Consider the following 57671-nt stretch of genomic DNA (forward strand, 5'->3'; position numbering starts at 1 on the left):
CGAAAGCCTTCTGCCGGCTGCGCTCCTACCTCGACACCGCCCGCAAACAAGGCCAACCAGCTCTGGCCGTCCTACGCATGCTCCACGACAGTGGGCCCTGGATCCCCGCCATCGCCTGAGCGGGCGGCTGAGTAGTTACAGCTGGACTAGCCCGCCGTATGCGAAGGCATATCCCAACCAGGCGTCCGTGCCATGGGTCCAGTTAGCGTTTTTCGCCGACAACAAGAAAGTCGTCAACGCGAATCCGGCAAGCCCCAAAGGCGCCGGATCTGCCACCGGCGGCACAGCTGAAACGGCCAATTCGCGTGGCCCCAACTCAGGCGCCACTGCCTCCGAACGTACCGCCATCGTGACCTTCGCCTCCTTGACTTGAAACCAGCGAGCCCCGACCAGCCCAGTCGTGCGACCTCGCGGTGTCTATGTCCGCCGCCCGTTCAGGGGAACCGGATCCAGCCGCGGGCTGGCGACGAATCATGGGCAACTCGACGTGAGCCCGTCAACACAGGTACGCCCGATCCGCGCCGAAAGGGGGCCCGGATGCGACGAACGGTCGGCTCCACTCGCCGAACGGATCGTGCCGTTCCATTTGACGCGGTGCGCCACCTTCAGCTCGCGGGCTCAATCGTCGATCCGGACGAGGCTTCGGATCCGCATCTCGACCGAGCCAAGTGAAGCCGACCGGCCTTCGAGGAGCACTGGATCGGCGCCGACAGCCGCCGTTTGGCGCCCAGTTTGCGCCGTCCGGCGCAACAAGGCCGTTCCATGCCGCCACCTCGGAGGACGGCAGGTCAGCTCGCGACTAGGGTCGGCAGCCCCTCAGCTGTGGGAGGTGCGCCATGCCGCGTGGACTTGAGCTATTCGGTCGCGCAGGGGTGAGGCGACGGGCCGTTTTCGGTGGGACGCTCGCACTCTCCTTGCTGGTGTCGACGGCCGGGATCGGGGAGGCGGGCATCGTGTCGGCTGCGGCTACAAGCTCGCTGGTGGGGCCGAACGCGAGTGTGCCGCCAGCCCAATGTGGGCCTGGGTCGACCCCCGAGCATGGGGTGCAGGGAGAAGTGCCCCTCATCGACCGACAGGATGGGCGCTCGCAACTCGGATATTCCTGCAATCTGGTCGAGGTCGGCCGCTACCAGGGGGTCGGCGCCGGCTGGATGAACGCCTGGTATGGCAACTGCGACTACTACGACACCGGGCAGAACACAGTCGATCCGGGGGTGCAGGCCATCCAGGTCACCGACCCGGTGCATCCCACCCCGACCGCCCGGCTGACCACCCCGGCGATGCTCGGCCCATGGGAGTCACTCAAGGTCAACCAGAGCCGCGGGCTGCTCGCCGGGGTCGCCGCCTATGACGCGGCCGGACAAGGCCCGCTGTACTTCGATGTCTATGACGTGAAGACGAACTGCGGTCACCCGAAGCTGCTCGCCAGCGTGCCTTTCGACGTACCGATCGGACACGAGGGGACCTGGGCGCCGAACGGGATGACCTACTACGGATCGTCGACTGCGGAACAGACACTTGCGGCGATCGACGTTTCCAACCCAGCCTCGCCGCACTTGGTGAGCGTGCTGCACAACGCCACACACGGTCTCTCGGTGAGCGATGATGGCACCCGACTGTACATGGCGGACACCGGCGGCAACGGGCTCGACATTCTGGACGCGTCTTCCGTCCAAAACCGGTCGGCGCCCCCGGTGATGATCCTTCCTTCGATCGGGCATTTGTACTGGACTGACGGCTCGACAGCCCAGGCCACGGTCCCGATCTTCTACGGCACGCACCCCTACATCCTTTTCTTCGACGAGGGTGGTGGCAGCTGCTGCGGCACGTCCGGTGTATCCGGGGTCCCGGCCGGGGCGGCGCGGATCATCGACATCGCCGACCCTACGCATCCGAGGATCGTCTCGGTGCTGCGGCTGGCGATCCAGACCCCTAGGTACGCCGCCCGCAACCAGGCTGAGGTCAAGGGCAACGGGTTGTTCGGCTACGAGGCTCACTACTGCGCGGTGGACCGGGAACATGACCCCACCGCCGCGGCGTGTGGGTATTTCCAGTCCGGGATCCGGGTCTTCGACATCCGCAACCCCTACCAGCCCCGCGAGATCGCCTACTTCAACCCCCCAGCCCAAGTCGCCAAGCACGGCCAGCTTCCGGGCTCCGAGCACGACGGTGGCTTCAGCAACCCGGGCGGCACGGCGTACGGGCAGCCGCCCAACCTGACCACCGACTGGTGCAGCTCCCCACCGCGCTTCTACACCGCGAAGGATGGTAGCCACGAGCTGTGGGCGCAGTGTCAGGACAACGGGTTCATGGTGCTCAAGTTCACCAACGGGACCTACCCGCTGCCGGCGCTGCCGGCCTCCGGAACCGCCGCCACAGTCTCCTCCCGGGCCCCGGTGGCGTCGAAAGCCCCCGGCGGGCTCAGCTCAGCTGCAAGCGCCGGTTCGCTGCCGCGAACCGGCGGCTCCTATCTCCTCGGGGTCGCGGCACTAGTCGCGGTCGCCACCGGCCTCGCCGTGTTGCGCCGCACGAGGCTCAACCCGAGCCGAGCCGCGCCAGTGAGCGTCCGACGCCAGACTCCCACCGCAAACGCTGGGGACCTCGGCGGTGCCCCGGGTGGATCGGTCACGCGCCGCCGCCCACGCCGCACCACCCATGGATGAGGCAACGCCGGCCAAGCTCTATCCTTGGCGCCGGAGTTCCCGCGAGCAAGCGGCGGGGACGACCGTTTCTGCCGGCCGGGTCGCATCCGCCAGGCTCGCCTGACGAAGTCGGGGGCAGTATGTGGGCTCGCACGGGCGTGCTTCGGTCGTGGAGGGCCACTTCCCGCGCCGCCCGGCACCGCTGCCCTACGGCGTAAGGAGAGGTCATCCCAGCGAGCAAGAAGAGATCCTCGGTCACGCCACGCACCCAGCGGGGACTCGCAGGCCGACCTGTCCGGCCGAGCCAGTCACGGCGGGGCGTTCCGCTAACCGCGCGGTGGGCGGTCTTGGCGCTGGCGGTGGTCGGGATCGTGCTGCTCCGATTTCTGACCTCCGGGGCCGGCGGATCCATCACAACAGCCCCGTCCGACGCACAGGCTCGCGCCGCCGCCTCCATGTTGGCTGCCCTACCACCGCTTCCGCCCTCCACCACCCCCACCCTTCCCAGTGGATCGCCTGCCACCACCCTGCGTGGCATGGTCCGCGGACTGCCACCTGAACGGCAACTTGTGTCCCGAAATGGGCTGCGCCTGTGGGGCGGGCCTTTCGAACCCCGGCGAATCGCCGGGACGGGTTTCACCCGGGTCGACGGCCCGGCCGCGGGATTCAACCTGCTACCGGTCCCGCCCTGGTATCAGACGATGCAGCCCGGGGTAAACGAGTTCGCCCCGGTCGCTGCCGGCGATATCAACGGGGATGGCTGGCCCGACGTCGCGGTCGGCACCCCCTACGGGGTATTCCTCTACCTGAACCTAGGCGGCCGGTTCGCCCTCCAGTCGATCGACTTTCCCTCGATGCGGCACTGGATCATTACCTATGTGGCGCTGGTCGACCTAACCGGGAACCCGGCCGGGCTGCCGGACCTATTCTTCTGCGCGTGGAAGCACGACTGCCACATTTTGGTCAATCAGGACGGCAGTTTCTCCGGCGCCGACCAGATCACCCTGCCGCTGTCGGGGGAGGTAGCGGTACACGCGGCTGCGTTCGCCGATGTCGAGCACGACGGTCGGATAGACATCGTGACCGGCGCGAGCACCGAACTGGAATGGAACTTCTACCCGCGCAGCGACACTTTGTACCTCTGGCACAACTTGGGTGGCGGCCGGTTCCGACGGCAGGCACTGCCCGGCTCGCATGGCGAGACGTTGAGCCTGCTCTTCGCTGATCTCAACGGCGACGGATGGCCTGATCTGTATGTTGGCAACGACTTCGACGAACCCGACCTGGTGTACCTCAACCATCACGGCCAGCTTGAGCCCGTGCCCCGGGCCGGTAGTCCGTTCCCGTACTCCACCGAAAGCACGATGTCGGTCGACAGTGGCGACATCAGAAATGACGGGCAACCGGCGATCTACGAAGGGGCGATCGCCTTTGGCGGGATCAGCCCAGACCAGCTGCAGGCGCAGCGCGCACCACCGGGCGCCGCCTGCCGGGCCTCCTACACCGGTGATCCCACCGAACTGCAGAACTGCCTGGCGCTCGGCGAGTTCCAAACCGCGGTGGTGCGCTCTCGAGACGTGACCAGCGTCACCGAATGCCAGCACTTTACCGACCCAACGAAACAGCGGGACTGCGTCGCGGCAGGCTACCTGTGGAACGAGGCGTTCGTCACCCTGCCCGACGAAGGCGCCAACCGGTCCGCGGTACAAGCCGAGTGCCAGCGGATCCCGGCCGCGCTGATCACGCTGCGTGACGTCTGCGCCGAGGTTCCCGCTAACCCGCTCGACTACGGCCAATCCGAGAAGACGCTCACCAACGAGATGCCGCAACATCGCAACACCAACCTGCTGTTCATCCCAAATGGCCACGGCTACCAGGACGTCACCACCCCCTGGGGGGTCGGCTTCGGCGGGTGGAGCTGGAACGCGAGATTCGTCGACCTGACCAACGACACCTGGCAAGACCTGTTCATTACCCAAGGCACCCGACTGCGCTTCGACAACTCCTCGAACATCCTCTACCGCAACCTTGGCGGCCAGCGCTTCGCCGACCAGACAGCGGCCTATGGGCTGCAGGACGACGTCCCCACCGGGGGCTCGTTGTTCCTCGACTACGCAATGGACGGCCGGGTCGACATCATCACCTATCCGTTCGCCCTGACCCCGGTGGTCTGGCGTAACGACCTGCCGGCTGGGCCCGGCCTGCAAATCGCGCTACGTGACGACCGGACGGCGAACCCGGCTGGCATCGGCGCGCGGGTGGTGATCCGCTCGCCGGACGGCCGGCTGCAGATGCGCGACATCAAGGCCAGCGGCGGATACGACTCGCAAGACTGGACCGTCGCTGCCTTCGGACTCGGCAACTGGTCGGCCGTGACCACAATCACCGTCACCTGGCCGGACGGGAGCATCCAGACGCTGACCGGGTTGGCGCTACACGCGGGCCGCTACACCCTCGAACGGCTCCCTTTCGCCGCCGTCTCATCGGCGCCGTTGGGCACCGCGACCCCAGGATCCACCGCCGAGCCCTGCTGCTTCCGACGAGACCAAGGCGCCCCAGTCCAGCCCGCGTTCGAAAACCTCGCGCCGGCCGAGGAACCCGGCCGTCAACGGTGATGAGCCTCACGCGCCCCGCCATCCCCGGCGCCGCCCCTAGCGGCGGCGGCCTGTCTTGGCGCGGGATCCCCGTCGTGCTGCCTCGGCGTGGGGACCCACGGCTGCGACTCTCCGCAGTGATCATCTCGTTGCAGGTACTCGGCCAGGCTGGGCTGAACTTCAAGGTCTCGGTGGCCCAGATTCTGATCAGCGTCGCGGTGTGCGGGCTCGTCGAGATTGGCATCACCTATCGAAGGCAGCAAGCTCTCGTGTGGCCGGCAAGCGCGATCCTCACCGGCAATGGAGTCGCGTTCATCCTGCGGGCAGCCGGCACGCGGCACGGGCAGTGGTGGACGCTACACGGCGTTGGCTTCTTCATCCTGGCAGCCCTGATTGGCTTGCTCTCAAAATATTTGATCAAACCCGGCGGCCGGCAGGTGTACAACCCGTCGAACCTCGGTCTCGTCGCCTGTCTGCTGGTCGTCAGCAGCCCGGACGTTTTCCCACAATACCTGTGGTGGGGGCCGCTGAACCCCCCGGTCATCACCGCACTGGCGATCATCCTGCTCGGCGTGGTGTGGGTGCTGCGACCCGTCGGCATGTTGCCCATGACCGCGGCTTTTCTAGTGCCCTTCGGAGCCATGATCGGCGGTCTCGCCGCCACCGGACACTGCTTCGCCGCGATCTGGCACACCGGCCCCGTGTGCGGGCTCGCCTACTGGCACGACATCACGCTGTCCCCCGAGCTCCTCATCTTCGTCTTCTACATGATGTCCGATCCCAAGACCGCGCCACGCTCCGCCCGGAGCCGACTCGCCTACGCGGGTATCACCGCGCTCATCGCCGCCGGGCTAATTGCCTTCCAACCCACCGAATACGGGGTCAAGGTCGCTCTGCTGGCCGCCCTGACCATCGTCTGCTCACTGGTCCCAGCCCTCGAACGCGCGTGTGATCGACCGCAGGCTCGCGGGCCCCGATCGATGGACGAACCGTGCCGGGGCGCGCCGCGTCAACCTGCCAGCGAGTGGCGGCACAGGGTCACCCCCTCGACGGTCGCGGTCGCCCTCATCCTGGTCACGGTTCCACTCGCGGTCAGCCGCCTGGCCGGCGATCAGCAGCTGCTTAACCTCGAGCGTGGCATCACCACCTCGGGCACCCCGCCATCGCAATAGCGGGAGCCCTTCCGCGGTCGCACTAGATTCGATCCAGTGACCGGCTCCAGCCCAGGATCGACTCTGCTCTCTTGCCTGCCGTTCGACCACGGGTTGGGCGGCGAGCGACGTCGGTGGCCGAACGTCGGCCGGATTCACTCCATGCAGTACCCGTGCTCCACGAGCCGCTGCGCCATGGTGTGATAAGCCACGGGGTTAGTCGGGGCCCATGTGGCTAGACCGTCGACGTAGCGGTTGTACATGCAAAAAGCAGCGGCGATGAGGACGGTGTCGTGGATTTCGAGGTCCGTCGCCCCGGCCTTCCGGGCGGCGCCGATATCCGTCGCCGTCACGTCACGGCCGCTCCGCTGCACCTTGGCCGCAATCCCGAGCAGGGCGCGTAACTTGGTGCCGATGAGCAGGCTCGCCGGATCACCTAGCACTGCGCTCACCAACGCCTCACCCTGGTCGAGTTGGCGGGCCGCACACGCACTATGCGAGGCCTCGCAGAAACGGCACTCGTTGAGGCTCGAGACATAGGCCGCGATGAGTTCACGTTCCCCGCGGCTCAGGGAACTATCACCACGCAGCAGAATTTCGGCGAGCTGGTTGAGGGGTCGCGCAGTCTCGGGCCGGAAGGCCATCGGCCCAAGTATTCCGGGCAGCCCGTCCGGCAGCTCGATGTGCGCCATCACTCCCGTCCCCTCGCGCGACGACAGGCACGCCGGCAGCGGCTGGCTACCATGCAGGAGCACTGCACGGGGGTCACCGGCAGCGCCTCATTCGGCCCCGCCGCCAGACCTCGGTTGCCGGACACCGCCAGCGCCGACGGGATTAGCGGTCGCTGTCACGCGCTGCCGATGCCGAGTGCTCACCTGCCAGGCTCCACGCCGGTTGATCCTTGTACGGCGCAGCACCGCGAGGCCAGTGGCGACCGCGACCAGCGCGCCGAGGGCGAGGAGTGAGGAGCCACCGGTTCGTGGCAGCGAACTGCCGCTCGCAGCCGCGCGGGGCCCGCTGGGCACGGTGGCGGCAACCGGAGCTCTGGCGGGGACCGCGCCGGCCGTACCGGAGGCCGGCAGCGCCGGCAACGGGTACACGCCGTTGGTGAACTTGAGCACCATGAACCCGTTGTCCTGACACTGCGCCCACAGCTCGTGGCTACCGTCAGCCGCCGTATCGAACCGGATCTGCGAGGTGCACCAGTCCGCCGTCAAGTTCGGCGGCTGCGCGATGTTCGTCACCCCACCCGCGTGTTCCGAGCCGGGGAGCTGGCCGTGCTTGGCGACTTGCGCCGGCGGGTTGAAATAGGCGATCTCCCGCGGCTGGTAGGGGTTGCGGATGTCGAAGACCCGAATCCCGGACTGGAAGTAACCGCAGGCCACCGCGGTCGGGTCATGCTCTCGGTCCACCACGCAATAGTGTGCCTCGTAGCCGAACCCCCCGTTGCCCGCGACCTCGGCCTGGTTTTGCTTGGCGTACTTCGGAGTTTGGATCGCCAACCGCAGCACCGAGATAATCTTCGGAGCTGCGGGATTCGCGATGTCGATGATCCGGGCCGCCCCCGCCGGCACACCGGTCGTGCTCAGCGAGCTCCCGGCGCCTCCCTCGTCGAAGAAGAGAATGTAAGGGTGCCCGTGGTAGCTGATGGGAATCGTGCTCTGGGCTGTCGAGCCATCGGTCCAGTACACATGGCCGATCTCGGTCGTCACCGGCGCGGCGGACCGGGACTGGATCTGGCTGACGTCGTAAATCTCCAGGCCGTTGCCGCTCCCGCTGCTGCCGACAATGTCCGCAGCATAGAGGGTATTTCCGTCGTCGCTGACCGACAGACCATGCGTGATCGTTCCCACCCGGAACACATTGAGCAGGCGGGGAAGCGCTGGATTGCTGACGTCGATGGCGGCCAACGTGCCGGCAGACGCCGTGCTGCCGTAGTAGGTCATGCCGTCGGGTGCCCAGTTCCCCTCATGGCCGAACGGGACGTCCATCGGGGTGCTAGACAGCAGCGTCGGGTGGGCGCAGTCAGTCTTGACGCTGTAGACGTCGAAGAACAGCGGACCCTGGCCGGCGCCGTCGTAGGCGGCAACCGCCCCGAGCAGGCCGCGCGGCTGGTTGACCTTGAGTGACTCCCACGGCCCGAGCATCGCCGGGCTGGTCAACCGGGCGGTCGGCTGCGGATGCGCCGGGTTGGATGCGTCGATCACCTGCACCCCCGGGGCGGTGGTGTTCTGCGCGGTGTCGTAGTAGTCGCAGTTGCCATACCAGGCGTTCTGCCAGCCAGCGCCGACCCCCTGGTACTGCCCGACGAGCACCAGGTTGCACCGGTAGCCGAGTTGGGACCGCCCGTCCTGGCGGTCTTTGAGCGGCACCTCCCCTTGCACCCCGTCTTCGGGCACCGACCCCGAGCCGCAGTGAGCCGGCGGCACAGTCGCGTTCGGCCCGACCAGCAGACTCCCCGAACCCGCCGCAGCGGCGCCGACCCCCGCACCTGCCGACAGCAGCATCAGAGCCGCGACCCCGGCCAGCAACCGAACGCCCGGGACCCTCGGTCCAGCAATCACCGCTACCTCCACTTCCCCGCACGGCAACACGCGGGCGAAGACCTGCGCCACAGCCCACGTCCCTAGCCATGTCGCTGCCGTCCGCGCCTCTGTGCCTCCCCGCCGGGTGACGGACTGACACAGAACTCGCTGTTCGACCCCCCTGCAGCGTGGTCCTGGCCGGCGTGGCAAGTTTGCGACGGGCGGTCGAAACCGCGCGCCAAACGGTGACTGGAGATCCCAGGACAGGAAAAGTTCACGGTCGGGCGCGAATCTCGCCGGGACCATCGCTCAACGCAACTTCGGCCTCCCTCCCATGGCAGCTCCCATCCGGTTCCGTGGAGTCCACGCCCGTGGTGAACGGGGTCGGCGAGTCCGCGCTGACGTAGACGACCCCGCGTCATCCTCAAGGACCTGTCTCAAGGATCTCGGCGGAAGGAGCACGGTGGTCGACCCGTCGATGTTGGTCGGTCCGAGATGGCGGCAAGCAACTGGAGAACGCATCGCCCCAATCACGGCTGACGTTCCCAGGGTTACTCGCGGAAGTAGGTCGGAATCCGCCGTTCAACGACCAGATTCGACCGTTTAGCGCAGAAAGCGCCAACTGGGAGTGACCTGGGGGGACGATCCCCCGCCTAGCCGTCTAGGTTCCCCCTGACCGCGTGTCGGGGAGCGGAGGTCGAGATGTCTGCTATCACAGGTGTGCCCCGGTGCTGGGCGGCCCGCCGCGCCATGGTTGGCCGCCGCGGCGTCCTGACAGCGACGGTGGTCGTTTCGGTGGTCTCCGCCGGCTTTGGCGGAGTCGGCGGGCCTGCCGCCGCCCTGGCGTCGTCCAGCGCCGCGGCAGCCACCCTGGTGGGCCCGAACGCGACCGTACCTCCAGCGACCTGTGGACCAGGATCGGTCCCCGAGCATGGGGTGCAGGGCGAGGTGCCGCTCAAGGACCGTCAGGATGGCCGCTCGCAGCTTGGGTATCGCTGCAACCTCATCCTGGTCGGCCAGCACCAAGGCCAGGGTGCCGGATGGCAGAACGCCTGGTATGGCCACTGCGACTACTACGACACCAAGACCAGCGTTGATCCAACCAAGTTCCCAAATGGTGGCGGCAACGGTCAGATCAACCCAGGAACCCAGGTAGTCGATGTCTCAAACCCGGCGCACCCCGAGCTGACCGGGAACCTGGACACTCCGGCTCTGGACGGCCCCTGGGAGTCACTCAAGGTCAACCAGCCCCGCGGTCTACTCGCTGGCGTGGGCGGCTTCGGCGGGGATGTGGCAGGTCCGCTGTACTTTGACGTGTACGACGTCAAAACCGATTGCGCACACCCCAAGCTCCTCGCCAGCGTCCCATTTGATACCCCGAACGGCCACGAAGGAAATTGGGCGCCAGACGGGATGACCTACTACGGGACGAACCTCGCAGGGGGACTCTCCGCCGCCATCGATGTCTCGAACCCCGCCTCACCCGCCCCGATCACGGTTGGCCAACCCGGTGGTTGCGCGGTTAATCACGGTTTGTCACTCAGCGATGACGGCAAGACGCTATACGTGGCCTGCATCTCCCCCGAGGGTCTGAAGATCGTGGACACCAGCGCGATTCAGGACCGTGCAGCCGGCGCGACCTTCGGCTCGACGATCGGCTCCCTGAGCTGGTCCGACGGGTCGACCGGCCAGGTGCCAATTCCGATCAGCTACGGCACTCACCCGTACATTCTGTTCGTCGACGAAGGCGGAGGAACGTGTTGCGGGGGTGTGAGCGGTGTTCCGGCCGGAGCGGCCCGAATCATCGACATCGCGAATCCCGCCGCTCCGAAGATTATCTCGGTGCTGCGGTTGGCGATCCAGACTCCGAAGTACGCCAAGCAAAACCAGGCCGAGATCGCAGGCAACGGTTCGTTCGGTTACCAGGCGCACTACTGCGCGGTGGACCGGGAGCATAACCCGACCGCGGCGGCCTGCGGATATTTCCAATCCGGGATACGGGTCTTCGACATCCGCAACCCCTACCAACCGCACGAAATCGCGTACTTCAACCCACCGGCTCAAGTGGCCAAGCACGGGCAACTTCCCGGCTCGGAACACGACGGCGGGCCGAACAACAGCCAACCGCCCAATATGACAGCGGACTGGTGCAGTTCGCAGATCCGGTTCTATACCGCCGCCGATGGCAGTCATGAGTTGTGGGCACAGTGTCAGGACAACGGGTTCATGGTGCTCAAATTCACCAACGCTGTGTACCCGCTGCCGGAGTTACCGGCCCAGGCCCCGACGTTCACGGTGGCACCGAAGGCGCCAGCCCGCACAGCCGTACTGGGCGTCAAGTTTACGAGCACGCAAAGCGGCCCGCTGCCGCGGACGGGTGGCTCCCCGCTGCTCGCCGTCTGCGCGCTTCTGGCCACAGTCGTGGGCGCGGGGCTACTCCGCCGTGCCCGGTCCAAACCCTGAAGTGTCCAGAAGCTCAGGTCGGCGTCGTCCGCTCACCAAGCGTGACCTTGCAGGCGCCAAGTCTCCCGCGCTGACGCAGCGTGAGGGTCTACCCTGACGCTGCAGGTGCACAACCGTGTCGAGGCAGCGATTCGCGCCGCCAAAGAAGGTTGGCTGTAGAGGTACGCTCATCGGAGACCGCGCGTTCGACCCCTACGCTGACGCGCGGCGAGCCTCGGTGTTGGTACCTGCCGGACTGAGCCGGATGACGGGACCCTCGAGCAGCGGTTGCGAGTTCGCATTCTGTGAGGCGCGGTGCACCCGTGTGTACGGTGCGCGAACCCCGGTCAGGGGGTCGTCATCCCGACCGTCCTCAGGCACCTCGAAGGTAGGGATGATCTTCCCCCGGTGGTAGACCCGAATCTCGAGGACATACTGCTGGATGAGGGTGAAGGGCGCCAGAAGTTCAGTCGCGCTCATGCGGCAGATTCGTATTCGTGCAGGAGGCCGCCGAGGATGTCGCATCGGCGAACGTCGGTGAAGGCGACCGGCTTATCCGGGTATGGCGGACCGGATGCGCAGTCGAGTAGCCGGCCGCGGAGAAGGACGACGACGGTTATAGTGTTAGACGTAGATCGCCAGAATGCGTTCCAGGTGCCGGCGGCCGACGATGAGCATCCAGTCCAAGGCTTCGGTGCGCACGGTGCGGACCCATCGTTCCGCGTACGCGTTCGCGCGGGGTGAGCCACCGGCGTGGGTATGATCCGCAGGCCTTCGGAGCGAAACACTTCGTCGAACGCCCTGGTGAACTTGGTGTCCCGGTCGCGGATCAGGAACTTCATCGCCATGCCCGCGTCGGCGAGGTCGGCGAGCAGGTTACGGGCGACTTGGGTCACCCACGGCCCGGTCGGATGCGCGGTCACGCCGAAGATGTGCACCGCTCGGGTCCGAACCTCGATCGCAAACAGCACGTAGAGCCTGGTCAGCCCGACGGTGTCGACGGTGAAGAAGTCGATCGCCAGGATGCCGGCGGCCTGGGCGCGCAGGAAGCCGAGCCAGCCGGGCCCGGTCCGCCGCGGCGCCGGCCCGATCCGGTGCGCCCGCAGCAGCCTGCGGATGCTGCTCGCGCCGACCCGGATGCCGAGCTTGCGCAGCTCGCCTTGGATCCTCACGCATCCCCAGGAGGCGTTTTCCCGGCCGAGTCGAAGGATCAACTCCACGGTCGGTGAAGGCAGCGGCGGCCGACCGGTCCGGCCGGCTTGTCTTCCCCACCGTCGCCATTTGCGGGCGGCCAGTTCCCGCTGCCAGCGCAGCAGCGTCGCCGGGGTGATGAGAAACGCAGCCCAGCGCGCTCTCGGCAGTAGCCGGCCCAGCCCGGCCAGCAGCGCCCGATCCGCCGGTCGGTAGCTCACCCGGCCGGATACCTGGCGGGCCAGCACGGCGAGTTGATGGCGCAAGACCAGGATCTCGACGTCCTTGTTCGTCTCGTCGCGACGCATCGAAACGATCAACTCAAGGATCCGGCGCAAGCCGAGAAAGAAGAACGACCACAGCATGGCAACCATGATCCAATATTGCCATCCGTGTTCTCCGGACGGCCCGCCGAAAACCGTCCTCACGAGCGCGAATCCGGCTTCTGGACCCCTACAGCCCACCTGGGCCGAGTAGGTCCGCCATAGGATGATCCCGACGTCCAGCGAGAGAGCGAAGCGGGTGGCGACCGGTTGCTGCGCTTCTCATACACCCGATGGCCGACGTCCGGGTGATCGAAACCGGCGTTCGGCGCGTCCAGATCCTGACGAATTCCTATGTACGATCCGCTATACTAAGCCTATGCCCGAGAGGTCGGCGGCTGAACTGCTCCGAGATGCGCGAACGAAGGCTGGGCTGTCCCAGACGGAGTTGGCAGCCCGGGCTGGGGTGACCCAGAGCGTGGTCAGTGTGTACGAGTCGGGTCGGCGCCAGCCGGCATTGCCGACCCTGGCCGGGCTCGTGGCGGCAGCCGGCTACGAGTTGGATGTGCGGCTACGTAGCCTGGCGCCGGCGCCGCGGGCGCTTTCGGGCCCATTGGGGCGTCGGGTGCGCCGTCATCACCCGCGCCTCGTCCGGATCGCCGCTGCGTACGGGGTGCGGCTGATCGGCGTGTTCGGCAGCGTCGCGCGGGGCGAGGAGCGGATCAATAGCGACCTTGACCTACTCGTCGAGTTTCCAACCGAGTTCAGCTTGTTCCAGATGGGCCGGCTGGCCAGCGAGTTGGAGGCTGTCCTCGGCGCGCGGGTAGACCTCGTACCCGCCGCCGATCTCAAACCAGGTGTGCGAGCCAACGTGCTCGCCGAACTGGTCGAGCTGTGACGCGCCGGGACTCTCAGCGGCTGACGGACATCACGACCGCCGTCGCCGCGATTCGGGCCCATCTGTCCCGTGGCGACATGTCCGACGCGCTCATCTTCGACGCCGTCCGCGTCCGGCTCATCGAAATCGGCGAGGCGGTCAAAGCGCTCGACCTCGCACTACTGGCGAGCGAGCCGACCATTCCCTGGGCGAAGATCGCCGGTATGCGCGACCAGCTCGCCCATCACTACTTCGACACCTCACACGCCATCGTGACCGGTACCGTCCACCACGACCTGCCCGAACTCGAGCAAGCGGTCGAACGGCTCACTTCGAGATTGACCCAGCAAGCTGAGTAGCAGCCGCTCGGATCGGACACCCGTTGCTGGAAAACGCTGAGCATCCACGTCATGGCCGCGCCGAGCATCGCTGCCCTCGGCCTAGCATGAGGTTGCCGCGATCGACTTTCCTCCCTGGGAGACACCATGGAAACGGCGTTCACCCTGCTTGTGGGTATCCAGCATCCGCTTCAGCAGGCTGTCATGGGCGGCGTGTCCGTCCCCGAGCTGGCCGGCGCCGTGGCGCACGCCGGGGCCCTGGGAATGCTGTGTGAGTTCGATGACGAAGCTGCCTCTGAGCGGATGACCCGGGCCTTGAAGCTCGGCGGCGGCGGTGCCATCGGGATGGGTTTCTTCGGACAGTGGATCGATCGAGATCTGGAGACATTCGAGATAGCCTCCGACCGGTTGCGGGTCGTCGAGGTCTTCTGGAGCGCGCCGGACGCGGCTCTGGTCGCCCGGGCGCGCCGATCGGGAGCCGCGCTGGTCGGCTGGCAGGTCGGTTCCCTCGACGAAGCCCTTGGGGCAGTCGACGTCGGCTGCGACTTTGTGGTCGCCCAGGGAAGGGAGGCCGGAGGCCACGTCCGGGGCACCCTCCCTCGGCAGGAGCTGCTGGAGCTTGTCCTGTCCCACGTCAGCGTTCCTGTCGTCACCGCAGGGGGGATCACCACGGCTGCGGACGTCCTCGCAGCGATCGCGGAGGGCGCGGCAGCGGTGCGCGTCGGCACCCGGTTCGTCGCCACGAAAGAGTCCAATGCGCACCCGGAATACGTACAGGCGCTGCTCGCCGCAACATCCGGTGACCAGACGGTCCTCACGACCGCGTTCGGAGTCGGCTGGCCGGATGCGCCGCACCGTGTGCTCGCCAGTGCCGTGGCCGCCGCCGAGCAGTTCGAGGGCGAGGTCGTTGGACAGGTGAGCGGCCCGGGTGGACCGTCCCCCGTCCCCCGCTTTTCGGTGGTCACCCCGTCCATCAAGGCGGTGGGACACATCGATGCCATGGCTCTCTATGCCGGCACCGGCGTCGGCGCCGTGACCGCGGTCCTGCCTGCTGCGGAGGTCGTCGCCGACCTCGTTTCACAGCTTGACTGAAGCGTGGTGTCCGCGAGCACCTAGGGTAGTTGTCTCGGTTTTCAGCGGCGATTGATTCGAGGGCTACTCGGCCGGGTCGCACCTTCTCGAGGATGGCGGCGGCGCTGGCGGTCCAGACAAGCGGTTTTGGATTGTTGTTGTTCGCGTCGAGGTAGGCCTGGATGGCCGCGATGAGGTCGGGCACCGAGTGGAAGACGCCGCGGCGGATGGCCTTGTCGGTGATGTCGCGAAACCAGCGTTCCACCAAGTTGAGCCAGGAACTGGAGGTGGTGCCGCGGCTGACGGCCGTCCTCCAACAGGCTCATCGACAACTCCCGCGCCCGCTGCGTCGTCCACGCCTCATTGGGATGTGCGGTGACCCCGACCAAGCGAACCTGGCGGGCACGGATCTCGATCGGGAACAGCACGTCCAGCGTCTTGAGCAGCACCATTTCAACAGTGAAGAAGTCGGTAGCCAGGATCCCGGCCGCCTGCGCCCGCAGGAACGCCCGCCACGTGCTTGAAGCGCGGTGCCGTGCGGGGCAGCGCCCGGCTCAGTGCGGCCAACATGGCCCGGTCGACCGGCCGATACTCGACCCGTTTCACCTGACGCCGCACGACCGCGAGCTGGTGGCGCAGGACGAGGATCTCGAGCTCCTTGGCCGCGTCGTCCCGGGCGCTCCCCCACGCTCAATCCGAGCCCGCTCAGGTTTCTGCACCCGACAGTCGCCTACCCCAAGATGACCACGCCAGAGCCGACCGTAGTTGCGCGCTGACGCCCAGCCACCAAGACGATCTTCTTGGCCACCACCCACGGGCCGATGCCAGAACCCAATCGGTGGATTCAGGCTTGGGCCTCTGGGTCAGGCAAGGTCGAATCGGCCAAGGTTCATCGCCTTGTCCCACGCCGCGACGAAGTCGCGTACGAACTTCTCCTTCGAGTCGTCACTGGCGTAGACCTCCGCGAGCGCACGCAGCTCGGAGTTAGACCCGAAGACGAGGTCGACGCGGCTGCCGGTCCACCTGACCTCGCCCGTGGCGGAGTCACGACCCTCGAAGGCCCCCGCGTCCTCAGACGTCGGCATCCATGTGGTGCCCATGTCGAGCAGGTTCACGAAGAAGTCATTGGTGAGTGTTCCGGGTCGCGTCGTGAAAACGCCGAGCGGAGACTGCTGGGCATTTGCACCCAGGACACGCAGGCCACCGACGAGGACCGTCATCTCGGGGGCACTCATGGTCAACAGATTCGCGCGGTCGACAAGGAGGAACTCAGCCGGCAGCCGGTGTCCCTTCCCGTAGTAGTTCCGGAACCCGTCCGCGGTCGGCTCGAGCACCGCGAAAGACTCGACGTCGGTCTGGTCCTGCGACGCATCCGTACGTCCCGGGGTGAATGGCACCTGGACGTGATGACCGGCGTTCGCGGCCGCCTGCTCGACGGCCGCGCAACCGCCGAGCACAATCAGGTCGGCGAGCGAGATCTGCTTCCCGCCCGTCTGCGCGCTATTGAACGTCTCCCGCAGACTCTCCAGGGATCGCAGCACGATCGCAAGCTCGTCAGGGTCGTTGACCGCCCACCCGCTCTGCGGCTCGAGACGCAGTCGCGCCCCGTTGGCGCCACCGCGCTTGTCGCTTCCGCGAAACGTCGACGCTGACGCCCACGCGGTGGAGACCAGCCGGGAGATGGACAACCCCGAGGAGAGGATCTGACTCTTCAGGGTGGCGATGTCCTCCGCCCCTACGAGCTCGTGCGCAACGGCCGGGACGGGGTCCTGCCACAGCAGCGTCTCCTGCGGGACCAGCGGCCCGAGGTAGCGCGCGATGGGCCCCATGTCGCGGTGCGTCAGTTTGAACCAGGCCCGAGCGAAGGCGTCCGCGAGCTCCTCCGGGTGCTCGAGGAAGCGGCGCGAGATCTGCTCGTAGACCGGGTCCGCTCGAAGCGCGAGGTCGGTCGTCGCCATCATCGGGGCGTGCCTGCGCGACGGGTCGTGGGCGTCGGGCACGGTGTCCACCGCAGCGCCGTCCTTGGGAGCCCACTGCTGCGCGCCGGCGGGGCTCTTCACGAGCTCCCACTCGTGGCCGAACAGGGTCTCGAAGTAGCTGTTGTCCCAGGTCAGCGGCGTAGGCGTCCACGCACCTTCGAGCCCGCTGGTGATCGTGTCCCCGCCCCTGCCGCTGCCGTAGCTGTTCCGCCAGCCGAGGCCCCGCTCCTCCAGCGGGGCACCCTCGGGCTCGGGTCCGATGTGCTCGTTCGGGTCGGCCGCGCCGTGGGTTTTGCCGAACGTGTGGCCGCCAGCGATCAGCGCGACCGTCTCCTCGTCATTCATCGCCATGCGGCGAAATGTCTCGCGGATATCCCGAGCCGAGGCCAGCGGGTCCGGGGTGCCGTTCGGGCCCTCCGGGTTCACGTAGATGAGGCCCATCTGAACAGCGGCAAGCGGGTCCTCGAGCTCCCGGTCGCCGATGTAGCGTTCGTCGCCGAGCCAGGTGTCCTCCGGTCCCCAGTAGACGTCCTCGTCAGGCTCCCAGACGTCCGCGCGACCGCCCGCGAAGCCAAAGGTCGTCAAGCCCATGGTCTCCAGGGCCCGGGTGCCGGCGAAGACAATCAGGTCGGCCCACGAGATCTTGCGGCCGTACTTCTTTTTGACCGGCCAGAGCAGCCTGCGGGCCTTGTCGAGGTTCGCGTTGTCGGGCCAGCTGTTGATCGGCGCGAAACGCTGCATACCCGCGCCGGCCCCCCCGCGCCCGTCGCTGATGCGGTACGTACCCGCGCTGTGCCACGCCATCCGAATGAAGAACGGGCCGTAGTGGCCGTAGTCGGCGGGCCACCAGTCCTGCGAGGTCGTCATACCTTCGTCGACGTCCCGGCGCAGGGCCTCGAGGTCGAGAGTGTTGAACTCCGCGGCGTAGTCGAAGTCGTCGCCCATGGGGTTGGCCACGGCGGGGTGCTTGCGCAGGATCTTCAGGTTGAGCTGATTCGGCCACCAGTCGCGGTTCCCCGCGCCCTCGGTCGGGTGATTGCGGCGAGCGGACGAGACCGGGCAGGCGCCTTCGCTCTCCGGCGAGTTCATGTCTCCGACAACTGCATCGTGGTGCTCGGGCACGGGAATCCTTCCGGTATGTGATGGGTCAGGGGCGATCAGGAGGCGCGGTGATCATGAGCCGTGGGCGGCTGGAGCAGTCGGGACACATGCCCCAGTAGGTGACCTCAGCCTCGTCGATCGCGAAGCCATGGTCGTCGGACGCGGTCAGGCAGGGCGTCTCGCCGACGGCGCAGTCGACGTCGGAGACGGCGCCACACGACCGGCACACGACGTGGTGGTGGTTGTCCCCGACCCGCGACTCGTATCGAGCGACGGAGCCAGCCGGCTCTAGGCGCCGCACCAGGCCCGCCGTGGTCAGCGCGCGCAGCACGTCGTACACAGCTTGGTGCGACACCTCACTCAGATCCTTGCGCACGACACGGATGATCGAGTGCGTGTCCGCGTGCGGATGCTCCTGCACGGCGGCCAGCACCGCGAGCCGAGGGCGCGTCACACGCAGGGCAGCCCGGCGCAGCACGTGCTCGAATCCGGACGACGAGGGCACGCTTCGAGTCTGCTGATTTTCTGGGATCAGTCAACTTACGGGCACCCACCACGACGATGCGCCCCACAGCGCCTCACCGGTCGACGCCACGCCGCACGCGTGCGTTCCCCCGGCCGATGAAATGCAGCGCGGCACCTGCCCGGCGTGTTGTCCAGCTCAAGGAACGCCGCCGACCGAGCCGTCTCCACGCGTGGATCACGATCGGCAGGCAGGCCCACCGGTATCCCGCCGCGCTCGCCGGCCCGGGTATGAACCGGCCGTCGGGTCAGCGTGTTTTGGGCCGGGGCTTCCCCTTGCTCGCTTTCGACCTCTCCAACCGCGCGTCAGGTCCCGGGACGAACAGGCCCTCATGCCCGTCGACTTCCCAGCGCACCAGGTACGGCGGCATACCCCTCGAGCCCCGGACGTCGATCACTGTGCCACGGCGAACCAACTCGCCGACCCGGTGCCCGCGAACCACGACATGATCACCAACAGTTGCCTGCATGGCGGCCTCCCTCGACACCCCCATCCTGACCCCGCCGGGCCGGAAACACCAGCGGTCGGCCCCAGCCTGGACGCGGGACTGGTTGCCCAGGCAGTCGACCCTCGATCCGGGCACGGCAACATCGTCTGCGCGCGGTCCCTCTGCGGTGTTGTTCGGTCGCCAGCCCCCGTTCGTCATGACCCGCCAAGGTCTCGGGCGGTGGGACGGGTTCTGCCCGCCGGCAGCGCCGCGCTCGTGACCTCCGGACTACGCGGATCCGGTGACGCCCGACGTGTTCCGCATCCGCCGGCCACGGTCACCTGCGGTCCCGGCCCGGACGGTGACGATCGCGCCGTTCGGCGTCTGCGACCAGGGAATCGCGTCGGGTCCTGCGCCTTGCAGGTGACCGAGCGCGATGCGCAAGGTGTCGCCGTGGGTCACGATGACGACTACAGGTCCTGGCGGTCGAGCTGCCAGTGCCGTGAGGAAGCAGGCGACTCGCCGGTAGACGTCTCGTGTGCTTTCCCCGCCCGGTGGGCGCCAGTCCGGGTCGGACCACTGGGGCTGCGCGGGCGATGTCCATACCTCAGCCGAGCGACGCCCCTCGAACGTTCCGAGGCCCCGCTCGCGCAGCGCTGCCGTCGTCTGAAGGGGCGCGCCGAGTCGGGTAGCGATGGGGACGGCGGTTTGCACCGCACGGGCGAGGTCACTGGAGATGACGGCCAAGGCGCCGCTGTGCGCGAGCGTGCGAGAAGCGGTGCGTGCTTGGTGGTGACCGAGTTCGGTGAGCGGGACATGCGATGTCTGGCCCTGCACGCGCCCTTCGGCATTCCACTCGCTTTGACCGTGCCGCACGAAGTGCAGGACGAGCGACGGCTTCATCGGGCGGCGTCAGCTGCTGGCAGTGGGGTCTGTCGCTGCCGCGAAAGAGCGGGCCATTTCGACGACGCTCCCGATGACGACGATGGCGGGCGGGCGGACGTCGGCGCGCTGCGCGGCGCCAGCGATCCCCCGGAGGGTGTCGATGAGGAGCCGCTGCGCCGGCGTGCTGCCGTCGCTGATCACGGCGGCGGCGGTGGAGGACGGCCGCCCGCCGCGCAACAACGCGTCGGTGATCGTCGACAGGTTCTGCACCGCCATCATCAGCACGAGCGTTCCGGTGTCCGCCCCCAGCAGCTCCCAGTCGACGGTCGATCGAGGGTCGCCGGGAGGTAGGTGACCGGAGACGACCGTGAAGTGTTGGCACCGGCCGCGGTGGGTGACGGGGATTCCGACGAGTTCGGGCACGCTGAGCGCGCTGCTCACTCCGGGGACCACTTCGCAGGGGATACCGGCGTCGAGGCAGGCGTGCAGCTCCTCTGCGCCGCGCCCGAAGACGAATGGGTCCCCTCCTTTGAGGCGGACGACGAGGCGGCCGGCGCGGGCGTGTTCGATGAGCAGCTGGTTGATGTCTTCCTGGCGGGCTCCAACGCCCCGGGGGAGTTTGCCGACGTCGACGATGTCAGCGTCGAGGCTGTCCAGCAGGGCTCTCGGCCCCAGTCGGTCGGTCACCACCACGTCCGCGTCGGCAAGGAGGCGACGCCCGCGGACGGTGAGCAGCCCGGGGTCGCCGGGTCCCCCGCCGACGAGCGCGACGCGGCCTCGCGGCGAGGCTGCGGTGCCTGTGGCGAGCGAGCCGTCCTCGAGTGCTGCCACCAGCGTGTTCCGCACGGCGCTGGCTCGACGTGGATCACGCTCCGCGTTGACGGCGATGGTGAGCCCGTCCACCCGGCCGGTAGCCGGTGTCCAGGCCGTCGAAGCCGTCGCGTCGTCAGCCTGGACACACCAGATCCGGCGCAGCGCGGCTTCCGCGGCCACGGCCGCGTTGACGGTGGGATCGTCGGTGCAGGCCTCCACCAGCCATGAATCCGCGAGATCACCGTCCTGGTACGGCCGCTGGTGCACAGTGACGGTGCCCGCGGCGGCCGCATCCCTCAGTTCAGCGGTGACGTGCGGCGCGATCACGGTGACAGCGGCCCCGGCGGTCACGAGTCCGCGGGCGCGGCGGGTGGCCACGGCGCCGCCGCCGACGACGACCACGGCACGCCCGGCCACCTGGAGCGTCAGCGGGTATCCGTCGTTCACGGGGAGCTGGCGTCTTTGTCGGTCACGCCGGCGGCGTCGAAGGTGGCCATGTCGCGCAGCGCTCTGGCGGCACACTGGACGATGGGTAGGGCGAGTACCGCCCCGGTCCCTTCGCCGAGACGCAGTTCGAGCTCGACGAGCGGCCGCAGCCCGAGGTGGCTCAGCGCGACCGCGTGCCCGGGTTCGGCGGAGCGGTGCCCGGCGATGCAGGCCGCGACGACGTCCGGAGCGAGGGCGTGGGCGACCAACGCCGCGGCCCCGGCGATGACTCCGTCGAGGATCACCGGGACGCGGGCGGCGGCGGCGCTCAACAACAGCCCGGCGAGCGCGGCGTGTTCGAGACCGCCGACCGCGGCGAGCGCACCGATCGGGTCGGCCGGGTCCGGCCGGTGCCGGGCGAGGGCCCGTCGGATGACCTCCACTTTGCGGGCGTGGGTGGCGTCGTCGATTCCGGTGCCCCGGCCGGTGACCTGGGCGGGGTCGGCGGCGGTGAACACGGCGATCAGCGCGGCCGAGGCGGTGGTGTTGGCGATGCCCATGTCGCCGGTGAGCAGACAGCGGTTGCCAGCGGCGATGAGGTCACGACCCACCTCGATGCCGGTTTCGACGGCGTGCTGCGCTTCGGCGCGGGTCATGGCCGGGCCGGCGGTCATGTCGGCGGTGCCCGGCCGGATCTTGCGGGGGAGCAGTCCTGGAACGGCGTCGAGCGGAGTGGCGACGCCGACGTCGACCACGACGACTTCCGCGCCCTGCTGGGTAGCGAAGGAGTTGATGGCCGCCCCGCCGGCGAGGAAGTTCGCCACCATCTGCGCGGTGACCTCCTGCGGCCAGGGTGTGACGCCCTGCGCATGCACCCCGTGGTCGGCTGCGAAGACGGCGACCACGGCCGGCTCCGGGAGCGGCGGCGGGCATTGGCCGGCCAGACCCGCGAGTTGGACGGAGACGTCTTCGAGGACGCCGAGGGCGCCGCGGGGCTTGGTCAGGGCGTCCTGACGTTCGCGGGCGGCCTGCACCGTCGCCGCGTCCAGGGCGGTGATCGCCGCGACCGTCTCGGCGAGCAGGTCTGCCACCGGCCCGCCCGGCAGCCCGCGGCGGTTCCAGCTGCCGTCGTGGACCGCCCAGGACAGCGGCCGGCGCAGCGCCCAGCCAGCGCTGTGCAGTTCTGGCTCCTCGGGGAACTTCGTTACGTGCCCGACACAGAGGTAGGAGACCACCTGGAGGTGGTCGGGCAGGGCGAGTTCCCGGGCGAGTTCCCGCTCGTCGAAGAAGCTGACCCAGCCGACGCCGATACCTTCGGCACGGGCGGCGAGCCACAGGTTCTGAACCGCGAGGCAGCTGGAGTAGGCGGACATCTGAGGTTGACTGTGCCTGCCGAGGGTGTGGCGTCCGCCGCGGGTCGGGTCGCAGGTCACGGCGATGTTCAGCGGCGTGTCGAGGATGGCCTCGGTCTTGAGTGCGCGGAAGGCGCGGGCCCGGGCGCCCGGCAGGGTGTCGGCGTAGGCGTCGCGTTGCCGGGCGGCGAGCGCGTGGACCCGCTCGCGGACCGCGCGGTCGCGGAGGAGCAGGAAGTCCCACGGTTGGGAGAAACCGACGGAGCCGGCGGTGTGAGCGGCGGTGAGGATTCGGGTCAGCGTGGCGTCGTCGATCGGGTCGGGTCGGAATCCGTTGCGGATGTCGCGGCGGTCGGCGACGACGCGGTAGAAGGCGTCCCGTTCGGTGTGTGTGTAGTAGGTCACGCCGATCCCTCCGTCTCGTGCAACACCGCGGCGAACCCCGCCGCGACGTGGTCGTTGGTCGGGTCGTCGCGGACCGCGACGCGTAGCCAGTCGGGACCGAGACCGGGGAACGTGTCGCCGCGGCGGGCCGCGATGCCCCGGGCCCGCAGATGTGCGAGGACACTGGCGCCGTCGGGCACGTGCACGAGCAGGTACGACGCGGTCGCCCCCGAAACCACCTCGGCCCCGACCTGGTGCAGCCGTTCGGCGAAGGAGGCCCGTCGAACCGCGAGGTCGCGGGCCCAGGTGTCGATCTCCGCGACCGCCTGCCCGCTGCTGCATGCCTCGGCGGCCACCAGGGCCGGGCTCGACACGGGCCATAGGGGCTGCGCGGCGGCGAGCCGGCGCACGATGTCGGGGGCCGCGAGCAGGTACCCGATCCGCAGACCGGCGAGGCCCCACGCCTTGGTGAGGCTGCGCACGACGGCCAGGCCGGGCAGCGTCCGGTTGCGCGCCAGGCTGCCAGCCTCCCCGGGGACGCAGTCCGCGAAGGCTTCGTCGACGACGAGCAGCCTGCCGGGCCGGGTGAGCGCGGCGACCACTTCGGGTGGGTGGAGGATCGAGGTGGGGTTTGTGGGGTTGCCGAGGATCACCAGGTCGGCGTCGGCCGGGATGGTGGTCGGATCGAGGTGGAAGGGCGGCGGCAGCACGACCCGGTCGACCGGGTGCCCGGCGGCCCGCAGCGCCGCTTCGGGTTCGGTGAAGGACGGATGCACGCACACCGCCCGACGCGGACGCAAGGTACGAGCGAGCAGGACAAACGCTTCCGCGGCACCCGCTGTCAGCAGCACCTCGTCGGGCGAGCGGCCGTGTCGGCGGGCGACGGCAGCCCGCGCGGCGGTTGGGTCGGGGTAGCGGCCCAGATCGGCGAGCGCGGCGGCGAGTCGAGCGTGCAGCCAAGGCGGCGGTCCGGGCAGCCGCACGTTGACCGCGACGTCGAGCAGCGCGGCGGTCGCGTCGAGGTCGCCGTGGTGGTACAGGTCGACGTCACCGCCCCGTCGCAGTCCGGTGTCGGTCATGCGTGCACTTGCGGGAGGTGAACGTGGTCGTCGGGGTGGTCGTGCGGGACCTGCGGCGTGCCCACCCGGTGTTCGAAACCGGGTAGTGCGACGCGGTACTGACAGGTGTCGCAGTTCATCCGGATGTCGCCGCCGAGCGCCTCTCGGTAGCGCGCCAGGACGAGGTCGGCGAGTTCGTCGCTGTCTCCGAGGACGTCCGCGCGGCGCACCTCGATGTCAGGGTGAGCGATGGTCCATTCGACGCTCTGGCTGCCGACCCGGTCGGGTAGCACGCCTGGGAACAGGAAGTACGGCAGGACCGCGACCCGCCGCGCGCCGAGCCGCCGGCAGCGTTCGAGTGCCTCGGGCACACCGGGTTGCGCCAGGCTGATGAAGGCGGGTTCCACGCCGGCGAGCCCGCGGCCCTCCGCGAACAGGCGGGCGGTCTTGACGTGTTCCGCGTTGGCGTCGGGGTCACTCGAACCGCGGCCGACCAGGACCACCGTGGTGTCGGCGCGCTCGGAACGGTCCAGCACGGAATCGAGCCGCTGGTCTAGCAGGTTCAGCAGCGTCGGATGCGGGCCGAGCGCCCGTCCGTAGTGGTAGACGGTGCCCGGGTGGCGCTGCGCTTCCCGGGCGAGGGCAGCAGGCACATCGCCCTTGGCGTGACCGGCGGCAACGAGCACGAGGGGGACCACACCGAACTCACGGTGGCCGGCGGTGACGAGATGACGGACGGCGTCGGCGAGTGGGGGCGGGGACAGTTCGATGAACCCGCCGGAGACAGGTAGCGACGGGGCGCGCCGGCGCAGCCGGTCGAGGAGGGCGGCGAAGGCGCCGACGCCCGCGTCGCTGCGGGTGCCGTGTCCTACCACGAGAAGTGCGGGGTTGGTCATCGGTTGCCGTCCTGGTAGAGCAGCGCGTTGATCGCGGCGGCTGCGACCGCGGAGCCGCCTTTCGCCGAGCGGTTGCTGATCGCCGGGAGGCCCGAGGCCCGAAGGGCCGCCTTCGACTCCACGGCACCGACGAATCCGACCGGGAGACCGACGACGAGGGCTGGTTCGGCGTCCAGGATCAGCAGCTCGCTCAGTGCGGTCGGGGCGCAGCCGATCACCCACACGGCGCCGGGACCGACCTCGGTGAACGCGGCGTGGACGGCGGCGGCGGACCGGGTGCGGCCCGACATCGGGGGGGTGCTGCGGATCCGGCAGACGGCGGTCCGGTCGGTGATCCCGGCCGCGACCATCTCCACGTCGGCGACGACCGGAGCCCCGGCCCGCAGCGCCGTGAGCCCCGACACCAGGGACGCCTCGTCGCACACCAGATCCTCGACGTAGGAGACGTCGGCGCTGGCATGCAGCACTCTCTCGGTCACCGCTCGACACAGCGGAGGCAACCGCGTCAGGTCCACCCGGCTGCGCAGGATCTCATAGGACCGGGACTCGATCGGGTGCACCGCCCTCACCCGGGCTCACCGCCGTAGCGGCGGTCGAGGCCGCGAATGCGCCACAGCCCGCCCGCGAGCAGCCACGCCGCGACGAACAGCCCGACGATGACGTAGCCGAGGGACTCGAAGTGATCCGAGAGCCGGGCGTAGCCGGCGACCGGGCCGGCGATCCCGGCGTGGCGGACCAGCAGGTCGGCCAGGTACACGGTGGCGATGAACCCGGCGATGGCCACGGTGAGCCCGGTCGTGACGATGTTGTAGTAGAGCCGACGGGCCGGCCGGCGGAACGCCCAGGCGTAGGCGCGGGTCATGAGCAGCGAGTCGAGGGTGTCGAACGCGCTCATCCCCGCGGCGAACAGCAGCGGAAGAGTGAACACAGCGAGGACGGGCAGACCACCGCTGGACGCGGCGCTGGCCGACAGGGCCAGCAAGGTCACCTCGCTGGCGGTTTCCAAGCCAAGACCGAACAGGATGCCGACCGGGTACATGTGCCAGCTCGACCTGACGAGGGCGCGCGCCCGGCCGCCGAGGATGCGGTTCATCAGTCCTCGGTTGAGCAGCTGAAGCTCGAGCTCACGGCTGTCCAGGTCGCCCCGGGCCATCCGTCGCCACAGGCCGACGATGCCGGTCAGCACCATCGCGTTGAGCACTGCGACGAGGAGCAGGAAGACCATGCCGACGGTCACCGATACGACGCCGCCGATCTGCCGGAAGGCGGTCACACCCGCCGAAGTGGACGTCCCGGCGGCGGCCGCCACAACCATGGCCAGCGCGACGACGACGGTGGAGTGACCCATGGCGAAAAAGAAGCCGACGCCGACCGGTCGGCGTCCCCGCTGAAGCATTAGTCGAGTGGTGTCGTCGATGGCGGCGATGTGGTCGGCGTCGAATGCGTGCCGCACACCCAACACGTAAGCCAGCGTGCCGGCACCCGCGAACGTTCCGGCCGCCGCCAGGTTATGCGACCAGTACAGGTAGGACGTCCACGCGGCCACGTGCAGCAGCGCGATGAAGCCGATCACGCCGGAGAGCCGGACCCGTTCGGCGCGGGTCCAGGCGGCGGCTGCGACGAGCTCACTCACCTGCGGATCTCCTCGATCGCGTCGACGGGGCAGACCTCGATGCACTCCCCGCAGCCGGTGCACCGGTCGGCCAGCACCACGAGCGGCACATCGACTCCGGGGCGGACGGCGTGGACCGGGCAGGTGCGCAGGCAGGCGCCGCAACCGACACACGCCGAGGTGACGGCGAGCATGCTCAACCCCACCGGTATCCCCGCGGGGTGACCATCCGGCCCGCCACGGTCCGGGTCTGCGAGCTGCCGACCACCACGACCGTAGTCATCCCGACCCGGGCCGGATCGACGTCGGCCAGCGTCGTCAGGTCGACCTGCTCCCCCGGCCGGCTCGCGTCGGTGACGACGCCGACCGGCGTGGTTGTGGGCCGGTGCCCGGCGAGGATCCCGAGCGCCTTGGCCAGCTGCCAGTCCCGGCCGCGGCTGCGCGGGTTGTAGAACGTCACGACGAGATCCCCCTCCGCAGCGGCCGACACCCGGCGCTCGATCGCCTCCCACGGTGTGTGCAAGTCGGAGAGGCTTATCGCGACGTGGTCGTGGCCGAGGGGTGCGCCGAGCAACGCCGCGGCGGCGAGCGCGGCGGTCACGCCCGGCACACCGACGACGTCGAACGAGCCGTCGGCGAGCTCCAACGCCGGGCTGGCCATCGCGTACACCCCGGCGTCGCCGCTGCCGACCAGGGCGACCGCCCGGCCCGCGCGCGCGTGATCGACGGCGGCCCGGGCCCGTTCCTCCTCGGCGCCGATCCCGCTGACGAGGACCTGGGCGCCGGGGGGGAGCAGGTCGCGGATCTGCTCGACGTAGCGGTCGAGCCCGACGATGACCCCGGCCCGGCGCAGCTCGGCGGCGGCCCGCGGTGTGAGCAGGTCGCGGGCGCCGGGGCCGAGTCCCACCACCGCCAGCCGGCCGCGCGGCCGGTGCCGGGCGATCGCCACGGTCGCCGTGGCGCTCTTGCGCTTGGCGACAACGAGGTCGGCGTTGCCGCCCAGCAGCGCGGCGGCCTCCGCGACGCTCGGTGTGCCGACCGCCGCGCGCACGACGTCCGATGGGTGCGGCACAGCCACCGCGGCCAGTGCGTCGGCCGGCTGGGCGACCAGCGGCCGCGCCAACTCGGCGGCGGCCGCGACGATCCCCGGCTCGTCCGCTTTCGCCGCCACGGTCGCCAGGTGGCGGATCGACGCCTCGGCCAGCCCCGCCTCGGCGAGGGCGCCGCGGACGAGCTCGAGCACCTCCGCCGCGGGGGCGCCGCGACTGGCGCCGACCCCGACGACGAGGCTCGGCGGCCGGAGCACGACCGCCGGCCGCGGCGGGGCGACGAGGCGGTCGGTCACCACCAGGCAGGGGGCGCCCAGCTCGGCGACGACGACCTCGACGACCGGCAGCGCGGGCAGCGGCCAGATCGCATCCGCCGCCAGGGTCACCCGCCGGCCGTCGAGCAGCGCCGCGGTGACGGCCGCGACATCGCCCTCGACCGGCCAGCCGAGACTGTCCAATGCGGTCAGCCCGGTGACGTCGCTCGCCGTGGTGACGACGGGCTCGGCGCCGAGGACCGCCGAGACCCGGCGGGCCAGCGCGTTGGCGCCGCCGGCGTGCCCGCCGATGAGCGCGACGGCGTACCGGCCGGCCTCGTCGACGCAGACCACACCCGGGTCGGTGTGCTTGTCGGTGAGGCGCCGGGCGAGCAGCCGGACCGTTGCGCCGGTCGCGAGGAAACACACCAGCCGCTCGCACTCGGCCCACGCCCGATCGATCTCGCCGACCGGATAGCTGCGGACGGGGGCCAGGCTCGCGGCCAGCCGGTCGGCCAGCCGGCGCCCGGAGGCGGTCGCGGTCACTAGCCCGATCACCGCTGCTCCCCCCAGACGAGGAACACCGGGTTGGTCCCGGACAGCCGAGTCCCCACCGTGCCCAGCGGGGCGAGCCGGTCGGCGTGCAGCAGGCAGCCGCCGGTCCGGTAGCCGGCGCCGGTCAGCAGGTCGGTGGCCGGCGACACCCGTTCGAGCGTCGCGAGGGCGACCACGATCCGGGCGGGTCGACGGGCCGCGACCGCGGCCACGACGTCCGGTCCGCCGCCGCCGACGAAAACGGCGTCCGGGTCCGCCAACCGCTGGAGCACGCCCGGGGCAGAATCCTGCACGACGTCGATCTCGACCCGGTGGTGGGCTGCGTTCGCGCGGGCCAGGTCGCAGGCCCGCGGATCACGGTCGACCGCGATGACCGCGGCGCCGAAGCGGGCGCACTCGATACCCAACGAGGCGCTGCCGGCGCCGAGGTCCCAGACGAGATCGCCGACGCCGGGGCCGAGATGCGCGAGGGCGAGGGCCCGCACCTCGGCCTTGGTCACCATCGAGTCCCGGTGGTCGAACTCGGCGTCGTCCAACGCCCACCGGGCCGGGCTGTGCCGGGGCGGATGCACCCAGCCCATTCCGCCCGGCGCATCGGCGGGGGCGAGGCAGAGCACGAGGTTCGGGTCCCGCCAGGACCCGGCAGCCGCCTGCTCCGGGGTGCACTCGGCCAGCCGCTCGTCGGGACACCCGAGGTTCTCGGCGACGACCAGCCGGCGGACCCGCCCGGTCAACGCGGCGCCCAGCTCGGCCGGGCCGACGCCGGGGCCGGTGAAGACCGCGACCTTGCGATGGGCCCGGCAGACATTCACGGCCCGCCGGAGCTCCCGCCCATGGGCGCTGACGACCACGGCGTCGTCCCACGGCAGGCCGATCCGGGCGAAGGCGAGAGTGACCGACGAGCGGGCCGGATAGACCTCGACATCGAGGCCCGCGGCGCGCAGCAGCCGCACGACGCCGAAGAAACCGGGGTCGCCGGAGGCGAGGACGACGGCGTCGCCGTCAGCGGCGGCCAGCTCGGCCGCCACGGCGGCGACGTCGCCCAGGACGATCCGCCTGGCGGCGGCGGGCACCGGTGTCGCGGCCAGGTGGCGGGCGGCGCCAGCGACCACGGCCGCGCGGGTCACCCGGTCGAGCGCCTCGGGCGCCAACGGCGAGCCGTCGATCCCGATGACGGTGAGGCGTTTCACGGCTGCCACCGCCCGGAGGAGGCGACGAGCCGCCGGCCGTCGGGGTCGACCATGGCGACGTCGACCGACAGCTTCCCGTCCGCGAACCGGTTCAGGTTGTCTGCGACCCGCCGGCACAGCAGGTCTCCGGCCGGCCGGAGCAGTCCGGCGGCCTCCCACATCTCGTAGGCGTGACGGGCGGTGTTGGCCGCGGACACCTCGGCCACGCAGTCGCCATCACCGCCGGCGTCGGCGGTGATGGCCGCCAGCAGGCCCGGGTCGACCTTCGAGCGGGTGTAGTGGGTCATCAGCACGCCGGCGGCGAGCTTGGTGAGCTTGCCGACCATGCCGACGAAGACGGCTTCGGACAGGCCGCGGGCCCGCGCCTCGCGCAGCGCCGAGCCGGTGAAGTCGCCGACCTCGACGAAGCAGACCTCGGGCAGATCCGGGAGCAGCCGCATCGCGGCCTGCTCGGTGCGCCCGCCGGTGGACAGCACCAGCGTGCGTTCGCCCTGCGCGGCCATGACCGCGATGGCTTGGACGACCGACGAGCGCCAGGATTCGGTGGAGAACGGCCGCACGATCCCGGTGGTGCCCAGGATCGAGATGCCGCCCAGGATCCCCAACCGCGCGTTGGTGGTCTTGCGCGCCATCCGCTCCCCATCCGGGACGCTGATGACAACGCCTACGCCGACCGTGGTGAGGTCGACGACCTCGCCGACCGCGGTGCGGATCTGCTGGCGGGGCACCGGGTTGATCGCCGGGCCGCCGACGTCGAGACCGAGTCCCGGCTTGGTGACGACGCCGACACCGACCCCGCCGTCGAGTTCCAGGCCGGGATGCTCGGCCCAGCGCACCGTGGCCGTCAGCCGGGCGCCATGGGTGACGTCGGGATCGTCCCCGGCGTCCTTGACGACTACCGCGCTGGCCGCCCCCGCGCGGACGGCGTAGGAGTCGACGGGCAGCACGACCCGATCGCCGGTCGGCAGCGGGGTGTCGACGGTCGGCGGGGTGGTGCCGGTGGAAAGGGCGGTGCAGGCGGCCTTGGCGGCGGCGGCGGCGCAGGTGCCGGTGGTCCACCCGGTGCGCAGTGCAACGGTGCGGACGCGGGCGGTGCGGGGCAGCTCCGGTTCGCGCAGCTCCGGGGGTTCGCTCACGGCTCCCCCGCCCGAAGCGTGCGGCGGGCGCCGCGGTCGGCCTTCCGGTAGCCGTGGAAGTGACCCGGGTGGTAGAGGTGTGACCGGGTGCCTCCAGCCGCCAGTGCCGGCCCGACGAGCACCAGGGTGTGCTTCCACAGCCGGTGCGCCTTGACCGTGACTTGCAGCTCGTCGAGCCGGCATCGGGTGACGAGCTCCTCGGGCCAGCTGACCCGGTAGGCGACCACGCACGGGGTGTCCGGCGGGTAGCCACCGGCCAGCAACTCGTCCTGGAGCTGGCCGGACCGGGCCGCGGAGAGGAACAGTGCCATCGTCGTCCCGTGCCGGGCGAACTCAGCGACCGACTCCCGGGCCGGCATGGGGGTCTTGCCACCTTCGAGCCGGGTGAGCACGACCGACTGGGCGACCTCGGGGATGGTCAGCTCGCGGCGGACCGCCGCGGCGGCCGCGGTGAAGCTGGAGACGCCTGGGACGACGTCTACCGCCAAGCCGAGGGCGGTGCAGTGGTCGAGCTGCTCTTGCACCGCGCCCCACAGCGCGGGGTCGCCAGAGTGGATGCGGGCGACGGTGAGCCCGTCGCGGGCGGCCCGGTCGTAGACAGCCAGGACCGCTTCGAGGGGCAGCGCGGCGGAGTCGACGATCTGCGCGGCGGGGCAGGCGTGCGTGAGCACGCCGGGGTGAACCAGGCTCGATGCCCAGATCACCACCTGCGCCTCCGCGATGACCCGCGCGCCGCGCAGGGTGAGCAGGTCGGGCGCGCCCGGGCCGGCGCCGACGAAAGTTACCCGGCCGGACGTCACAGCCGCCCACCGCGGGAAGTGCGGGCCGGTGGCACGATGACCGTCGACAGGTAGGGAGCGGGGCCGGCACCGAGCAGGTCCCGGGCCGGCCGGATGTCCTCGTCGATCAAGCCGAGGGCGGCGCCGTAGACGGCGCCGTCGAGGCGTCCGGCGGCCTCGATGGCGGTGAGCACGTCGGCGAGCACCCGGCCGCCTTTGTAGGCGACGATGGCGTCGTGCCGACCGAGTGCGTCCCGGAACTCCTCGATGCCTGCGGTCAGTGGCAGTAGCAGCAGACTCTCGCTGCCTTCGACGAGAACGGTGCCGCTGCGGGCCGCGAGGTCCTGCATGGCGGTGATGCCGGGCACGGTGGTGACCTCGACGTCGGGGACCAACTCGCGCACGGTCCGCGCGAGATAGCTAAAGGTGGAGTAGACAGCCGGGTCGCCGATGGTGGCGAACGCGACCGTGCCGCTCTCGCGCAGTGCCCCGGCCACCGCGGCGCCGGCGGCGTCCCACGCGGCTTCGCGGGGAGCCACGTCGTTCAAGGCGAATGTGAGCCTTTCGACGGGCCGGTCGAGGTGCGCGCGCACGGTACGTTCGGCGCGTCCGAGCTCTCCGGTGTCGGCCACCGGAACGAACACCACGTCGGCCTCGCGCAGTACGCGCAGCGCTTTGACGGTCAGCAGGTCGGGGTCGCCGGGCCCGACGCCGACGCCGACCAGGCGGCTGCCGTTCATGCGGCGCCCACCAGCGCCGCGGCCAGCCGCGGGGAGCCGGCCGGATGCACGTGGAGGTAGGAGGCGACGACGCCGGAGTCCCGGAACCCCTCTGCGCGGCCATCGGCCAGCCGCCAGGCCGGGCGGGGACCGGCCGGCGGATCGCAGGCGGTGCGGTGGAACTCGTGGCCGCGCACGACGACGCCGTCGGGGCCGGTGACCTCCCGGTAGCCGATGGTGAGCCGGTCGGTCATCCGGGCCCGAGCCGACAGGACACCGCACATGGGGTGACCGTCGAGCTCGCGGGTGAGGTACAGCAGCCCGGCGCACTCCGCGTGGACCCGGCCGCCCGACGCGGCCAGTGCGGCGACCGCGGCGCGCAGCCCGGCATTGGCGGTGAGGTCGGCGGCATGCACTTCGGGGAAGCCGCCGCCGAGGACGAGAGCGCGGGTCCGCTCGGGCAGTGCCTCGTCACGCAGGGGGTCGACGGTAACGACGTCCGCGCCGGCTGCGGTCAGCAGCTCGCTGGTTTCGGTGTAGGAGAAGGTGAAGGCAGCGCCACCGGCGACGGCGACGACCGGCCGCCCCACTGTGGGTTTGCCCACGGCGTCGTGCGGCGACCAGGGGGTGGCGGCCAGTGGCGGCGCGAGGCGGGCGACGGTGAGGACCGCTTCGAGGTCGACGGCGGCGGCGACGGCGGCGGCGAGGCGGTGCACGGTGGCCTGGGTCTCGCGCATCCGCTCCGGGGCCGGGACCAGGCCCAGGTGCCGCGACGGGGTGCTCAGCGCGGGATCCCGGTGCAGCGCACCGAGGACCGGCACGCCGGAGCCGGCGAGCGCCTCGCGGAGCAGCTGTTCGTGGCGCGGCGATGCCACCCGGTTGAGGATGACTCCGGCGATGCGCACCCGGAGGTCGAAGGTGGTGAACCCGTGCACGAGTGCCGCCACGGACCGAGACTGTGCCGAGGCGTCGACCACCATGACGACGGGGGCGTCGAGGAGCCGGGCGAGGTGCGCGGTGGACGCTTCGTCGGTGGCGCCGCGGCCGTCGAACAGGCCCATCACGCCCTCGACGACGGCGATGTCGGCGCCGCGGGCGCCATGCAGGAACAGCGGGCCGATCAGCGCCTCGCCGACGAGGAACGGATCGAGATTGCGGCCGGGTCGGCCGGTTGCGACCGCATGATGGCTCGGGTCGATGTAGTCCGGACCGACCTTGTGGCCGGACACCCGCAGGCCGCGCGCGGTCAGGGCGGCCATCAGGCCCGTGGCCACGGTGGTCTTGCCGGCTCCGGAGGAGGCCGCGGCGACGACCAGGCGGGGCAGGCTCACCATTCGATGCCCCGCTGACCTTTCTGGCCATTGTCCATCGGGTGTTTGATTTTGGTCATCTCGGTGACCAGGTCGGCGGCCGCGATCAGTGCCGGGGCGGCATCGCGACCGGTGATGACGACATGTTGGGTGCCGGGACGAGCGCCGAGGACGTCGACGACCTCGTCGACGTCGACCACACCCCACTTCATCGGGTAGGTGAACTCGTCGAGAACGTAGAGTTGGTAGGTCTCGGCGGCGAGGTCTCGCTTGACCTGCGCCCAGCCTTCACGGGCCGCGTCCTCGGAGGAGGAGATGTCGCGCTGCACCCACGACCAGCCTTCACCCATCTTGTGCCAGCTGACCGGGGCACCTTCGCCGCTGGCCCCCAACACCCGCAGGGCGTGTTCTTCGCCGACCCGCCATTTGGCGGATTTGACGAACTGGAACACCCCGATCGGCCAGCCCTGGTTCCACGCCCGCAACGCGAGTCCGAAGGCCGCGGTGGACTTGCCTTTGCCGGTTCCGGTGTGCACCACCAGCAACGGTCGGTTGCGCCGCTCCCGGGTGGTGAGTCCGTCCTCGGGGACCGTCTCGGGTTGGCCCTGGGGCATCAGGCAGCGCTCCTCACGTCGCGGACGAGACCGGCGAGCCGCCCGGCGGTGAGCCCGTCGAGGCGGAGAGCGACGCCGCCGAGGGCAGCGGCGAGCCGGGGGGCGAGTCCGAGCCGGACCGGCCCGGACTCGCAGTCGACGACGACGGTCGCGACGCCGCGCAGCAGCGGCGCGACGCAGACCGGGTCGGCTCCGCTGGTATGCCGGCCGTCGGTGACGACGACGAGCAGGGGACGGCGTCGGGGGTCACGCAGCTTCTCCACCCGCAACACGTCCGCCGAGCGGAGCAGTCCGGCGGAGAGCGGCGTGCGGCCGCCGGTCGGCAGCGCGTCGAGCCGGGCCGCGGCCACCTCGATGCTGGACGTCGGCGCGAGCAGGACGGTGGCAACGGTGCCTCGGAAGCTGACGAGCCCGACCTTGTCCCGCCGCTGGTAGGCGTCGCCCAGCAGCGAGAGGACCGCCCCCTTGACCGCGCGCATCCGCTGGTGGGCAGCCATCGAGCCGCTGGCGTCGACGCAGAACAGGACCAGGTTGCTCTCCCGACCCTCGCAGACCGGTTCGCGCAGGTCGACCGGGCGCACCAGGAGCGGCGTGCCGCGGCGGCCCCGCTGGAGTTGATGGGGCGCGGCGGCCCGCAGGGTGGCGATCAGGTGCAGTCGGGCCAGGCGGCCCTCCGGCGGGCGCGCCGCCACGGTGCGGCCGGCTTCGGTGCGGGCGCGGGAGCGCCGGCCGGCGCCACCCTCGCCGAGGCCGGGAACTTGCAGCAGCCGGGCGCGGAACGGCGCGGCAGCCGGCACCGGCGCCCGATCCGGGCCGTCGCCGGCCGGTGGCGAGCCGTCGCCGGCCGGTGGCGGGCCGTCGCCCGCCGGCGCCTCGTGCCCTGTCGTGGGCGGGCTTCCGCCGCCGCCACCGTCGGGTGTGGGCGGCTCGTCCTCCGGCGGCAGGTCGTCGGCTGCGGCGAGGGCCCGGTCGAGCTGTTCGCCGTCGAGGCCCGGCGCGTCGAAGGGGTCGCGGCGGCGACGGTGAGGCAGCGCGAGTCGGGCGGCGGTGCGCACATCGTCGGCGCTGACGTGGTCGCGGCCCGACCAGGCGGCGAGTGCCACGGCCGCCCGTGCCGTGACGAGGTCGGCGCGCAGTCCGTCCACGTCGAAGGCCGCGCACACCGCGGTGACCTGACGCAACGCGGCGTCGGAGAGGACAACTCTCGCCAGCTGCCGGCGGGCTTGCTCGATGCGGCCGGCGAGGGCGGTGTCGGCGTCCCGCCACGCGGCGGCGAAGCCGATCGGATCGGCGTCGTGCGCCATCCGCCGGCGGACCACCTCGGCCCGGTCGTTCGGGTCGCGGGACGCGGTGACGTCGACGGTGAGCCCGAAACGGTCCAGCAGCTGCGGACGCAGTTCCCCCTCTTCCGGGTTCATCGTGCCCACCAGCAGGAACCGGGCGGCGTGGCGCACCGAGATTCCGTCGCGTTCGACATACGACGTGCCGAGCGCCGCGGCGTCGAGTAGCAGGTCGACGAGATGGTCGTGCAGCAGGTTCACCTCGTCGACGTAGAGCACGCCGCGGTGGGCGGCGGCCAGCAGACCCGGCTCGAATGCGGCCACCCCCTGGGTGAGCGCGCGTTCGAGGTCGAGGGAACCGACCACCCGGTCCTCGCTCGCGCCGACGGGCAGCTCGACGAGTCGGGCCGGCCTGGTCGAGGCCGCGACGTCGTCCGGGTGCGGCCCGTCGGGGCAGTCCGGGTCGGCCCCGGCGGGGTCGCAGGAGAACCGGCAGCCGGCCACGACGGCGACCGGAGGCAGCAGGGTGGTCAGTCCGCGGACCACGGTGGACTTGGCGGTGCCCTTCTCGCCGCGCAACAGCACCCCGCCGATGTCCGGGGACACAGCGTTGAGCACCAGGGCGAGCTTGAGGTCGTCCATGCCGACAACAGCAGAAAAGGGATACGTCACGACGCGCCCTCCAGATCACCTTCGAGCTCGAGGTAGGTGGCGCGCAGATCGGCAAGGGTCTCCGCCCGCGGCTCGGCCCACATGCCCCGGTCGGCGGCTTCCAGCAGCCGTTCGCTGATCCCGCGTAACGCCCACGGATTGCTCTTGGTCATGAACGCGCGCACCTGCGGGTCGAGGACGTAGGAAGCGGCCAGCGACTCGTACATCCAGTCATCGACCACACCAGCCGTCGCGTCGTAGCCGAACAGATAGTCGACGGTCGCGGCCATCTCGAAAGCACCCTTGTATCCGTGCCGTTGCATGGCGGCGATCCACCGCGGGTTGACCACCCGGGAGCGGAACACCCGGTGGGTTTCCTCCGCGAGGCTACGAGTGCGAACCCGGTCCGGCGCGTGCGAGTCGCCGATGTAGGCCGCCGGGTTCGCGCCGGTGAGATGGCGCACCATCGCCACCATTCCGCCGTGGTACTGGAAGTAGTCGTCGGAGTCGACGATGTCGTGTTCGCGGGTGTCCTGGTTCTTCGCCGCGACCTGGATCCGGCGATATGCGGTTTCCATGTCGAGCCGGGCGTCGCGTCCGTCCAATCCGTTGCCGTAGGCGTAGCCGCCCCACACCGCGTACACCTCGGCGAGGTCGGCGTCGCTCCGCCAGTTGCGGGCGTCGACGAGCGGCAGCAAACCGGCCCCGTACGCGCCGGGTTTGGAGCCGAAGACGCGGGTGGTGGCCCGCCGCCAGTCGCCGTGGCCGGCCACGTCGGCGAGCACATGGGCGCGGACGAAGTTGGCCTCGGCCGGCTCGTCGAGGGCGGCTACCCGGCAGATCGCGTCGTCGAGCAGCGCCACGACGTGCGGGAACGCGTCCCGGAAGAATCCGGAGATGCGGACCGTCACGTCGATCCGCGGCCGTCCGAGCTCCTCGAGCGGCACAGGTTGGAAACCGGTGACCCGCCGGGACTGCTCGTCCCACGTCGGCCGGCAGCCAACCAGCGCGAGCACCTCCGCGATGTCGTCCCCCTGGGTGCGCATGGCGCTGGTCCCCCACACCGTGAGCCCGACCGAGCGCGGCCAGTCTCCGGTGTCGGCACGATGCCGCTCCAGCAACGAGTCGGCGAGGGCCTGCCCGGTGTCCCAGGCCAGCCGGCTGGGGATTGCCTTGGGGTCGACCGAGTAGAAGTTGCGCCCGGTCGGCAGCACGTTGACCAGGCCGCGGGTGGGCGAGCCGGACGGGCCGGCGGCCACGTACCTGCCGTCCAACGCGCGCAGCAGGTTAGCCAGCTCGTCGGTGGTCCGGGCCAGACGCGGCACCACCTCGACGGCGGCGAAGCGCAGCGTTGCGGCCACCGCCGGGTCGCCCGGGATCTCGTCGGCGACCCGCGGGTCCCAGCCGGTGTCCTCCATCCGCTGGACCAGCGCCCGCGCGTGGCCCTCGACCCGGTCGACGTCGCCGCGGGCGGCCTTGCCTTCGGCCAGGCCGAGGGCCTCCCGCAACCCCGGGAGCGCGCCGTGCGCACCCCCCCAGAGCTGGCGGGCGCGCAGGATCGCGAGCACGAGGTTGACCCGTGCCTCGCCGACAGGTGGCTGACCGAGAACGTGCAGGCCGTCGCGGATCTGCGCGTCCTTGATCTCGCACAGCCAGCCATCGACGTGCAACAGGAAGTCGTCGAAGGCCTCGTCGCCCGGCCGTTCGTCGACGTGCAGGTCATGGTGGAGCTGCGCGGCCTGGACGAGCGTCCAGATCTGGGCGCGCACGGCGGGCAGCTTCGCCGGGTCGAGGGCGGCTACGGCGGCATGCTCGTCGAGCAGCTGCTCGAGCTTGGCGAGGTCTCCGTAGGACTCGGCCCGCGCCATCGGCGGCACGAGGTGGTCGACGATCGTCGCGTGGCCGCGCCGTTTCGCCTGGGTGCCCTCACCCGGGTCGTTGACGATGAACGGATAGACCAGCGGCAGGTCGCCCAGGGTGGCGTCCGGTGCGCAGGACGAGGACAGGCCCAGGCCTTTGCCTGGGAGCCACTCAAGGGTGCCGTGTTTGCCGAGGTGCACGATGGCGTGGGCGCCGAAGCTGCGTGCCAGCCACCAGTAGACGGCGAGGTAATGGTGACTGGGCGGCAGGTCCGGGTCGTGGTAGATCGCGATCGGGTTCTCACCGAAACCGCGCGGCGGCTGGATGGCGAGCACGACGTTGCCGAATCGCAGCGCGGCGACGACGATGTCGCCGCCCTCTACGTAGAGGGTGCCGGGCGGTTCCCCCCAGTGCTCCAGGACCCGCCGGGCGAGGGCGGCCGGCAGCGCGGCGAACCATTCGCGGTAACTCTCCAGTGGGACCCGGGCCGGCGCCGCCGCGAGCTGGTCTGCGGTGAGCCACTCGACGTCATGGCCTCCGGCGGCGATGAGCCGGTGCACGAGTTCGTCACCGTCCTCGGGGAACCCGTCACCGAGGTCGTAGCCGGCGTCTCGCAACGCGCGCAGGACGACCACCGCCGAGGCTGGGGTGTCCAGGCCGACCGCATTGCCGACCCGCGCGTGCTTGGTCGGGTAGGAGGAGAGCACCACGGCGAGCCGCTTCTCGGCGTTCGGAACATGGCGCAGCCGGGCATGGGCGAGCGCCAGGCCCGCGATCCGGGCGGCCCGTTCGGGGTCGGCGACGTAGACAGGGACGCCGTCGGGGCCGGTTTCCTTGAACGAGAAGGGCACGGTGATCAGCCGGCCGTCGAATTCCGGGATGGCCACCTGCATCGCCGCGTCGAGCGGGGAGATGCCGGTGGTGCCACCGGACCAGGCGTTGCGTGACGAGGTGAGGCACAAACCCTGCAGGACCGGAACGTCGAGCGCGGCCAAGGCACCGACGTCCCACGTTTCGTCGGTGTCTCCGGCACCGGCCGCGTGCGCTCCGCCGGCGGCGAGCACGGTGACCACGAGCGCGTCGAGTTCGGCGAACAGGTCCCACAGTGCGCGGTCGCGGCCCCGCAGCGAGCCGCAGAAGATGGGGACGGCGTCGCCCCCGGCCGCCTCGACCGCATCGCAGAGGGTGTCGACGAATCCGACGTTGCCGGACAGCTCATGGGCCCGGTAGTAGACGACGCCGATAGCCGGCCGCCCGCCGCGGCGGGCCCGGCCGGAGCGGATGCCGTGCGCCGGCATCGGCACCGGCGGGGCGAACCCGAGTCCGGTGAGCAGCACCGTGTCGGACAGGAACCGGTGCAGCTCCGCCAGGTTGGCCGGCCCACCCTCCTCCAGGTAGCGCAAGGCTTCGGTGGCCACCCCGGCCGGCACGGTCGAGGTCGCCATCAGCAAGGCGTCCGGCTCTGCCTCACCCCCGAGCACGACCGCGGGTGTAGCTCGGGCCAGCAGCGCGTCGAGGCCCTCCGGCCATGAGGTGCGCCCGCCCAGCAGGCGAACCACGGTGACGTCCACCCCGTCGAGCAGATCGTCGAGATCCGCTGGAACGGTCCGGGCGGGGTTGGCCACTCGCCATGGCGCGCCGCTCGCCCGGGCGGCGAGCAGATCGGTGTCCGCGGTGGACAGCAGAAGCATTGTCACGTAGCCGCGCCCGCGGGGACGGCCGGTGCCCCGGATAGGACGGGCAAGTCGGTCGGGGGCCCATCGGTGAGGAGCCGCCAGACCGCACCGGTGTCGAGGTGGTCGGCGACGAGATCGCCGAGGGCGTCGAGCCGTGCCTGCCGGACGTCGGCGAACCGGCCGGTGCCGGCCACCCAGTGCCGACCGGTGCGGGCTGCCACGTCGGCGAGGAGGGCGCGCCGGAACCCGTCGCTTTCCAGCACGCCGTGCCACGAGGTGCCCCACACCGCGTCGAGCCGGCAGCCCTCCGCTTCGCCGGCGGTCTGGAACATCGGGTCGCCCCCGTACGCGGTCGTGCGCCCGTGGCGGATCTCGTAGCCGGTCACCGGGGCGTCGTCGTAGCCCGGGGCGGTGCCGACCGGCCGGGCCAAGGTCTTGTCCGCCGCGAAGACGGTGCGGGCTGGCAGCAGGGTGAGCCCGGCGACGGTCCCGGCGCCGCTTTCGATGTGGTCGACGATCTGCTCGCCGAGGATCTGGTAGCCGCCGCAGATGCCAAGCACCGGTCGGCCACGCTCCGCGCGGGCGGTGATCGCCACCGCCAGCCCGCGATCGTGCAGCCACCGCAGGTCGCTGACCGTGGCGCGGCTACCCGGAAGGACGACAAGGTCGGCGTCGGCCACCTCGGCCGGGCTGGTGACGAACCGGACGCTGACGCCGGGTTCGACGGCGAGCGCGTCGACGTCGGTGAAGTTCGACATCCGCGGGAGACGCACCACCGCGACGCGAAGCACGTCACGGTCGATCGGGGGCGCCTGTTCGGTCTGCCGGCTGTCGAGGTCGAGGGAGTCCTCGACGTCGAGCCACAGCCCGCCACGCCACGGCAGGACCCCGAGGGTGGGACGTCCGGTCAGCGCGGTGAGCATGTCGACGCCGGGGGCGAGCAAGGCCGGATCGCCGCGGAACTTGTTCACGACGAACCCGGCGACGAGCCGCTGGTCCGCCGGCTCGAGGAGTGCGAGGGTGCCGTAGAGCGCGGCGAAAAGGCCGCCGCGGTCGATGTCGCCGACGACCAGGACGGGCAGGTCGGCGGCCCGGGCGAGTCCCATGTTCGCGATGTCGCGGTCCCGCAGGTTTATCTCCGCGGGGCTACCTGCACCTTCGCAGATGACCACGTCGTAAAGACGGCGTAGTTCGGACAGGGCCTCCAGGACGATTTCGAGGAGGGCGGGTTTGAGATTCCGGTAGCTCATCGCGTCGACCTCAGCGACGGGTTGGCCGAGCACGACGACCTGGCTGTGCCGCTCCCCACCCGGTTTGAGCAGCACCGGGTTCATCGCCGCCCGCGGTTCGACCCCGGCTGCCGCGGCCTGCATCGCCTGCGCCCGGCCGATCTCGCCACCGTCGAGCGTGACGAAGGAGTTCAGCGACATGTTCTGCGCTTTGAACGGTGCGACGCGCACGCCTTGGCGGGACAGCCAGCGGCACAACCCGGCGGTCACCACGCTCTTGCCGGCGTCCGACGTCGTGCCAGCGACGAGCAGCGCGCCGCTCACCGCCGCCACCCGCCCCGCGTCAGCGCAGCCAGCAGCACCGCCGCCAGCCCGACCAGCCGGGAGAGCCGCACGGCTGCCTCGACATCGGCACACGTGGGCGTGCGGCCGTCGCCAAGCCAGCGCCGGTCCTGGACCCCGTAGGGGTAGCTGATGGTACCGCCAAGCCGGACGCCGAGGGCGCCGGCGAACGCCGCCTCGGGCCGGCCCGCGTTCGGACTCGGGTGGGCGTCGGCATCACGGAGCCAGGTCCGCCAGGCCTGTCCCGGTCGGCCGCCGACGAGCGGGGCGAGGACGACGGTCAGTGCGGCCGTCAGCCGGGCCGGGACCCAGTTCGCGACGTCGTCGAGTCGGGCGGCCGCGGCGCCGAACGCCTGGTAGCGCTCGCTGCGATGGCCGATCATGGCGTCCAGGGTGTTGACCGCCCGGTACCCGAGCAGTCCGGGCAGTCCGGCGAGCGCGCCGTAGACCAGCGGGCCGACGACCGCGTCGCTGGTGTTCTCGGCGACCGATTCCAGCACCCCTCGGAGCACACCCACGTCGTCGAGCGCCCTCGGGTCACGCCCGCAGAGCGCCGGCAGCGCCGCCCGGGCCGCCGGCAGGTCGCCGTCGCGGATCTGGGCACCGATCGCGCGGGCTTCGCGGCCGAGCGAGGTCGCGCCGACGGCGACCCAAGTGCCGGCGGCCATGACGGCGATCCGGCCACGCGGTACGACGCGCTCCATGAGCGCAGCGAGCCCGACGACGACGCCGACGCAGGTGGCCGTGTGCAACACGCCCGCGCGAATATCCGGTCGCCACAGCCCTGCTTCGAGGCGGCTGGCGGCGCGACCGAACCAAGCCACCGGGTGGCCCCGCGCGGGGTCGGCGAGCAGGGCGTCGACCGCCATCCCGAGCACCAGACCGCCGGCGCCGGCCAGGTCGCGCCGGCCGGAACGCACATCAGTGGCCACGGGGGTCAGGTGCGCACGTGCAGGCTCAGGCCAGGTGGGGTCGGACCGCTGTCAGGCCGGGTGGTGCGCATCGCCGCGTCCTCCCTCGGGGTCCGCGCCCCGGGTCGAAGGGACGACGACAGGAGTGTCCTGACTCCCGGATCGCTGCTTCCCTCGGCCTTCCAGCCGTTGCCGGCCGTGGCTTTCTCGAGGGTCGCTCCCCGGTCACAGTGGCGGGACCGCGCCGGATTCGCACCGGCTTCCTCCACTGTCGTCGCTAACCGGCCGAACCTACACCGGATACCCGGCCTCCCGGCAAGTCAGGCGGGCTGCCGCGGTCCCCCGCTGCTTACCGGGCGGCCGCCGCCAGCAGCGCCGCGGCGGTCCCGACTTCGCAGACGGCGCCGAACACGTCGCCGGTGACCCCCCCGAACCGGCGGATGGCCCGCCGCAGCAGGACCTCGGCGGCGAGTAGACCCGCAGCGAGCGCCACCTCGAGATGTACGGTCAACGCGAGGTGCCCCAACGCCGCGGGTACCGCGCACCCGCCAGTGACGACGGCGAGGAGGAACCCGGCCAGCGCGCGTGGGATCCCGCCCGCCACCTGGGCGCCCAGGCCGTCGACCCGGGCGCCCGGTATACCGGGCGTGCCGGCGCGCACCATGGCCAGCCGCCCCACGACGACCGCCAGCACGACGACCGGCACCCCCCGCCCCAAGGCCATCGACCTCGCCAGCGCGGCCACCTCCACGAGCAAAACGAGCACCAGAGCTGTCACGCCGAACGGGCCGATGTCCGAGCGCCGCATCACCGCCAGGGACTCCTCGGGCGCGCCCAACCGACCCAGGCCATCGGCCGTGTCGGCCAGGCCGTCCAGATGGAAACCGCGGGTGGACCAGGCGAGCACCGCCACAGTCACGGCGGCCGTCAAGAGGCCGCCGGCCGCCCCCGGCGCCAGCCACCGGCCCAGCGCCACCACGCCGGCCGCGAGCCAGCCCAACACCACACCGACCGCCGGCGCCCAGGCCAGCGCAGCCGACATCCCGTCCGGGCCGGCACGGCGAACCGGCACCCGGTAGGCGGTGAACAGACCTACGGCTAGGAGGAACCCGTCCCAAGCCCTCCGCCCGAGGTCGACGTCCGGGTCCGGCGCTGCGGCGGCGGGCTCGCTCATCAGCGCAGACGCTGCGGGATACCTGCCACGACCAACCACACCTCATCGGCTTGCCCGGCGAAGCGGGCGTTGAGAACGCCCAGCTCGTCGCGGAACATCCGACCGGCCCTGGTCTCCGGGACTACCCCCCAGCCCACCTCGTTGCTGACGGCCACCGCATGCGCCGTGGTGTCTCGCCACGCCTCCATAAGCGCCTCGATCCGCGCCGCGAGAGCCCCGGCGTGCCCGGGCCGGTCGTCCCAGGCCCCGCAATCGTCCATCGCCGCGGTGAGCCACAACGTCAAGCAGTCCACGAGCAGCGCACGCGGCGTGTTGCGCAGCTCCACGGCGACATCCGTCGTTTCCACGGTGCGCCAGCCGGGCGGCCGCCTGCTCCGATGATCGGCGATACGTGCCGCCCACTCCGGATCCTCGCCCGCGCGTCGCCCGGTCGCGCAGTAGACGACGTCGGCGTGCCCGCTCAACAGTGATTCGGCGTAGGCCGACTTCCCCGAACGCGCCCCCCCGAGAACCAGAACCCGACGGCCGCCTCGCTGGTCCGCCGCCGTTGGGTTCACAGGGCAGCACTCCTCCACTCGTCGCGACTCTCGGCGACGCTACGCGAAAATAGCTCACCTCGAAGCAGCCGCAACGAGGTGCCAGTCGAGGTTCCCCACGCTGTCCGCGGCCATGTCCAGTCCAAGGCTTCCGTGCGCACGTACAGATTGGTCCCTTGCTCGTGTACATTTAGGCTCATGGAAGTTGCGATCAGTTCCTTGCGGGCCGATCTCGCCTCGTGGGTGGATCGCGCACGTAGCGGGGAAGAGGTCGTGGTCACCGACCGCGGGGTGCCGGTCGCCCGACTCATTCCGATCGACACCGCCCCGATCATCGCGCGGCTGACCAGAGAAGGGTTGCTCGGTAGGTCACCGCAACGAGACAAGCCGACGGCGACCGGACGCCGCCGGGCGCCCACGAAGGGCCCGGTAGCAGACCTCGTGACTGACCAGCGCCGCTGAGCACGGTGGCGATCGTCTATTTCGACAGCAGCGCGTTCGTCAAACTCGTCGTCGAGGAGGACGGCAGCGAACTGGCCGCCGCGCTCTGGGACGGATGCGACGCCGCCGTCTCCAGCCGGCTGGCGTATCCCGAGGTTCGCGCTGCGCTCGCCGCCGCCGGTCGCCTCGGCCGACTGGCTGCCAAGGCTCAGCGTGATGCGGAGCAGGGCTGGGAGGAGTTCTGGGCGGCGACGCGTCCGGTGGAGCTCACGGAACGCGTGACACGCCACGCCGGCGACATCGCGCGCGAACATGCACTCCGCGGGGCGGACGCCGTGCACCTTGCCAGCGCCCTGGCACTCGAATCCCCGACCCTCGTCCTGGCCGTCTGGGATGGTCCGTTGCGCTCCGGCGCCCGAGCCGCTGGCATACGGATCGCCCCTGCATCCGACCCGGGCGCCTAGCGGCGCTCTGACTTTTCGGACCCCTCCAGGTTGACCGGAGTTCCCGGTGCTCGTGAAGGACTCTGCGGAGCTGCGGCGGTCCTCGACCACAAGGTCGGGATGATGGGCATCTCCTACGGAGCGATCAGCCAGCTGTTCACCGCGCAGACCCACCCGCCGGCGCTCGAGGCGATCTCGCCGCTCTCCACGATCGACGCGACGGCCACGACGCTCTACCCCGGTGGCGTCCTCAATACCGGATTCGCCGTCGCCTGGGCGAACCAGCGGCAGCAGGAGGCGGAGCCGGCCGGGCCCAACGGCGGACAGGCGTGGGCGTACCAGCGGATACAGCAAGGCGACCAGACGTGCAAGCAGAACCAGGTCCTGCACGGTGAGGCCGAGAACCTTCCGGCGACGATCCGGGCGAACGCGCATTACCGCCCCGCGGTCGCCGACCCGCTCGACCCGATCACGTTCGTCCACAAGATCAATGTGCCGGTGTTCATGGCGTGCCAGTGGGAGGACGAACAGACCGGCGGTCACTGCCCCGACCTCGCCTCGCATTTCACCGGGACCAAGCAAAAGTGGTTCACCTTCACGAACGGCGCACACATCGACTCACTCGACCCATACACCTATTCCCGTTGGTACGACTTCCTCGAGCTATTCGTCGCCCATCAAGCGCCGTTGCTCAACGCCGCCGTAACCGATGCCGCCGCTCCGGACATCTACCAGCAGGCGATGGGGCTTCCGAGCAACGACGTGGTCACGATGCCGCTCGACCCGATCCAAAGGATCCCGACGTACCCGGCTGCGTTGGCGGCCTTCGAGAAGTTGCCCGAGGTACGCGTACTGTTCGACAACGGCGCAGGCAGGTCGCCCTCAGACACGTTCACGGCAGGCAACCCGTACCCGGCCTTCGAGCAGTCGTTCTCGCAGTTTCCGATCCCGGGCACCATCGCTCGTCGCTGGTACCTAGGGCCGAACGGGACCCTCACCGAGAAGCGGCCTGCCAGCCACGGAGTCGACTGGTACAACTCCAACGCCCATGCGCTGCCGTTGACCGACTTCGGCAACAACACCGGCGGTGGGGGGCTGTGGGGCGACGCGGCCCAGTGGCAATGGAATTGGCGCCAAAACCCGTCCGGAACCGCGGTGTCCTACCTGACCGCGCCACTGAAGGCCAACACCACCGTTATCGGCGCCGGGGCCGTGGACCTCTGGGTCCGCTCCTCGACGCCGGACGTCGACCTGCAAGCCACGGTCAGCGAGGTTGATCCCGGCGGTCGCGAGACTTTCGTCCAGAACGGGTGGATCCGCGCCAGCGAGCGCCAACTGGCGACCGGACCGAACACATTCCTCGCCCAGCCGAGCACGCCGCTCGCTCCCGTTCCGAGCATGCTGGCCTCCGACGTGCGACCGATGCCCGAAAACCGGTTCGTGGAGGTCGTGATCCCGCTCTACTACGAAGGCCACGTGTACCGCGCTGGGACCCGGATCCGCGTGACGATCGCCGCCCCCAACGGCACCCAGCCAATCTGGTCATTCAGCCAGACCGAGCCAAACGGCACCGCGCGAGTCTCGATCGCCCTTTCCCCGAACATGCCGTCGAGCCTGATCCTGCCGGTCGTCCCGGGGGTGTCCGTTCCGACCGGCATCCCACCGTGTCCAAGCCTGCGAAACGAGGCATGCCGAACCTACGCGCCGCTCGTGAACCGCACCGCAACGGATTGACCGGTACGGCGACCTGCCCCTGGACCCTTCTCGCCCTTCAGCGCATACGGATTGCTCTCAAGAGCTCACCCGTGGGCGTCAAGACCGGTCTCGATTCGGGGCGCGGCCGCGACCCCGCGATACTGCAGCAACGACCTCCACAATCCGCCACACCGTTCGGGAGCCGAATGGTTGCGTTGCACTAGGCGGGCCGCCGGATTGTGTGGCTGGAGCCGAACTGACCCGGGTCCGGCCGCGGAACAATGGGCGGATTGCGACCTTGGGAGAGCATCAGGTGACCGACGTCCAGGCACTGCGCGACATGATCGAAGCCGAGCGGGTGCGTTTCGACGTGCCCGGAGTTGCCGTCGCGGTCGTCGTCGACGATGAGCTCGTGCTCGCCGAGGGCTTCGGCGTGCGGGATCGCGAGACCGGGGCGCCGGTGACACCCCAGACGCTGTTCCCGATCGCCTCTGACACGAAGTGCTTCACCGCAGCGATGCTGTGCTCGCTCGCCGACGAGGGGGTCCTCGACCTGGACGCCCCGGTAAGGAGCTACATCCCCTGGTTCGCCATGAACGACCCACACGCCAGCGAGTTGGTGAGCACGCGGGACCTGCTCAGCCACCGAACCGGGCTGCCCCGCCACGACTTCGTCTGGTACGGGGAAACCGACCTCGACCTCGAAGACGTCGTGCGAGCGCTGCCTCACCTGGCCTCGAACAAGCAGCTTCGCCAGGCCTGGCAGTACAACAACCTCGCGTACAGCACCGCCGGCTACCTCACCGAACAGCTCACCGGTCAGGCATGGGTCCAGGCCGTCCGCACGCGCCTGCTCGAGCCGCTCGGGATGAAGTCGACTGTCTTCTCCGCGCGCGCAGCCGCGGACGGCGATTACGCCTTCCCCTATAACAAGGTTGCGGGCGAGTTGACCCGCCAGGTCCTGCCGGCTGACTCGAAGCTCGGCCCACCGGGCGGCATCGTGTCGAACGTCGAGGACCTGTCGCGGTGGGTGCTGGCCCGGCTGGGCAAGGAGGTCGAAGGGGCGCGACCGCTCTCGGATACGGCGCTCACCCAACTGCACTCCCCCGCCATGGTCGGCGGCGTCGGGGGGATCGAGTTCAGCGAACGCCAACCCATGGGCTACGCCCTCGGCTGCCAGGTCGAGAGCTACCGCGGGCATCGAATAGTGAGACATGGAGGCAACCTCGTCGGCTACTCCTCCGACGTGTGCATCGCGCCCGACCTGGGTGCGGCTGTCGTGGTGTTGACGAACATGCACGGGACGGCTCTGCGAGACGCGGTACCCCTGATGGTGCTCGACCACGTCCTGGGCATAGATCCGGTGGCCTGGGGGGAGCGCTACCACACCCTGATGACCGCGATGCTCGAAGGTAAGGCGGCGGCGACCGAGCACCGCGCTGAGGCTGCCCTCGGGCGACCCCCGACCCGTCGGCTGGACGAGTTTGCCGGGCGCTATCACCATCCTGCCTACGGCACGCTCACCCTGACGGCCGCAGGCGATCGGCTGGCCGTCGACTTTCATGGGCTCGCGGACCGTATCTCGGTGAGCCATCGCGACCGCGATGTGTGGGATCTCAACCTTCTCGAGTTCGAGTTGAGCGTCCCCCTGGTCTTCCGCACCGGGTCGGACGCCGAGGTGACCGGCCTTTCCATCCCGATCGAGCCGCTCGTCGACCCGGTCGCGTTCACCAAGTCCGCGCCTCCGGTCTCCCCCGGTTTGCTCGAACGCATCTCCGGGTCCTACACGTTCGGTCCGCTAACTGCGCAGGTTCGGGTCGTCGAGGGCAACATCGAGGTGTCGATCCCCGGTGCCCCGAAGCTGCCGCTGGCTCCCCTCGGCGGCAACGCGTTCCGCTCACCGGCCATGTCGACGGTCCGGGCCGAGTTCGAGCGAGCCGAGGATGGCGCGGTCACCAGGCTGGTCATCGAACCGATCGGGATCTTCACCAAGGACGACCGAACCCAATAACTCGGCGGTCACGCCAGCCGGGCGGTTTCGGTCGCAAGCCGAAGGCCGTTCTCCGTCCGCGCCAGCCAGCCGATGATGCGGGTAACTGCCTGACCACCAGCTGCTCGGTACGCGCGGCGCGTGGAAGCTCATCGGGCTGGAGGTTCAGCTCCGTGCGGGCTCGGCTCCGCGCGGACCGGCCGGCCGGGCAGCGCGTCGGTGACGAGCTCCCCGTCGCAGATGACGAAGCGGCCGTTGACGAGGACCTGGTCGACCCCGTTGGACGTGAGCGAACTCGCGGCATAGGTCGCCCGGTCGGTTATCCGGTCCGGATCGAAGACGACGAGGTCCGCATCACAGCCGACCTGCACGCGCCCCTTCGACCGCATCTGCGGCGCGCAGTCCTCGAGCAGCCGGGCCGGCAGGTAGCTGCTGCGGCGGATCACCTCGGCGACGGACAGCGCCCCTTCCTCCCGGGTCATCAACCGCAGGGCCCGGGCGAACGTTCCGGCCGACCGCGGGTGGGTCACCGCCTCTGCCGGCAGCGGCCAGCGGTATGGATCGCCCGCCCCGCCCGGCCAGGTCAGCGGCATCGCGTCGCTGGCCACGACCGCGTCGGGGAACGCCAGGGCCCGCACCAGGTAGCCGCGGTCGACCGGATCTAACTCATCGAGGAAATCGACGGTCACGAGCCCGCCCGGGTCACTGACCCGAAGGGCGGCCAGCCGCTCGGCCGTGGCGACGCGTTCGCCGGTCTTCAGGTAGGTCAGCGACGACGGCTCCAGCCCCCAGGTGGCCAGCCGCTCCGGAGCGAGGAACGTGGCGCCGATGCCGGTCATGCCGGAGCCGTAAGGGTATGCCTCCGTGGAGAGCCGGGCGCCGGCCCGGCGGACGCGGTCGACCAGCGCCAGCACCTCGTCGACCCGGCGCCGCGAGGTGCTGTTGACGTGGCAGTAGTGCATCGCCGCACCGGTCTCGGCGGCGGCTCGGACGATTTCCTCGGCGCCGTCGATCAGCGTCGCCGGGTCGTCCTTTGCGAGCTCGCGCGCGTGGGTGTAGGTCGGCGTTCCGGCCATCGCCGCAAGTCGGGCGAGGTCGAGGTATTCCGCCGGGTCGGCGCTGGGTGCGTAGCCGACGATGATGCCGATGCCCAACGCTCCGTCGGCGAGGTCGGCCGTGAGGTGCCCGCGGATCTCCGCGAGTTCCCGGACGGTGGCCGCACGCTGCCAGGCCGGGTCCGCGATGTGGCCGAGGACCGTGCCGAGCCGCCCGTCGGCGACGATCCCGGCGAGGACCGACATCCGCGCGGCCGCCCAGGAGGCGGAGTACCCGTAGTTGATCGGCCGGCCCTCGTCCGCGGCCCGGCGGTACGCGTGGCCCACCGGGTGGGCTCCGGCTTCGAGGTCCAGGGCGGTGGTGACACCGTCGAATGCCTGCAGCCGGCCTCCGGCGACGTCCCCGGCGTGGCTGTGCAGATCGATGAAACCCGGGGCGACGATCCGCTCGCTCGCGTCCACCGTGAGCCGGGTGTCCGGAAGCGGATCCTCGCTGACCGCGGTAATCCGGCCCCCGGTCACGCCGACGTGACGCGGCGCATCCAATCCGGTTTCGGAGTCGATCACCCGGCCGCCGGCGAGGACCAGGTCGAAGGTCACTGTGGTCTAAGGGTTTCGACCGCGGTCGTCGCGTCGGCCAGCCGTTCCGGCAGCGGCTCGACGCCGAGGCCGGGGCCGGTCGGCACGTCCAGGTGCCCGTCGCGCATCACCAACGGAGCCGTGATGTCGGCGCTGAAGAACCGATCCGATCCGGACACGTCACCAGGCAGGGTGAACTCCGGCAGTGCGGCCAGCGCCGCGTTCGCCGCCCGCCCGAGACCGGTCTCCACCATGCCGCCGCACCACACCGGCACGCCGTGCGCAGCGCAGACCGCGGCGACCCGGCGCGCCTCGAGGTAGCCACCGACCCGTCCGGGCTTGACGTTGACGATCGCGCACGCGCCGGCCGCGATGGCATCTGCGGCGGCCCGGGCCGAGGTGATGGTCTCGTCGAGGCAGATCGGGGTCCGCACCAGCTTCGCGAGCGCGGCGTGGCCGCGGACGTCGTCCTCGGCGAGTGGCTGCTCGATGAGCAACAGGTCGAACGGATCCAGCCGGGCCAGCTGCGGGGCGTCGCGCAACTCGTAGGCGGTGTTGGCGTCGACCTGCAACAAGATGTCCCCGAAACGCTCCCGCACCGCGCGGACCGGTTCGACGTCCCAACCCGGCTCGATCTTCAGTTTGATCCGCACGTAGCCCGCGGCCAGGTAGGCGTCGACCGCGTCGAGCAATTGCGGAACCGAGTCCATGATGCCCACTGACACCCCCGATGGGACCCGGTCGCGAACGGCTCCGAGATACGCGGCCAGTGGGAGCCCCGCCGCCCGAAGCTCCGCGTCGAGCACCGCCATCTCCAGCGCCGCCTTGGCCATCGGGTGGCCCTTGACCGCGGTCAAGGCGGTGGCGACCCGCGCACCGGTGAGGTCCGGCGCGGTGAATAGGCGCGGGGCGAGGAACTCCCGGATCACGTGCTGCGCCCCGTCGACGTATTCCGGGGAGTAGGCCGGGTCGGCCAGGGCCACGCATTCACCCCAGCCCTCCGCGTCCGGAGTGAGGGCCTTCACGAGCAGCGCGTCCTTGGTCGTCTGCACTCCGAACGACGTGCGGAAGGGTGTGACCAACGGCAAAGCGACCCGCCGCAATTCCAGCGCCACCAGTTTCATTGCGGACCTCCTCCATCACGCCATGCCTGCTGACCGCAGACTGCCCTATAACGAGGGCTCCGTGGGTTGGCCGTCTCGACGAGAACGGCCGTGGGCTCTCGGCGGGCTCGACGAGCCCGCCGAGGTCGTTAGAGCCGAAGATGGAACGGTGAGTACCCGGGCACGTCTCGTTGACGAGCTGGCTGCGCTCGTGGGTTGTGAATCAGGGTCGACCGATCTCGCGGCGCTGGAGACCTGCGCCGGGCTGGTCGACGACGTCGGTGCCGGGTGGGTCGGGAGGTCCGCGGAACGGCACATGGTCGAGGGCCGCACGCACCTGCGGTGGCGTTTCGGCGCGACGCGGGTGCTGCTGCTCGGCCACTACGACACGGTGTGGCCCACGGGAACGCTGGCCGGCTGGCCGTTCGCGGTCGACGGCGATCGGGCCACGGGTCCGGGCATCTTCGACATGAAGGCCGGGATCATTCAGCTGTTCGCGGCGCTCGGGGATCGCGACGACCTGGACGGCGTCAGCGTGTTGCTTACCGCGGACGAGGAGCTGGGTTCGCCGTCGTCGCGGTCGCTGATCGAGGACACGGCACGGGACGCCGAGGCGGCCCTCGTCCTGGAACCCAGCGCGGGCGGGGCGCTCAAACTTGCCCGCAAGGGGGTGTCCCTGTACACGGTTCGCACCCTCGGTCGGGCGGCCCATGCCGGCCTCGAGCCGGAGCGCGGGGTGAACGCGGGGCTCGAACTCGCCCATCAGCTGATCGCGATCGCCGGGCTCGGTCGTGCAGAGGTGGGGACGACGGTGACCCCGACGGTGCTCGCGGGTGGAACCACATCGAACACCGTGCCGGCCGCCGCCACGGTTGCGGTCGATGTCCGGGCGACGAGTGAGGGCGAACAGCAGCGCGTCGACTCGGCCCTGCGGGCACTGGCACCGGTGCTGACCGGGGCGGGTGTCGAGGTGTCCGGCGGCCCGAACCGGCCGCCCCTCGAGGCCAACGCGTCGAGCGCGCTGTTCGCCCTGGCCGGTGAGGTCGCTCACGCGCTCGGCATGGGTCCACTCGAAGGTGTCGCCGTCGGCGGCGGGTCGGACGGGAACTTCACCGCCGGACTGGGTGTGCCGACCCTAGATGGGCTCGGGGCGGTCGGTGACCATGCCCACGCCGAGGGTGAATGGGTCTCCGTCGACGCGATGGTGGCGCGATCCGCCCTGGTCGGTGAGCTGGTGGCTCGGTTGCTCCGTTAGCCGACCGGTGTCGGCTTCCCGGGCTGACATACCCGGCAGGACCGCAATTCCGCGGCCACCGCCTGGGCCCCGGTCACCGCGGTCGCGTCGTCGCGAGCCGCGACGAGTCGGCAGGTCGCCTCGTGCAAGGTCGACCCGAGTCTGACGCGACCCGGCGTGGCGCGGCTGGTCGTGTGCCGGCGGCGAAGGGCCTCGGCGAGCAGACCCGTCGTGCGCACGATGGTGTCGATTTCGACCCGGCGGGCGGCAGCCTCGCGCCGCTGGAGATGGGTGGTCAAAAGCGCGAGGCCAGCGGCCACCAGCGCCGCCCCACCCAGGCCGGCGGAAACGAGGAACGGGAATTGGATGGACACATACAAGGTGGCCGCGACACCGCGCCAGGCAAGCGCGATGCCGGTGAAGCCGGCGAGCACGATGCCCAGCAGGACGAGCGCTGCCCGGATCCCGGGGTCGGCGAGCGCCGCTGAGCAGGACGGCCGGGTCCGCGGTCGCGTCACCGGCCGGCGGAGGTGTCGTCGAGCTCGGCCTTGAGCTCGTCGAGGATGCCGGTCAGGCGTTCGAGCTGACGAGTCCGCTCGGCCGAGTCCTGCCGTTTCGCTGCCACGTTGATCGTGACCAGGCCGACCATCACCAACCCGAGGCCGGTGAAGCCGCCGGAGACGAGATAGGGTATCTGTAGGCCCACGTTGAGCGTTCCCGCGACCTCGGACCAGGCGACGCCGATCAGGGTGAACCCGATCATCACCGCAAGGACTCCCGCGTAGGTGAGCAGGTGCGACGCGGGATCGAGCAGGAAAGCCAAGCGACTGCGCCCGGACGCCTGGGCGAGCGGCTTCCCGCCATAGTCGGCGAGGTTGGACAGGGCCGGGGATACGAGGACGTCGGTCATCGCAGCCTCCTCTTCGGGTCGAACCCCGGATGGGGCGGGGCGACGTGTCTTCACCGGGCGAAGCCTCATGAGGCCACCCTGCGCGGGGCGGCGTCGGATGTGAACAGGCGGATCAGGAAGACCAATCCGGCGATCAGCGCCAGCGGGGCAAGGAGCACCTCCGGGTACTGGAACCCGGAGGCCACGTTGATCGCCGCGGAGCGGGTCGGCGCCTGACTGGCGATCAGTGGGCTCCGCCCGGGCGTCTGCGCCAGCGCGCTGATCCCGGACGGCAACGTAGGCGCCGGGCCCGGCTGCGGCAGGGTCTGGGGCGCTGGTGCCGCCGACACCGCCGGAGGTTGAGCCGAAGGTGCACTCGGCACGCTCTGCGCCGGCGTCGTCGGCGTCGCCGCGGGTGGGGCGAACGTGAGGAGAGTTTGCGCGTGGGGCGCCTTCGCCAGGTTGCGCCCGTCGAAGCTCACCTGCCAGGTTCCGGCGCCGGACTGGGACCCGGCGGGCAGCAGTGCGACGCCCAGGGCCGGGGTGCCTGCGTTCCATGCGCTGAGAAACGGCGCCAGGTCGACGGTGAACGTGTTCGCCTTCGCGTGGTAGACGGCGCTCACCCGGTAGGCGCAGTCCACGGCCGGCGGCGCCTTGGTGGATCCGGCGACCCCGTCGGTGAACGGGTGCGTCACGAGGCAGGCCACGATGCTCGCGCTGGTCAGGTTCTGGTTGCCCGCCCCGGACGCGGTGTCGATCGGCACGGTCAGCGTTGCGGACAGCAGTGTCGCGCCGGGCGGCAAGCTCGACAGGTCGGGCTGGAGGTAGCTCCGCTCGGTCTCCTGAGCGGCGGCGGCACCCACGTGCAGGGTGTTCGCCGGGAACATCGACGCGGTAGCCGGCGCGACCGGCGGACAACCAAGGGGTGAGCTGCAGGTCGCGACGGGGGCCGAGGCGTACCAGGCCTCGGCCGCGTCGCCGACGGTCGCGGTGTCGGCGACCGCCGCGCTGGCGGTGCCGAGGCCGATGACAGTGCCGGATAGGGCGATGGCGAAGCCGGATATGAGGCATGCCGCCACGCGACGGGCGATCCGGTTCATCTGCCCACCCCCACCGGCACGGGTGCACCGCGCCCGGCGGCACTCTTGGTCGTCGTCGCGCCGGAACGTTCGATGGCGGTGACGCTGCCACCCAGATAGGCCTCGACCACCTGCGGGTCGGCCCGGACGTGCTCCGGGGTGCCTTCGGCGATGACGCGCCCGTCGGCCATGGCCACGACCCGGTCGGAGATCCCCATGATCAGCGGGATGTCGTGCTCGATGATGAGCAGGGTAAGACCAAGTTGCGCGCGCAGGTCGCGGAGCAGCTGGCCGAGCGCCTCGGTTTCGCGCTGGGCGATACCGCTGGACGGCTCGTCGAGGAGCAGCAGGATCGGTTGGAGCGCGACAAGGCAGGCGATCTCGGTGATCCGCCGCGTGCCCGTGGACAGCTCCTGGATGGTCTTGTCGCGGTAACTGTCCAGGCCCATGATCGCCACCAGCTCGCGGGCCCGCCGTTCCTTGCGACGCTCCGCCAGGCGGATCCCGGTGACCGAGGTCAGGAAGCGGGTCGGGGTGACGCGTTCGAAGCCGAGCTGCACCGCCTCCAGCACGGTCATCGTCGGGAACAACGCCGCGTCCTGGAAGGAGCGGATCATCCCGAGCTGGGCGCGGCCCTCGGGACCGAGCCGGGTGACGTCGCGGTGGTCGAACAGCACCTGCCCGGCGTCTGCCCGGGTAAAGCCCCCGAGCAGCTCGAAGGTCGTGGTCTTCCCGGCGCCGTTGGGTCCGATCAGGCCGACGGTCTCCCCCGCGCGAACCGTCAGCGAGACCCCGTCGACCGCGGCGATGCCGCCGAAGTGCTTGCGCAAACCGCGGGCCTCGAGCAAGACGCCGCCGATGGCCGGGCGATCGCCGGACGTCGTCGCAAGGAGGTCGGTGAGCTTCGGCTGGGCGGTTTCCGCAATGGCCGCCGCCTCATCCGAACTGTCCATGCGGACCCGGTACAGGGCTCCGATCCGAACGGCGAGGGCGTCCCGGATTCGGGTGAGTGCCCAGCCGCCGATCCCCTCCGGGAGGAACAGGACGAGCAACAAGGCACCGAACTGGGTCGCCGCGAGACCGAGGGAGTCCAGGGGCAACGTCGGGATCCCGATCAGGTAGATCGCCCCGATGATGGGGCCGGCGAGTAGCGACACCCCGCCGATGACGGTCATGACGACGACGGCGATGCTGGCGTCCACCGGGAAGGCCGTGACCCCGATGCTCGACAGCGAGTGCCCGTACATCGCGCCGCCGACGCCGGCGATGAAGCCGGCCAGCAGATAGCCCTGAAGCTTGACCGCGCTCGCCCGGATGGTGAAGGCGCGAGCGTTGTCCTCGTTGTCGCGGATGGCGACGAGGAGTCGGCCGAACCCGGAGCGCCGCACGTTACGCGCAAGGATCAGGCAGAGCACGAAGACCACGAAGGCGAAGTAGTAGTAGCTGTGGCCGGTGTCGAGCGGGTGGCCGAAGACCGTCGGGATCCGTGGCGTGACGCCGTCGCCCAGCATCCACGGCTGCGCCAGCAGCCAGGCGGGCGTGGCCAGCGCGAAGGACAAGGTGGTGACGGTGAGCATCAACCCACGGATCCGCAGCGCCGGCAAGCCGATGATCACGGACACGATGCCCGCCCCGAGCCCGGCGTAGAGGAAGGCGAGGACGAAGTCGCCGGTATGTCGCGACACGTAGAAGGACACGACGGCCCCGATCGCCGCGACGGCGAACTGGCCGAGGGTGAGCTGCCCGCCCAGCCCGGTCAGGATGCCAACGGACAAGCCGACGATGCTGAACGCCAGGATGCTGGTCACCGTGACCGAGGCGCTGTTGGAGATGAGCAGCGGCAGGCAGGCGGTGAAGGCGAGCGCCGGGATCCCGGCCACCAGACCGAGGTTGCGGATGACCCAGATCCTGCGCAGCGCGTCCGGCAACGGACGCAGCGCCTGCACGGCGGCCCAGCTGCCCTTCTCCTCGTCGCGGCCGACCCGGCGGCGCTGCGCGAGCAGCGTGACCAGGATGATCACGAACAGGGTGACCTCGACCAGGCCGGAGCGGGGGTAGTTCCACAGCAGGAGCTGCTCGAGGATGCCGAGGCCGACGCCCGCACCGAGCGCGGCGGGCAGCGACTGCATCCGCGCGACCACCGCCGCGGTGAGCGCCCGGAGCAGCAGCGCCGGACCGAAGCTGTCCCCGCTGGTGAATCCTTGGGTGGGTTGGGTGAGGATCGCGGAAAACGCGGACAGGGCACCGGCGATGGCCCAGGCCAGGCTCGACATCCGGGAGGAGAAGATGCCCGACATCCGGGCGGCTTCCGGGTTCGCGGCCGCGGCGCGCAACGCCAGACCGAAGCGGGAGAAGCGCAGGAACAACGCGATCCCGATGACCGCGATCGGGGAGAGGATGAGCATCCCCGAGTACGCCTGAGTGATCCGCAGGGCACCGACGTTGAACACCGGCAGCCAGGACGGCTGCGGGAACAGCGCCCCGGCGGACGCCGTGCTGTTGATCACCAAAGCGAAGATGACCAGGAACTGGCCGACGCCGAGCGTCGCGACGATGGAGACCAGGCGCGGTGCTTTACGGAGCCTGCGGACCACGCCGGTCTCAGCCGCGGCGCCGATCGCCCCGGCCACGGCCAGTGCGAAGGGGAAGGTCAGCCAGTACGGGACGTGGTACTTGACCACGACGAGACCGAACACGGCAGCACCGAAGGCGCCGATCTGACCGTGCGCGAAGTTGATGATCCGGTTGGTGCGGTAGATCAGTACCAGACCTACCGCGAGCAGGCCGTAGGTCATCCCGATGATCGTGCCGAGCAGGATCACCGGCAGCGGGGTGGAGAACGTGTAGACGTTGTGCGAAGCCAGTTCGGCGAGGGTCAGCTTGGCGAGCACGAGCAACGCGAGTGCGACGCCCGTCGCGATCATCGCGTTCCGGCTCGGCGGACGCAGCCGCGCCCGGACATGCGAATACGGCAGGGACCGGGTGCTCATCCGGCGGCGCTCGCACCCTGGAGGAACACCGCACGGAGCAGGTCATCCCGACCGAGCAGGTCACCGGCCCGGCCATCGAAGCGCATCTCCCCCTTCTCCATGAAGTAGGCATGGTCGACGAGGTTCAGGGCGATGTTCACCGATTGCTCGACGAGAACGACCGCGGTGCCTTCGGCGTTGATCCGGCGGACCATCTCCAGCAACTGCCCGACGATCACCGGGGCGAGGCCGAGCGAGAGTTCGTCGATGAGCAGCAGCCGGGGGCGCAGGATCAGCGCCTTGGACAGCCCGAGCATCTGCTGCTCGCCGCCGGACAGGGTCGCGGCGAGGCTACTGCGGCGTTCCGCGAGCCGAGGGA

Annotated in this window: 48 protein-coding genes, 1 pseudogene and 1 riboswitch (1 of these 50 running past the window's edge); of the genes and pseudogenes, 13 read left to right on the forward strand and 36 right to left on the reverse strand. The window is 70.4% G+C overall.

The window, feature by feature from the left end; genetic code table 11:
- Positions 1 to 135: 135 nt before the first annotated feature.
- Entirely contained in the window at positions 136 to 348 is a 213-nt protein-coding gene (locus tag VNG13_13345; GenBank protein HVA61503.1) for a GPR1/FUN34/YaaH family transporter, read from the reverse strand.
- Between the two features lie 707 nt (positions 349 to 1055).
- Between VNG13_13345 and VNG13_13350 the strand changes: the two genes are divergently transcribed.
- The 3 genes from VNG13_13350 to VNG13_13360 all read left to right on the forward strand — a co-directional run bounded on the left by VNG13_13350 (position 1056) and on the right by VNG13_13360 (position 6408).
- The gene (locus VNG13_13350; protein HVA61504.1) at positions 1056 to 2663 is read left to right on the forward strand and encodes a hypothetical protein; all 1608 of its coding nucleotides are present in this window, start codon (positions 1056 to 1058) and stop codon (positions 2661 to 2663) included.
- A gap of 515 nt (positions 2664 to 3178) precedes the next feature.
- Positions 3179 to 5257 (forward strand): CRTAC1 family protein, encoded by a 2079-nt coding sequence (locus VNG13_13355; protein HVA61505.1) that lies wholly within the window; start codon positions 3179 to 3181, stop codon positions 5255 to 5257.
- Positions 5258 to 5373: 116 nt separating this feature from the next.
- Positions 5374 to 6408: a hypothetical protein gene (locus VNG13_13360; GenBank protein ID HVA61506.1), complete on the forward strand. Its 1035-nt coding sequence runs from the start codon at positions 5374 to 5376 to the stop codon at positions 6406 to 6408.
- A 134-nt stretch (positions 6409 to 6542) separates the two neighbouring features.
- Here VNG13_13360 and VNG13_13365 read toward each other — a convergent pair whose 3' ends face one another.
- Positions 6543 to 7079, reverse strand: a complete 537-nt coding sequence (locus VNG13_13365; GenBank protein ID HVA61507.1) for a peroxidase-related enzyme — start codon at positions 7077 to 7079, stop codon at positions 6543 to 6545.
- An 87-nt stretch (positions 7080 to 7166) separates the two neighbouring features.
- Positions 7167 to 9002, reverse strand: coding sequence for a hypothetical protein (locus tag VNG13_13370; GenBank protein ID HVA61508.1), 1836 nt, complete (start codon positions 9000 to 9002; stop codon positions 7167 to 7169).
- 846 nt (positions 9003 to 9848) lie between these two features.
- Between VNG13_13370 and VNG13_13375 the strand changes: the two genes are divergently transcribed.
- Entirely contained in the window at positions 9849 to 11375 is a 1527-nt protein-coding gene (locus VNG13_13375; protein HVA61509.1) for a hypothetical protein, read from the forward strand.
- 455 nt (positions 11376 to 11830) lie between these two features.
- On the opposite strand, the gene VNG13_13380 is transcribed toward VNG13_13375, so the two are convergent.
- Positions 11831 to 12919, reverse strand: coding sequence for a hypothetical protein (locus tag VNG13_13380; protein ID HVA61510.1), 1089 nt, complete (start codon positions 12917 to 12919; stop codon positions 11831 to 11833).
- Between the two features lie 268 nt (positions 12920 to 13187).
- Here VNG13_13380 and VNG13_13385 point away from each other — a divergent pair, with 268 nt between their 5' ends.
- The 3 genes from VNG13_13385 to VNG13_13395 all read left to right on the forward strand — a co-directional run bounded on the left by VNG13_13385 (position 13188) and on the right by VNG13_13395 (position 15115).
- Entirely contained in the window at positions 13188 to 13706 is a 519-nt protein-coding gene (locus tag VNG13_13385) for a helix-turn-helix domain-containing protein (GenBank protein HVA61511.1), read from the forward strand.
- On the forward strand, positions 13703 to 14044 hold the full coding sequence (locus VNG13_13390) for a HepT-like ribonuclease domain-containing protein (GenBank protein ID HVA61512.1): 342 nt from the start codon (positions 13703 to 13705) through the stop codon (positions 14042 to 14044). The genes VNG13_13385 and VNG13_13390 overlap by 4 nt, the downstream gene beginning before the upstream one ends.
- 126 nt (positions 14045 to 14170) lie before the next feature.
- Positions 14171 to 15115 carry a nitronate monooxygenase gene (locus VNG13_13395; GenBank protein HVA61513.1) on the forward strand — a complete coding sequence of 315 codons (945 nt, stop codon included), beginning with the start codon at positions 14171 to 14173 and terminating at the stop codon, positions 15113 to 15115.
- Positions 15116 to 15164: 49 nt separating this feature from the next.
- Here the strand turns inward: VNG13_13395 and VNG13_13400 are convergent.
- A pseudogene (locus tag VNG13_13400) lies at positions 15165 to 15383 on the reverse strand (IS630 family transposase).
- On the opposite strand from VNG13_13400, the gene VNG13_13405 reads away from it, so the two are divergent.
- Positions 15277 to 15618: a hypothetical protein gene (locus tag VNG13_13405; protein ID HVA61514.1), complete on the forward strand. Its 342-nt coding sequence runs from the start codon at positions 15277 to 15279 to the stop codon at positions 15616 to 15618. The pseudogene VNG13_13400 and the gene VNG13_13405 overlap by 107 nt on opposite strands.
- 339 nt (positions 15619 to 15957) lie before the next feature.
- Here VNG13_13405 and katG read toward each other — a convergent pair whose 3' ends face one another.
- The 24 genes from katG to cobU all read right to left on the reverse strand — a co-directional run bounded on the left by katG (position 15958) and on the right by cobU (position 43836).
- Positions 15958 to 18162 carry a catalase/peroxidase HPI gene (gene katG / locus VNG13_13410; GenBank protein HVA61515.1) on the reverse strand — a complete coding sequence of 735 codons (2205 nt, stop codon included), beginning with the start codon at positions 18160 to 18162 and terminating at the stop codon, positions 15958 to 15960.
- A gap of 58 nt (positions 18163 to 18220) precedes the next feature.
- Complete coding sequence (locus VNG13_13415; GenBank protein ID HVA61516.1) at positions 18221 to 18679, reverse strand: Fur family transcriptional regulator; 459 nt, start codon at positions 18677 to 18679, stop codon at positions 18221 to 18223.
- A gap of 265 nt (positions 18680 to 18944) precedes the next feature.
- On the reverse strand, positions 18945 to 19343 hold the full coding sequence (locus VNG13_13420; GenBank protein ID HVA61517.1) for a DUF1918 domain-containing protein: 399 nt from the start codon (positions 19341 to 19343) through the stop codon (positions 18945 to 18947).
- A 69-nt stretch (positions 19344 to 19412) separates the two neighbouring features.
- Positions 19413 to 20027: a histidine phosphatase family protein gene (locus VNG13_13425; protein HVA61518.1), complete on the reverse strand. Its 615-nt coding sequence runs from the start codon at positions 20025 to 20027 to the stop codon at positions 19413 to 19415.
- Positions 20028 to 20036: 9 nt separating this feature from the next.
- Complete coding sequence (gene cobA, locus VNG13_13430) at positions 20037 to 21269, reverse strand: uroporphyrinogen-III C-methyltransferase (protein ID HVA61519.1); 1233 nt, start codon at positions 21267 to 21269, stop codon at positions 20037 to 20039.
- On the reverse strand, positions 21266 to 23005 hold the full coding sequence (gene cobT, locus VNG13_13435) for a nicotinate-nucleotide--dimethylbenzimidazole phosphoribosyltransferase (GenBank protein HVA61520.1): 1740 nt from the start codon (positions 23003 to 23005) through the stop codon (positions 21266 to 21268). Before cobT ends, cobA begins: the two co-directional genes overlap by 4 nt.
- On the reverse strand, positions 23002 to 24063 hold the full coding sequence (cobC, locus tag VNG13_13440) for an Rv2231c family pyridoxal phosphate-dependent protein CobC (GenBank protein HVA61521.1): 1062 nt from the start codon (positions 24061 to 24063) through the stop codon (positions 23002 to 23004). The genes cobT and cobC overlap by 4 nt, the downstream gene beginning before the upstream one ends.
- Entirely contained in the window at positions 24060 to 24938 is an 879-nt protein-coding gene (locus tag VNG13_13445) for a sirohydrochlorin chelatase (GenBank protein HVA61522.1), read from the reverse strand. Before VNG13_13445 ends, cobC begins: the two co-directional genes overlap by 4 nt.
- Entirely contained in the window at positions 24935 to 25507 is a 573-nt protein-coding gene (locus VNG13_13450; protein ID HVA61523.1) for a precorrin-8X methylmutase, read from the reverse strand. Before VNG13_13450 ends, VNG13_13445 begins: the two co-directional genes overlap by 4 nt.
- Positions 25504 to 26571 carry a HoxN/HupN/NixA family nickel/cobalt transporter gene (locus VNG13_13455; protein ID HVA61524.1) on the reverse strand — a complete coding sequence of 356 codons (1068 nt, stop codon included), beginning with the start codon at positions 26569 to 26571 and terminating at the stop codon, positions 25504 to 25506. Before VNG13_13455 ends, VNG13_13450 begins: the two co-directional genes overlap by 4 nt.
- A complete protein-coding gene (locus VNG13_13460; GenBank protein HVA61525.1) occupies positions 26568 to 26744 on the reverse strand; it encodes a 4Fe-4S binding protein in 177 nt (58 codons plus the stop codon). The genes VNG13_13455 and VNG13_13460 overlap by 4 nt, the downstream gene beginning before the upstream one ends.
- Before the next feature lie 2 nt (positions 26745 to 26746).
- The gene (gene cobJ / locus VNG13_13465) at positions 26747 to 28411 is read right to left on the reverse strand and encodes a precorrin-3B C(17)-methyltransferase (protein ID HVA61526.1); all 1665 of its coding nucleotides are present in this window, start codon (positions 28409 to 28411) and stop codon (positions 26747 to 26749) included.
- A complete protein-coding gene (gene cbiE / locus VNG13_13470; GenBank protein HVA61527.1) occupies positions 28408 to 29598 on the reverse strand; it encodes a precorrin-6y C5,15-methyltransferase (decarboxylating) subunit CbiE in 1191 nt (396 codons plus the stop codon). The genes cobJ and cbiE overlap by 4 nt, the downstream gene beginning before the upstream one ends.
- The gene (locus VNG13_13475; GenBank protein ID HVA61528.1) at positions 29595 to 30734 is read right to left on the reverse strand and encodes a cobalt-precorrin-5B (C(1))-methyltransferase; all 1140 of its coding nucleotides are present in this window, start codon (positions 30732 to 30734) and stop codon (positions 29595 to 29597) included. Before VNG13_13475 ends, cbiE begins: the two co-directional genes overlap by 4 nt.
- Positions 30731 to 31534 (reverse strand): precorrin-4 C(11)-methyltransferase, encoded by an 804-nt coding sequence (gene cobM, locus VNG13_13480; protein HVA61529.1) that lies wholly within the window; start codon positions 31532 to 31534, stop codon positions 30731 to 30733. The genes VNG13_13475 and cobM overlap by 4 nt, the downstream gene beginning before the upstream one ends.
- Entirely contained in the window at positions 31531 to 32253 is a 723-nt protein-coding gene (cobI, locus tag VNG13_13485) for a precorrin-2 C(20)-methyltransferase (protein HVA61530.1), read from the reverse strand. Before cobI ends, cobM begins: the two co-directional genes overlap by 4 nt.
- A complete protein-coding gene (locus tag VNG13_13490) occupies positions 32250 to 33566 on the reverse strand; it encodes a cobyrinate a,c-diamide synthase (protein ID HVA61531.1) in 1317 nt (438 codons plus the stop codon). The genes cobI and VNG13_13490 overlap by 4 nt, the downstream gene beginning before the upstream one ends.
- Positions 33560 to 34156: a cob(I)yrinic acid a,c-diamide adenosyltransferase gene (cobO, locus tag VNG13_13495; protein ID HVA61532.1), complete on the reverse strand. Its 597-nt coding sequence runs from the start codon at positions 34154 to 34156 to the stop codon at positions 33560 to 33562. Before cobO ends, VNG13_13490 begins: the two co-directional genes overlap by 7 nt.
- The gene (locus VNG13_13500) at positions 34156 to 36078 is read right to left on the reverse strand and encodes a magnesium chelatase subunit D family protein (GenBank protein HVA61533.1); all 1923 of its coding nucleotides are present in this window, start codon (positions 36076 to 36078) and stop codon (positions 34156 to 34158) included. The genes cobO and VNG13_13500 overlap by 1 nt, the downstream gene beginning before the upstream one ends.
- Positions 36079 to 36104: 26 nt before the next feature.
- Positions 36105 to 39638, reverse strand: coding sequence for a cobaltochelatase subunit CobN (gene cobN / locus VNG13_13505; protein HVA61534.1), 3534 nt, complete (start codon positions 39636 to 39638; stop codon positions 36105 to 36107).
- Between the two features lie 2 nt (positions 39639 to 39640).
- Positions 39641 to 41176, reverse strand: coding sequence for a cobyric acid synthase (locus tag VNG13_13510; GenBank protein HVA61535.1), 1536 nt, complete (start codon positions 41174 to 41176; stop codon positions 39641 to 39643).
- Positions 41173 to 42126, reverse strand: coding sequence for a cobalamin biosynthesis protein (locus tag VNG13_13515; GenBank protein HVA61536.1), 954 nt, complete (start codon positions 42124 to 42126; stop codon positions 41173 to 41175). Before VNG13_13515 ends, VNG13_13510 begins: the two co-directional genes overlap by 4 nt.
- Before the next feature lie 103 nt (positions 42127 to 42229).
- A riboswitch (cobalamin riboswitch) is annotated at positions 42230 to 42415 on the reverse strand.
- Between the two features lie 39 nt (positions 42416 to 42454).
- Positions 42455 to 43279: an adenosylcobinamide-GDP ribazoletransferase gene (locus VNG13_13520; GenBank protein HVA61537.1), complete on the reverse strand. Its 825-nt coding sequence runs from the start codon at positions 43277 to 43279 to the stop codon at positions 42455 to 42457.
- Complete coding sequence (gene cobU, locus VNG13_13525) at positions 43279 to 43836, reverse strand: bifunctional adenosylcobinamide kinase/adenosylcobinamide-phosphate guanylyltransferase (GenBank protein ID HVA61538.1); 558 nt, start codon at positions 43834 to 43836, stop codon at positions 43279 to 43281. Before cobU ends, VNG13_13520 begins: the two co-directional genes overlap by 1 nt.
- Before the next feature lie 177 nt (positions 43837 to 44013).
- Here cobU and VNG13_13530 point away from each other — a divergent pair, with 177 nt between their 5' ends.
- From VNG13_13530 to VNG13_13545, 4 genes are all read left to right on the forward strand, one after another.
- Positions 44014 to 44277 carry a type II toxin-antitoxin system prevent-host-death family antitoxin gene (locus tag VNG13_13530; protein ID HVA61539.1) on the forward strand — a complete coding sequence of 88 codons (264 nt, stop codon included), beginning with the start codon at positions 44014 to 44016 and terminating at the stop codon, positions 44275 to 44277.
- A gap of 5 nt (positions 44278 to 44282) precedes the next feature.
- On the forward strand, positions 44283 to 44720 hold the full coding sequence (locus VNG13_13535; protein HVA61540.1) for a type II toxin-antitoxin system VapC family toxin: 438 nt from the start codon (positions 44283 to 44285) through the stop codon (positions 44718 to 44720).
- 30 nt (positions 44721 to 44750) lie between these two features.
- Entirely contained in the window at positions 44751 to 46433 is a 1683-nt protein-coding gene (locus tag VNG13_13540; GenBank protein HVA61541.1) for a CocE/NonD family hydrolase C-terminal non-catalytic domain-containing protein, read from the forward strand.
- Between the two features lie 274 nt (positions 46434 to 46707).
- Positions 46708 to 48405, forward strand: a complete 1698-nt coding sequence (locus VNG13_13545; protein HVA61542.1) for a serine hydrolase — start codon at positions 46708 to 46710, stop codon at positions 48403 to 48405.
- A 128-nt stretch (positions 48406 to 48533) separates the two neighbouring features.
- On the opposite strand, the gene VNG13_13550 is transcribed toward VNG13_13545, so the two are convergent.
- Entirely contained in the window at positions 48534 to 50039 is a 1506-nt protein-coding gene (locus VNG13_13550; protein HVA61543.1) for an amidohydrolase family protein, read from the reverse strand.
- Complete coding sequence (menC, locus tag VNG13_13555) at positions 50036 to 51142, reverse strand: o-succinylbenzoate synthase (protein ID HVA61544.1); 1107 nt, start codon at positions 51140 to 51142, stop codon at positions 50036 to 50038. The genes VNG13_13550 and menC overlap by 4 nt, the downstream gene beginning before the upstream one ends.
- A 148-nt stretch (positions 51143 to 51290) precedes the next feature.
- Between menC and VNG13_13560 the strand changes: the two genes are divergently transcribed.
- Positions 51291 to 52376, forward strand: coding sequence for a M20 family metallopeptidase (locus VNG13_13560; GenBank protein ID HVA61545.1), 1086 nt, complete (start codon positions 51291 to 51293; stop codon positions 52374 to 52376).
- Here the strand turns inward: VNG13_13560 and VNG13_13565 are convergent.
- The 5 genes from VNG13_13565 to VNG13_13585 all read right to left on the reverse strand — a co-directional run.
- On the reverse strand, positions 52373 to 52873 hold the full coding sequence (locus tag VNG13_13565) for a hypothetical protein (protein ID HVA61546.1): 501 nt from the start codon (positions 52871 to 52873) through the stop codon (positions 52373 to 52375). The genes VNG13_13560 and VNG13_13565 overlap by 4 nt on opposite strands.
- Positions 52870 to 53265 carry a hypothetical protein gene (locus VNG13_13570; GenBank protein ID HVA61547.1) on the reverse strand — a complete coding sequence of 132 codons (396 nt, stop codon included), beginning with the start codon at positions 53263 to 53265 and terminating at the stop codon, positions 52870 to 52872. Before VNG13_13570 ends, VNG13_13565 begins: the two co-directional genes overlap by 4 nt.
- Before the next feature lie 65 nt (positions 53266 to 53330).
- Positions 53331 to 54344 carry a DNRLRE domain-containing protein gene (locus VNG13_13575; protein ID HVA61548.1) on the reverse strand — a complete coding sequence of 338 codons (1014 nt, stop codon included), beginning with the start codon at positions 54342 to 54344 and terminating at the stop codon, positions 53331 to 53333.
- The gene (locus VNG13_13580) at positions 54341 to 57313 is read right to left on the reverse strand and encodes a branched-chain amino acid ABC transporter permease/ATP-binding protein (protein HVA61549.1); all 2973 of its coding nucleotides are present in this window, start codon (positions 57311 to 57313) and stop codon (positions 54341 to 54343) included. The genes VNG13_13575 and VNG13_13580 overlap by 4 nt, the downstream gene beginning before the upstream one ends.
- Positions 57310 to 57671: the 3' portion of an MFS transporter gene (locus VNG13_13585; GenBank protein HVA61550.1), read on the reverse strand. 1849 nt of this gene lie beyond the right edge of the window; the window shows 362 of its 2211 coding nt (coding positions 1850–2211); the start codon falls outside the window, past its right edge; it ends in the stop codon at positions 57310 to 57312. The genes VNG13_13580 and VNG13_13585 overlap by 4 nt, the downstream gene beginning before the upstream one ends.

It is taken from the genome of Mycobacteriales bacterium (genome assembly GCA_035533475.1).
Taxonomy (GTDB): domain Bacteria; phylum Actinomycetota; class Actinomycetes; order DATLTS01; family DATLTS01; genus DATLTS01.

Bases quoted from the DNA above. Each gene is read 5' to 3' on its own strand.
- VNG13_13345 (HVA61503.1), bottom strand. From the start codon at position 348: ATGGCGGTACGTTCGGAGGCAGTGGCGCCTGAGTTGGGGCCACGCGAA.
- VNG13_13355 (HVA61505.1), top strand. From the start codon at position 3,179: ATGGTCCGCGGACTGCCACCTGAACGGCAACTTGTGTCCCGAAATGGG.
- VNG13_13365 (HVA61507.1), bottom strand. From the start codon at position 7,079: ATGGCGCACATCGAGCTGCCGGACGGGCTGCCCGGAATACTTGGGCCG.
- VNG13_13380 (HVA61510.1), bottom strand. From the start codon at position 12,919: ATGGTTGCCATGCTGTGGTCGTTCTTCTTTCTCGGCTTGCGCCGGATC.
- VNG13_13385 (HVA61511.1), top strand. From the start codon at position 13,188: ATGCCCGAGAGGTCGGCGGCTGAACTGCTCCGAGATGCGCGAACGAAG.
- VNG13_13395 (HVA61513.1), top strand. From the start codon at position 14,171: ATGGAAACGGCGTTCACCCTGCTTGTGGGTATCCAGCATCCGCTTCAG.
- VNG13_13405 (HVA61514.1), top strand. From the start codon at position 15,277: ATGGCCGCGATGAGGTCGGGCACCGAGTGGAAGACGCCGCGGCGGATG.
- katG (HVA61515.1), bottom strand. From the start codon at position 18,162: ATGAACTCGCCGGAGAGCGAAGGCGCCTGCCCGGTCTCGTCCGCTCGC.
- VNG13_13420 (HVA61517.1), bottom strand. From the start codon at position 19,343: ATGACGAACGGGGGCTGGCGACCGAACAACACCGCAGAGGGACCGCGC.
- VNG13_13425 (HVA61518.1), bottom strand. From the start codon at position 20,027: ATGAAGCCGTCGCTCGTCCTGCACTTCGTGCGGCACGGTCAAAGCGAG.
- cobC (HVA61521.1), bottom strand. From the start codon at position 24,063: ATGACCGACACCGGACTGCGACGGGGCGGTGACGTCGACCTGTACCAC.
- VNG13_13445 (HVA61522.1), bottom strand. From the start codon at position 24,938: ATGACCAACCCCGCACTTCTCGTGGTAGGACACGGCACCCGCAGCGAC.
- VNG13_13460 (HVA61525.1), bottom strand. From the start codon at position 26,744: ATGCTCGCCGTCACCTCGGCGTGTGTCGGTTGCGGCGCCTGCCTGCGC.
- cobI (HVA61530.1), bottom strand. From the start codon at position 32,253: ATGAACGGCAGCCGCCTGGTCGGCGTCGGCGTCGGGCCCGGCGACCCC.
- VNG13_13490 (HVA61531.1), bottom strand. From the start codon at position 33,566: ATGGTGAGCCTGCCCCGCCTGGTCGTCGCCGCGGCCTCCTCCGGAGCC.
- cobO (HVA61532.1), bottom strand. From the start codon at position 34,156: ATGCCCCAGGGCCAACCCGAGACGGTCCCCGAGGACGGACTCACCACC.
- VNG13_13500 (HVA61533.1), bottom strand. From the start codon at position 36,078: ATGGACGACCTCAAGCTCGCCCTGGTGCTCAACGCTGTGTCCCCGGAC.
- cobN (HVA61534.1), bottom strand. From the start codon at position 39,638: ATGCTTCTGCTGTCCACCGCGGACACCGATCTGCTCGCCGCCCGGGCG.
- VNG13_13520 (HVA61537.1), bottom strand. From the start codon at position 43,279: ATGAGCGAGCCCGCCGCCGCAGCGCCGGACCCGGACGTCGACCTCGGG.
- VNG13_13530 (HVA61539.1), top strand. From the start codon at position 44,014: ATGGAAGTTGCGATCAGTTCCTTGCGGGCCGATCTCGCCTCGTGGGTG.
- menC (HVA61544.1), bottom strand. From the start codon at position 51,142: ATGAAACTGGTGGCGCTGGAATTGCGGCGGGTCGCTTTGCCGTTGGTC.
- VNG13_13570 (HVA61547.1), bottom strand. From the start codon at position 53,265: ATGACCGACGTCCTCGTATCCCCGGCCCTGTCCAACCTCGCCGACTAT.
- VNG13_13575 (HVA61548.1), bottom strand. From the start codon at position 54,344: ATGAACCGGATCGCCCGTCGCGTGGCGGCATGCCTCATATCCGGCTTC.
- VNG13_13580 (HVA61549.1), bottom strand. From the start codon at position 57,313: ATGAGCACCCGGTCCCTGCCGTATTCGCATGTCCGGGCGCGGCTGCGT.